Source organism: Microcoleus sp. S1D4, from assembly GCF_036700765.1.
Taxonomy (GTDB): Bacteria; Cyanobacteriota; Cyanobacteriia; order Cyanobacteriales; family Microcoleaceae; genus Microcoleus.
Window position 1 is genome coordinate 1 of sequence record NZ_JAUBPP010000018.1, and the last position, 56914, is coordinate 56914.

Annotated in this window: 57 protein-coding genes, 3 tRNA genes and 3 pseudogenes (1 of these 63 cut by a window edge); 34 read left to right on the forward strand and 29 right to left on the reverse strand. The window is 45.4% G+C overall.

The window, feature by feature from the left end; translation table 11 throughout:
* Positions 1-762, reverse strand: a pseudogene (locus QT998_RS18620) (RNA-guided endonuclease InsQ/TnpB family protein); the annotation flags it as partial.
* 189 nt (positions 763-951) lie between these two features.
* On the opposite strand from QT998_RS18620, the gene scpB reads away from it, so the two are divergent.
* Together scpB and QT998_RS18630 are read left to right on the forward strand one after the other, a co-directional pair.
* Positions 952-1467: an SMC-Scp complex subunit ScpB gene (gene scpB, locus QT998_RS18625; RefSeq protein WP_333117101.1), complete on the forward strand. Its 516-nt coding sequence runs from the start codon at positions 952-954 to the stop codon at positions 1465-1467.
* 42 nt (positions 1468-1509) lie between these two features.
* Complete coding sequence (locus tag QT998_RS18630) at positions 1510-1857, forward strand: DUF760 domain-containing protein (protein ID WP_194010056.1); 348 nt, start codon at positions 1510-1512, stop codon at positions 1855-1857.
* A gap of 253 nt (positions 1858-2110) precedes the next feature.
* On the opposite strand, the gene QT998_RS18635 is transcribed toward QT998_RS18630, so the two are convergent.
* The 3 genes from QT998_RS18635 to QT998_RS18645 all read right to left on the reverse strand — a co-directional run bounded on the left by QT998_RS18635 (position 2111) and on the right by QT998_RS18645 (position 4327).
* A complete protein-coding gene (locus QT998_RS18635; protein WP_333092007.1) occupies positions 2111-3328 on the reverse strand; it encodes an HhoA/HhoB/HtrA family serine endopeptidase in 1218 nt (405 codons plus the stop codon).
* A gap of 785 nt (positions 3329-4113) precedes the next feature.
* Positions 4114-4185, reverse strand: a tRNA-Thr gene (locus QT998_RS18640).
* 57 nt (positions 4186-4242) lie between these two features.
* A tRNA-Tyr gene (locus QT998_RS18645) sits at positions 4243-4327 on the reverse strand.
* A gap of 309 nt (positions 4328-4636) precedes the next feature.
* Here QT998_RS18645 and mgtA point away from each other — a divergent pair.
* Positions 4637-6592: a magnesium-translocating P-type ATPase gene (mgtA, locus tag QT998_RS18650; RefSeq protein WP_333117100.1), complete on the forward strand. Its 1956-nt coding sequence runs from the start codon at positions 4637-4639 to the stop codon at positions 6590-6592.
* On the opposite strand, the pseudogene QT998_RS18655 reads toward mgtA, so the two are convergent.
* Positions 6579-7872 (reverse strand): annotated as a pseudogene (locus QT998_RS18655) (RNA-guided endonuclease InsQ/TnpB family protein). The gene mgtA and the pseudogene QT998_RS18655 sit on opposite strands and share 14 nt — an antisense overlap.
* Before the next feature lie 92 nt (positions 7873-7964).
* Here QT998_RS18655 and QT998_RS18660 point away from each other — a divergent pair.
* The 8 genes from QT998_RS18660 (at position 7965) to QT998_RS18695 (ending at position 15910) form a co-directional block, all read left to right on the forward strand.
* Positions 7965-8576 carry a cation transporting ATPase C-terminal domain-containing protein gene (locus QT998_RS18660; RefSeq protein WP_333117099.1) on the forward strand — a complete coding sequence of 204 codons (612 nt, stop codon included), beginning with the start codon at positions 7965-7967 and terminating at the stop codon, positions 8574-8576.
* A 49-nt stretch (positions 8577-8625) separates the two neighbouring features.
* Positions 8626-9297, forward strand: coding sequence for a glutathione S-transferase (locus QT998_RS18665; RefSeq protein ID WP_333117097.1), 672 nt, complete (start codon positions 8626-8628; stop codon positions 9295-9297).
* A 159-nt stretch (positions 9298-9456) separates the two neighbouring features.
* Positions 9457-9657 carry a hypothetical protein gene (locus tag QT998_RS18670; RefSeq protein WP_333117095.1) on the forward strand — a complete coding sequence of 67 codons (201 nt, stop codon included), beginning with the start codon at positions 9457-9459 and terminating at the stop codon, positions 9655-9657.
* A 407-nt stretch (positions 9658-10064) separates the two neighbouring features.
* Positions 10065-12335 carry a DEAD/DEAH box helicase family protein gene (locus QT998_RS18675; protein WP_333117093.1) on the forward strand — a complete coding sequence of 757 codons (2271 nt, stop codon included), beginning with the start codon at positions 10065-10067 and terminating at the stop codon, positions 12333-12335.
* A gap of 566 nt (positions 12336-12901) precedes the next feature.
* Entirely contained in the window at positions 12902-13387 is a 486-nt protein-coding gene (locus QT998_RS18680) for a DUF6920 family protein (RefSeq protein WP_333092016.1), read from the forward strand.
* Between the two features lie 11 nt (positions 13388-13398).
* Positions 13399-14421 carry an NADP-dependent oxidoreductase gene (locus QT998_RS18685; RefSeq protein WP_333117091.1) on the forward strand — a complete coding sequence of 341 codons (1023 nt, stop codon included), beginning with the start codon at positions 13399-13401 and terminating at the stop codon, positions 14419-14421.
* A 212-nt stretch (positions 14422-14633) separates the two neighbouring features.
* A complete protein-coding gene (locus QT998_RS18690) occupies positions 14634-15617 on the forward strand; it encodes a J domain-containing protein (protein WP_333117089.1) in 984 nt (327 codons plus the stop codon).
* Positions 15614-15910: a chaperone modulator CbpM gene (locus QT998_RS18695; RefSeq protein WP_333092020.1), complete on the forward strand. Its 297-nt coding sequence runs from the start codon at positions 15614-15616 to the stop codon at positions 15908-15910. Before QT998_RS18690 ends, QT998_RS18695 begins: the two co-directional genes overlap by 4 nt.
* Before the next feature lie 62 nt (positions 15911-15972).
* On the opposite strand, the gene QT998_RS18700 is transcribed toward QT998_RS18695, so the two are convergent.
* The 3 genes from QT998_RS18700 to QT998_RS18710 form a co-directional block, all read right to left on the reverse strand.
* Positions 15973-17793, reverse strand: coding sequence for an ABC transporter ATP-binding protein (locus QT998_RS18700; RefSeq protein WP_333092021.1), 1821 nt, complete (start codon positions 17791-17793; stop codon positions 15973-15975).
* 297 nt (positions 17794-18090) lie between these two features.
* Positions 18091-18522 carry a hypothetical protein gene (locus QT998_RS18705; protein WP_333092023.1) on the reverse strand — a complete coding sequence of 144 codons (432 nt, stop codon included), beginning with the start codon at positions 18520-18522 and terminating at the stop codon, positions 18091-18093.
* Positions 18523-18818: 296 nt separating this feature from the next.
* Complete coding sequence (locus tag QT998_RS18710; RefSeq protein ID WP_194010048.1) at positions 18819-18959, reverse strand: hypothetical protein; 141 nt, start codon at positions 18957-18959, stop codon at positions 18819-18821.
* A gap of 219 nt (positions 18960-19178) precedes the next feature.
* Between QT998_RS18710 and QT998_RS18715 the strand changes: the two genes are divergently transcribed.
* The 4 genes from QT998_RS18715 to QT998_RS18730 all read left to right on the forward strand — a co-directional run bounded on the left by QT998_RS18715 (position 19179) and on the right by QT998_RS18730 (position 22658).
* Positions 19179-19250, forward strand: a tRNA-Gly gene (locus QT998_RS18715).
* Positions 19251-19495: 245 nt separating this feature from the next.
* A complete protein-coding gene (locus QT998_RS18720) occupies positions 19496-19900 on the forward strand; it encodes a hypothetical protein (RefSeq protein ID WP_333092024.1) in 405 nt (134 codons plus the stop codon).
* 4 nt (positions 19901-19904) lie between these two features.
* The gene (locus tag QT998_RS18725; RefSeq protein ID WP_333117084.1) at positions 19905-21170 is read left to right on the forward strand and encodes a glutamate-5-semialdehyde dehydrogenase; all 1266 of its coding nucleotides are present in this window, start codon (positions 19905-19907) and stop codon (positions 21168-21170) included.
* 348 nt (positions 21171-21518) lie between these two features.
* On the forward strand, positions 21519-22658 hold the full coding sequence (locus QT998_RS18730; protein ID WP_333117081.1) for a fatty acid desaturase family protein: 1140 nt from the start codon (positions 21519-21521) through the stop codon (positions 22656-22658).
* Positions 22659-23018: 360 nt separating this feature from the next.
* Here QT998_RS18730 and QT998_RS18735 read toward each other — a convergent pair whose 3' ends face one another.
* Positions 23019-24152, reverse strand: coding sequence for an SAM-dependent methyltransferase (locus QT998_RS18735; RefSeq protein ID WP_333092027.1), 1134 nt, complete (start codon positions 24150-24152; stop codon positions 23019-23021).
* 488 nt (positions 24153-24640) lie between these two features.
* On the opposite strand from QT998_RS18735, the gene QT998_RS18740 reads away from it, so the two are divergent.
* The 3 genes from QT998_RS18740 to QT998_RS18750 all read left to right on the forward strand — a co-directional run bounded on the left by QT998_RS18740 (position 24641) and on the right by QT998_RS18750 (position 26852).
* Positions 24641-25681, forward strand: coding sequence for an adenylate/guanylate cyclase domain-containing protein (locus tag QT998_RS18740; protein WP_333117079.1), 1041 nt, complete (start codon positions 24641-24643; stop codon positions 25679-25681).
* 123 nt (positions 25682-25804) lie between these two features.
* Complete coding sequence (locus QT998_RS18745; protein ID WP_333092029.1) at positions 25805-26278, forward strand: NUDIX domain-containing protein; 474 nt, start codon at positions 25805-25807, stop codon at positions 26276-26278.
* A gap of 118 nt (positions 26279-26396) precedes the next feature.
* Positions 26397-26852 (forward strand): HD domain-containing protein, encoded by a 456-nt coding sequence (locus QT998_RS18750; protein ID WP_333092030.1) that lies wholly within the window; start codon positions 26397-26399, stop codon positions 26850-26852.
* Positions 26853-26912: 60 nt separating this feature from the next.
* Here QT998_RS18750 and fabG read toward each other — a convergent pair whose 3' ends face one another.
* Positions 26913-27677: a 3-oxoacyl-[acyl-carrier-protein] reductase gene (gene fabG / locus QT998_RS18755; RefSeq protein ID WP_333117077.1), complete on the reverse strand. Its 765-nt coding sequence runs from the start codon at positions 27675-27677 to the stop codon at positions 26913-26915.
* Between the two features lie 73 nt (positions 27678-27750).
* On the opposite strand from fabG, the gene trxA reads away from it, so the two are divergent.
* Both trxA and QT998_RS18765 read left to right on the forward strand, forming a co-directional pair.
* Complete coding sequence (gene trxA, locus QT998_RS18760) at positions 27751-28068, forward strand: thioredoxin (RefSeq protein ID WP_194010038.1); 318 nt, start codon at positions 27751-27753, stop codon at positions 28066-28068.
* Between the two features lie 87 nt (positions 28069-28155).
* Entirely contained in the window at positions 28156-28740 is a 585-nt protein-coding gene (locus tag QT998_RS18765) for a hypothetical protein (RefSeq protein ID WP_333092033.1), read from the forward strand.
* 119 nt (positions 28741-28859) lie between these two features.
* On the opposite strand, the gene QT998_RS18770 is transcribed toward QT998_RS18765, so the two are convergent.
* Both QT998_RS18770 and QT998_RS18775 read right to left on the reverse strand, forming a co-directional pair.
* A complete protein-coding gene (locus QT998_RS18770) occupies positions 28860-29792 on the reverse strand; it encodes a pentapeptide repeat-containing protein (RefSeq protein ID WP_333117075.1) in 933 nt (310 codons plus the stop codon).
* A gap of 519 nt (positions 29793-30311) precedes the next feature.
* Complete coding sequence (locus QT998_RS18775; protein WP_333117074.1) at positions 30312-30869, reverse strand: pentapeptide repeat-containing protein; 558 nt, start codon at positions 30867-30869, stop codon at positions 30312-30314.
* Positions 30870-30961: 92 nt separating this feature from the next.
* On the opposite strand from QT998_RS18775, the gene QT998_RS18780 reads away from it, so the two are divergent.
* Entirely contained in the window at positions 30962-31528 is a 567-nt protein-coding gene (locus QT998_RS18780) for a pentapeptide repeat-containing protein (protein WP_194068248.1), read from the forward strand.
* A 422-nt stretch (positions 31529-31950) separates the two neighbouring features.
* On the forward strand, positions 31951-32601 hold the full coding sequence (locus QT998_RS18785) for a hypothetical protein (RefSeq protein WP_333117073.1): 651 nt from the start codon (positions 31951-31953) through the stop codon (positions 32599-32601).
* Between the two features lie 190 nt (positions 32602-32791).
* Here the strand turns inward: QT998_RS18785 and prmA are convergent, their stop codons facing one another.
* Both prmA and serA read right to left on the reverse strand, forming a co-directional pair.
* A complete protein-coding gene (gene prmA, locus QT998_RS18790; protein WP_333117072.1) occupies positions 32792-33682 on the reverse strand; it encodes a 50S ribosomal protein L11 methyltransferase in 891 nt (296 codons plus the stop codon).
* Positions 33683-34267: 585 nt separating this feature from the next.
* Positions 34268-35851, reverse strand: coding sequence for a phosphoglycerate dehydrogenase (gene serA / locus QT998_RS18795; protein ID WP_333092039.1), 1584 nt, complete (start codon positions 35849-35851; stop codon positions 34268-34270).
* Between the two features lie 288 nt (positions 35852-36139).
* Here serA and QT998_RS18800 point away from each other — a divergent pair, with 288 nt between their 5' ends.
* The 6 genes from QT998_RS18800 (at position 36140) to QT998_RS18825 (ending at position 43154) form a co-directional block, all read left to right on the forward strand.
* A complete protein-coding gene (locus tag QT998_RS18800; RefSeq protein ID WP_333092040.1) occupies positions 36140-36646 on the forward strand; it encodes a hypothetical protein in 507 nt (168 codons plus the stop codon).
* A 74-nt stretch (positions 36647-36720) separates the two neighbouring features.
* Positions 36721-37311 carry a Uma2 family endonuclease gene (locus QT998_RS18805; RefSeq protein ID WP_333092042.1) on the forward strand — a complete coding sequence of 197 codons (591 nt, stop codon included), beginning with the start codon at positions 36721-36723 and terminating at the stop codon, positions 37309-37311.
* 308 nt (positions 37312-37619) lie between these two features.
* Complete coding sequence (locus tag QT998_RS18810) at positions 37620-37823, forward strand: helix-turn-helix domain-containing protein (RefSeq protein ID WP_333218115.1); 204 nt, start codon at positions 37620-37622, stop codon at positions 37821-37823.
* A gap of 1 nt (position 37824) precedes the next feature.
* Entirely contained in the window at positions 37825-38775 is a 951-nt protein-coding gene (locus tag QT998_RS18815) for an RNA-guided endonuclease InsQ/TnpB family protein (RefSeq protein ID WP_333117070.1), read from the forward strand.
* Positions 38776-38942: 167 nt separating this feature from the next.
* Entirely contained in the window at positions 38943-42233 is a 3291-nt protein-coding gene (locus QT998_RS18820; protein WP_333117067.1) for a DEAD/DEAH box helicase, read from the forward strand.
* 96 nt (positions 42234-42329) lie between these two features.
* The gene (locus tag QT998_RS18825) at positions 42330-43154 is read left to right on the forward strand and encodes an SWIM zinc finger family protein (protein ID WP_333117064.1); all 825 of its coding nucleotides are present in this window, start codon (positions 42330-42332) and stop codon (positions 43152-43154) included.
* Positions 43155-43322: 168 nt separating this feature from the next.
* Here the strand turns inward: QT998_RS18825 and QT998_RS18830 are convergent, their stop codons facing one another.
* Positions 43323-44054, reverse strand: a complete 732-nt coding sequence (locus QT998_RS18830) for a PaeR7I family type II restriction endonuclease (RefSeq protein ID WP_333117061.1) — start codon at positions 44052-44054, stop codon at positions 43323-43325.
* Entirely contained in the window at positions 44051-45097 is a 1047-nt protein-coding gene (locus tag QT998_RS18835; protein ID WP_333092048.1) for a DNA-methyltransferase, read from the reverse strand. The genes QT998_RS18830 and QT998_RS18835 overlap by 4 nt, the downstream gene beginning before the upstream one ends.
* 171 nt (positions 45098-45268) lie before the next feature.
* On the opposite strand from QT998_RS18835, the gene QT998_RS18840 reads away from it, so the two are divergent.
* The 4 genes and pseudogenes from QT998_RS18840 (at position 45269) to QT998_RS18855 (ending at position 46708) form a co-directional block, all read left to right on the forward strand.
* Positions 45269-46048 carry a photosystem II S4 domain protein gene (locus tag QT998_RS18840; RefSeq protein ID WP_333092049.1) on the forward strand — a complete coding sequence of 260 codons (780 nt, stop codon included), beginning with the start codon at positions 45269-45271 and terminating at the stop codon, positions 46046-46048.
* Between the two features lie 45 nt (positions 46049-46093).
* Positions 46094-46240 (forward strand): hypothetical protein, encoded by a 147-nt coding sequence (locus tag QT998_RS18845; protein ID WP_333117057.1) that lies wholly within the window; start codon positions 46094-46096, stop codon positions 46238-46240.
* A gap of 143 nt (positions 46241-46383) precedes the next feature.
* Positions 46384-46491 (forward strand): hypothetical protein, encoded by a 108-nt coding sequence (locus QT998_RS18850; RefSeq protein ID WP_333117054.1) that lies wholly within the window; start codon positions 46384-46386, stop codon positions 46489-46491.
* Positions 46488-46708, forward strand: a pseudogene (locus tag QT998_RS18855) (type II toxin-antitoxin system HicB family antitoxin). The gene QT998_RS18850 and the pseudogene QT998_RS18855 overlap by 4 nt, the downstream one beginning before the upstream one ends.
* A gap of 60 nt (positions 46709-46768) precedes the next feature.
* On the opposite strand, the gene QT998_RS18860 reads toward QT998_RS18855, so the two are convergent.
* Entirely contained in the window at positions 46769-48019 is a 1251-nt protein-coding gene (locus QT998_RS18860) for a UvrD-helicase domain-containing protein (protein ID WP_333117051.1), read from the reverse strand.
* Positions 48020-48245: 226 nt separating this feature from the next.
* Between QT998_RS18860 and QT998_RS18865 the strand changes: the two genes are divergently transcribed.
* On the forward strand, positions 48246-49058 hold the full coding sequence (locus QT998_RS18865; protein WP_333117050.1) for a pentapeptide repeat-containing protein: 813 nt from the start codon (positions 48246-48248) through the stop codon (positions 49056-49058).
* A 179-nt stretch (positions 49059-49237) separates the two neighbouring features.
* Here QT998_RS18865 and QT998_RS18870 read toward each other — a convergent pair whose 3' ends face one another.
* The 3 genes from QT998_RS18870 to QT998_RS18880 all read right to left on the reverse strand — a co-directional run bounded on the left by QT998_RS18870 (position 49238) and on the right by QT998_RS18880 (position 50399).
* Entirely contained in the window at positions 49238-49528 is a 291-nt protein-coding gene (locus tag QT998_RS18870; RefSeq protein ID WP_333082080.1) for a helix-turn-helix domain-containing protein, read from the reverse strand.
* A gap of 108 nt (positions 49529-49636) precedes the next feature.
* Positions 49637-50002, reverse strand: a complete 366-nt coding sequence (locus QT998_RS18875) for a helix-turn-helix domain-containing protein (protein WP_333117047.1) — start codon at positions 50000-50002, stop codon at positions 49637-49639.
* Positions 50003-50033: 31 nt separating this feature from the next.
* A complete protein-coding gene (locus tag QT998_RS18880) occupies positions 50034-50399 on the reverse strand; it encodes a helix-turn-helix domain-containing protein (protein WP_333117045.1) in 366 nt (121 codons plus the stop codon).
* 27 nt (positions 50400-50426) lie between these two features.
* On the opposite strand from QT998_RS18880, the gene QT998_RS18885 reads away from it, so the two are divergent.
* Positions 50427-50975 (forward strand): hypothetical protein, encoded by a 549-nt coding sequence (locus QT998_RS18885; RefSeq protein ID WP_333117041.1) that lies wholly within the window; start codon positions 50427-50429, stop codon positions 50973-50975.
* A gap of 15 nt (positions 50976-50990) precedes the next feature.
* Here the strand turns inward: QT998_RS18885 and prfA are convergent, their stop codons facing one another.
* From prfA to rpsM, 9 genes are all read right to left on the reverse strand, one after another.
* Positions 50991-52085 carry a peptide chain release factor 1 gene (prfA, locus tag QT998_RS18890; protein WP_333092055.1) on the reverse strand — a complete coding sequence of 365 codons (1095 nt, stop codon included), beginning with the start codon at positions 52083-52085 and terminating at the stop codon, positions 50991-50993.
* 346 nt (positions 52086-52431) lie between these two features.
* Positions 52432-52740, reverse strand: a complete 309-nt coding sequence (gene rpmE / locus QT998_RS18895; protein WP_194010363.1) for a 50S ribosomal protein L31 — start codon at positions 52738-52740, stop codon at positions 52432-52434.
* A 197-nt stretch (positions 52741-52937) separates the two neighbouring features.
* Positions 52938-53351 (reverse strand): 30S ribosomal protein S9, encoded by a 414-nt coding sequence (gene rpsI / locus QT998_RS18900; RefSeq protein WP_194067224.1) that lies wholly within the window; start codon positions 53349-53351, stop codon positions 52938-52940.
* Positions 53351-53806: a 50S ribosomal protein L13 gene (gene rplM / locus QT998_RS18905; RefSeq protein ID WP_194010362.1), complete on the reverse strand. Its 456-nt coding sequence runs from the start codon at positions 53804-53806 to the stop codon at positions 53351-53353. The genes rpsI and rplM overlap by 1 nt, the downstream gene beginning before the upstream one ends.
* Before the next feature lie 117 nt (positions 53807-53923).
* Positions 53924-54766: a tRNA pseudouridine(38-40) synthase TruA gene (truA, locus tag QT998_RS18910; protein ID WP_333092057.1), complete on the reverse strand. Its 843-nt coding sequence runs from the start codon at positions 54764-54766 to the stop codon at positions 53924-53926.
* A gap of 29 nt (positions 54767-54795) precedes the next feature.
* Positions 54796-55146, reverse strand: coding sequence for a 50S ribosomal protein L17 (gene rplQ, locus QT998_RS18915; protein ID WP_194010371.1), 351 nt, complete (start codon positions 55144-55146; stop codon positions 54796-54798).
* A gap of 129 nt (positions 55147-55275) precedes the next feature.
* Positions 55276-56220, reverse strand: coding sequence for a DNA-directed RNA polymerase subunit alpha (locus QT998_RS18920; RefSeq protein WP_333092058.1), 945 nt, complete (start codon positions 56218-56220; stop codon positions 55276-55278).
* A gap of 177 nt (positions 56221-56397) precedes the next feature.
* Positions 56398-56796, reverse strand: a complete 399-nt coding sequence (rpsK, locus tag QT998_RS18925; RefSeq protein WP_006634980.1) for a 30S ribosomal protein S11 — start codon at positions 56794-56796, stop codon at positions 56398-56400.
* An 84-nt stretch (positions 56797-56880) separates the two neighbouring features.
* Positions 56881-56914: the 3' end of a 30S ribosomal protein S13 gene (gene rpsM / locus QT998_RS18930; protein WP_106333882.1), read on the reverse strand. 350 nt of this gene lie beyond the right edge of the window; 34 of the gene's 384 nt are visible here — the last part of the coding sequence; its start codon lies off the right edge, out of view; the stop codon is at positions 56881-56883.

Consider the following 56914-nt stretch of genomic DNA (forward strand, 5'->3'; position numbering starts at 1 on the left):
AGCGATTAATCTTCGCTTCGCTGAACGAGTGTCTTTACGCTGAAGAGTCATCCGTGCTTTATGGTAGCGGTTAGCTTGATGTCTAGCATTGTTCTCTGAGTAGAATTTAGACTTATTTTGCAAGTCTGTTTCCACCGCTAAGTAGCGCATACCTACATCAACACCAGAGACTCTAGTTATTTTCAATGGGTTAATTTCAGGCGTTTCTACTTCGATACTTACCATCAGATAGTAGATCTTGGAAGAGCGCTGATAGACAATTTTAGCTGCTCCAATCCTTGCGCCATTGGCAATTAAATCTAAATGTTTATTGTAACCATCATACAAAACTACTATTCGACCTTGGAGAGTGAGGATGCTCACTCGCCTTTCGGTTTTAAAAGAGTAGTCGCGCTGATAATTTAGGGTGCAAGTTCGAGATATATATTTGGGGGCTTTGTCTAACCCTTTATACCGTCTCTTAGTGTAGCATGAAGCAATAGCATCGTTAGATTGTTTTACCTTAGTCCACAGAGTTTTGTAGGTTCCAGAAACTTGTCTGGGTACGTTGCAAGCCATTTGGGCTCCAAGTCCAAATCTCACCCGCAATTCGTTGTAGACGGCTTTTTGCAGCTTAGCACCATTGCTGGTTTTACCTGCGTCAAAAGCGACTTGTGAAGTGTAATTCAAGGCATCTCGGTAGGCTAAAGTAGTCTGAGACACCAAAGCTTTTTGCTCGGCAGTGAGTTTGAGTTTTAGCTTGGCGGTGATTACTTGGGACATTACATTCACAAACTCTGGTGTTATCGTATCTCGTGAAAACCAATACTGCAATAGCGGAAATCAAAGATTTGCTCGGCAGTCAGGCCTGACGCGCATTCCTCCCGTCACTCAACGGAGTACAGTTAGAGTGCGGGACTCCTGCTGTCTAGTTGAACTTCAACATCCCAATTTTCGATTACCAATTTCCCAATGACTCGCTTAGCCACAACAATAGAAGCCATACTTTACCTTAAAGGTCAGCCGGTCTCAATAGCAGAAATTGCCGAGATTGCTAAGTGCGATCGACCTGCCGCCGAAGATGCCATTATTGAACTCATGTCTGACTCTTCCCGCCGCGACAGCGCCCTAGAAGTCGTCGAAACTCCCACGGGATACAGCCTACAACTGAGAGACGAGTTTGCCAGTTTGATGCAAACTTTGATACCTCCAGAATTAGGTGTGGGAGCTTTGCGGACGCTGGCGGCGATCGCCCTCAAAGGCGGCATCGCACAGCCGGATTTAGTGAATTTGCGGGGTTCTGGAGCTTACCAACAAGTGCAGGAACTGGTAGAAATGGGCTTTGTTCGCAAGCGGAAGCCTACCGACGGGCGATCGTATTGGTTACAAGTTACCGAGAAATTTCATAGGTACTTTCAAGTAGAGCAACTCCCCAAACAACTGCAAATTGACTTTCAGGCAAATTTGTGCCGAAGCAATGACGAGTAGTTTGAAGTAGAATGTAGCCAGCCAGAAATTAAGAATCGCCAAATGGTTTTTCACCCTGACTTTGACCCAGACAATGCCCAACAAACCGCAGTCAACCCACTTCTGAAGTACCTCCAACACCAATCTCCCGAGGTTCTAGCCCGCATCGCCAAGTCCGCCAGCCCTGAAATCAAAGAAATTATCTCTCATAACGTCCAAGGACTTGTCGGGGTATTGCCTTCAGACAATTTTAATGTCCAAATTACCACCGACCGCGAAAATTTAGCAGGTTTGCTAGCTTCCGCGATGATGACAGGCTATTTTCTCAGGCAAATGGAGCAGAGGATGCACCTAGAAGAAAATTTAGCCAGCACGAGTTCGATTAAACCAAACTCTCCTAAAGAAAAGTAAACAGATCAACGGTTTGCCGAAGCCATAAAGATGAATGTTGTTCCAAAAATAAACAATCCTGGATGGACAGGGAATTAAGAAACCGGGTTTTTAATCCTATATACCTCGCGATAGACGGAGGATTGTAGTAAAAAACCCGGTTTTTGTGTCGGGAACGATCGAGCATCAGATTCATTCTCCCTCGGCATCTCCTCGCGCGATCGTCCTTCTGTAAACTCTCAACCTGTATGCTGCATCATGTCAACTGTTGAAATTATCCACCGGCGGGGCTAGCGGATACGGGAAAAGCACCCGGACGTACTTTAATTTTCTGAACTTGACCCAAACGGTTAATTTCCACTTCGAGTTCTTTGCCGACAGCAGCGTTTTCCACCCGTTCTTGCACGTCTCCGGGAGTGTTGACCGCAATTCCGTCAATTTTTTGAATCACATCTCCGGCGCGCAGGTTGGCTTTTTGAGCGGGGGAATTTTCCACCACTCGCATTACGGCTACACCTCGATCGAGGGTGATTTTATTATCTAGTTGTTTGTTGACTTCTGCTTTGGTGGCGGGAGTCAAGCCGATCATTTGAATGCCGAGATAGGGATGTTCGGCTTTTCCTTTGGCGAATAACTGATCGGAAACTCGTTTGGCCGTTTCGATCGGAATTGCAAATCCCAAGCCCTGAGCGTCGGCGCGAATGGCGGTATTGATGCCAATTACTTCGCCTTGGTCGTTGAGCAGGGGGCCGCCTGAATTACCGGGGTTGATGGCTGCGTCGGTTTGGATGAATCGGACTCGTTTGTCGGGGATGCCGACTTGGGAACTGGTTCTACCCGTAGCGCTAATAATGCCCACAGTCACGGTATTGTCGAGACCTAAAGGATTGCCGATCGCGATCGCCCACTGTCCGGGTACAATATTGTCCGATCGACCCAAAACAACCTGCGGCAGTTCCTTAGCATTAATCTTAACCACAGCCACATCCGTCAGCGGATCGACACCCTGCACCTTACCCTCAAACTCGCGGCCGTCTTTGAGCGTCACCTTAACAGTATCCGTACCGGAGACAACGTGAGCATTCGTCACGATGCGGCCGTCAGCAGTCAGAATAAACCCCGAACCGGTGCCGCGTTTGATTCGTTCTTCCGGCTGCGGCAAATTGTCCCCAAAAAACCGGCGAAACAAAGGATTTTTGAAAGCTTCCGGTACTTGATTCGTCACCTTGCTCGATGCGTCAATCCGCACGACTGCAGGCCCGACTTTTTCTGCTGCTTCAGCAATAAAATTAGGATTGGTGCGATCGACTGCGCGATTTTCTGTAACCGGAGGAGAAGCATAGGGCGGGATTTGCTGGCGCACCACGGGCAAAACCGATCCAGTTTCGAGATAATTTGGGGCTTGCAGGTAGCGATTCCCCAACCATCCCATGCCTCCGCCGATCGACAGCAAAGTCACATAAAGGGTCATTTGCTTAAAAGATAAACTCATATTTAACAACTCCCGCTGAATACCTCATCCCCGCAGAAACCTTTGGCATCAAGCATTTTTGTCTTGGCCACAGGTTAAGGAAGCGGGGCGGGGCTTACCGCTTCCTCAAGAACATAGCTGTTAACAGACAAGTGCTGATGTGCCCAACAAGCAAAAATTGCTTGATTTTCAAACAGCCAAGAAAACCAATAATTCTTATCGTAACTTGGCTCGGCCTGGGATTTGCGGTATCGGGTGCGACTAGAGCTTTCAAATAAGCACTTTCACTAGGTGAAAAAATTGTCAATTCTCCGAAATGAATACTTTTTTCCGTGCATATTGACTTTTAAACGCTGATTTTTGGTCATTTGTGCGATCGTAAAGGTCGATCGCCCCTGTTAGGTGATCTTGTGGCCAATTCCGGGCCCGCCCCTGAAAATATCGTGATTTTTTACCCCCACCGACTCAACTGGAGTTTAGACTAACAAGGGAAAGAAAAGGGAGCCTGTGATTGCCACAGGTTCCCTAAAGGCAGAAAATTGAGAATTAGCAAAAAACCTCAAATCTTTGGAGTTTAGACTAAGCACAAATTGACTCAGCATGAACTGAGTCGAAGCGCGACAAGTATTGTGGGCCGCATAAGTTTACGGTACTCCATAGAACTTTTTGTCCCCGATGAGGTAAAATAAAATGCCCGATATTGTTGATATTATTGAAAGACGATATCAGTGGAAAATCAGCGCCCGCCGTCAATCAAAGATTGAGTGAGACTGCTAAAGGACGCAGCCATAATGATTGGAAAGATAAGCCCGTGGCGAGATTTGAACTCGCGACTTCCTCCTTACCAAGGAGGTACTCTACCCCTGAGTTACACGGGCATAAAAGATTAAAAGTTTTAATTTAACACTTTTAATTTTTAACTTTTATGTAAATTGTGGTGGGCCGGGCTGGATTTGAACCAGCGTAGGCGTAGCCAGCGGATTTACAGTCCGCCCCCATTAACCGCTCGGGCACCGACCCATTTGTACCCACAGTTATACACCTTAGCAGCTTCATCTTGATTTTGCAACATTACATTTAAAACTCTAATCATTCAGTTCGGAACCGATAAGTCAGTTAGCGGTAAACTCGAAAATCGAACAGGAAATTAAAAGTTAGGTATAAAAGAAGACTTAACGCTTTTTTGTCATTGCGAACGTCCGCGTGTTAGCGAAGCGATCCGTTCGCCGAAGGCGTTCGCGAAGGGTAGGAAAGCGATCGCAGTATATATTTTTCACCTGGTTTTACAGACTGAACAGTCTTAAGTGAACCGTATTGAGCTATAAAACAATGAATTCACAACTTTCGACGTTTTGGAACTTGCCTGCCGATCGGGTGCTGACTCAGGTGAAGTCTACGCCCGCAGGTTTAAGCAGTCAGGATGCTCAACAACACCTGAGCGAATACGGTGCGAACAGTCTGAAACAAAAACAGCAATCGAACTCACTGACGCTGTTGCTCAACCAGTTTAAGAGTCCGATTATCTTGATTCTGATTTTTGCTGCTGTGCTGTCGATCTTTCTGAAAGATGCGGCAGATGCGATCATCATTTTGGCGATCGTCCTAATTAGCGGCTTACTAGGATTTTGGCAAGAAAGGGGAGCGACAAATGCTGTTGAGAAATTACTGGCACTGGTGCAAGTAAAAGCCACGGTGTTGCGGGATGGTAAATCTCAAGAAATCCCCAATGAAGAGGTGGTTCCGGGTGACATTGTGTTGCTTAACGCTGGCGATAGTATTCCCGGTGACTGCCTGATTTTAGAGTCGAAAGATTTGTCTGTGAATGAAGCGGCGCTGACTGGGGAAACTTATCCGGCTGACAAACTTAGTGGAGTTTTGCCTGCTGAAACCGATCTGGGTAAGCGCACTAACATCCTTTATATGGGTACCAATGTCATCAGCGGTACTGGCAAAGCAGTGGTGGTGCATACCGGAAAGGAGACTGAGTTTGGTAAGGTATCGGAACGATTGAAACTTAGGCCGCCGGAAACCGAATTTGAAGCGGGACTCACCAAATTTGGCTACTTTCTGATGGAGGTGACGCTGATTCTGGTTGTCTTGATATTTGCCGCCAATGTTTACCTAAAACGCCCAGTTTTGGAATCATTTCTATTTTCTCTGGCGCTGGCGGTTGGCCTGACTCCTCAACTGCTGCCGGCCATTGTCAGCCTCAATCTGTCTCGCGGCGCTAAGCAAATGGCGAAAAAGCAGGTGATTGTGAAGCGGTTGGCTGCGATCGAGAATTTTGGCAGTATGAACGTGTTTTGTACGGATAAGACGGGCACGCTGACGGAAGGGGAGGTGAAAATTCACTCGGCGGTTGATGTGGATGGGCATGAGAGCGATCGGGTTTTGCTCTACGCTTATTTGAATGCTGCATCTGAATCTGGCTATGTAAATCCGATCGACCAAGCGATTCGTCAACACAAGACATTCGACATCTCTGCCTATGAAAAGCTCGATGAAGTTCCCTACGATTTCAACCGCAAACGCTTAAGCATTCTGTTTAAACAAGAGAATACGCATCTAATTGTCACCAAAGGAGCACTCAAGAATATTCTGGATGTCTGCTCAACGGTAGAGACTGGTGACGGAATTGCGATCGACATTGCGCCGCAGCAGGACAAGATTCAACAACGCGCTGAAGAATTGGGCAGCAAAGGATTTCGAGTATTGGGAGTTGCTTACCGCAATTTCGGAGCTTGCGTGTCGTCTTACGACAATCGCGATTCCTTCAGCAAAGACGATGAAACGAACATGACATTTATGGGCTATCTTGCCCTGTTCGATCCACCAAAAGCAGGTATTGCTGACACCCTCAAAGAATTGATAGCCCTGGGCATCACCCCGAAGATGATTACGGGCGATAGTCGGGCTGTGGCGATTAGTATCATTCAACAGGTAGGACTACCCAAACCAAAGGTTTTGAGTGGTGCCGAACTGCAAAAGCTCAGTGATGAAGCGCTACTGCATCGTGTTGGAGAAACCAATGTCTTTGCTGAAGTTGAGCCGAATCAAAAAGAGCGGATCATCATCGCGCTCAAAAAAGCGGGGAATGTGGTTGGCTATCTCGGAGATGGTATTAACGATCCCTCGGCGCTTCATGCTGCGGATGTGGGCATTTCCGTTGAGAGTGCGGTTGATGTGGCGAAGGAAGCAGCCGACATTGTGCTGATGGAAAAAGACCTAAATGTTTTGGTTGAGGGTGTGAATGAAGGACGGGTGACGTTTGCTAATAGCTGGTAAAACTATAGTCATTTATTGCAACGACATGGGAGGCGTCAGCCCTCCCCTTTCTGTTTTACTTTGAGCGGATTAACCCGCCTAGGCTGAACTACGCAGCTCCCTATCCCATCGCTGAACGCATTTGGGATTGCTTTTCTGAGAATGTTGTACGAAGCATTCACATCAGAATTAATTAACCGACCAGTCGATGTTTTGTACAATCCTCGTGAGATCCGTTTTCCAGTGAATACAGGTTCTTTTTCTGTTTTTCCATAAACAGGAATTGGGTCTAGTCCCACAAAATTTGCTCTGGATGTGTAGGATTCCTCGTGTACAATTACCGTGATTCCTACCAGCCGAGCTTTGTATTCTAACATCTCAACTAATCGAGAGTGAGGAATGCTGACAAAATTTTGGTTGGTTTGTTTACCTAGATTGATATCAGTTTTCCACTGTCCATTTTTGCCGATGACCAGCGTCCCAATTTGGTTCACTACCAAATGGTCAACAACCACACGACTAGCATGATGCAAGTAATTATCAACCTTCTGGTTGCGACAGCGAGTTAATCGCTGAATTCTGGATGAGGTTTGACGATTCCCTTTTAACTGGGATTGTAATCGGGATTTATGTTTGTTGTAGAACTGGTTAATCGATTTTAATGGTCGCCCGTTAATCAACAAAGGGATAAATCCCGGTTGATTTGAAGTTAGCGCTACTAAATTGTCCAGCCCTAAATCAATACTAGCTACAGAGTTGGCATTGCTGATGGTGGACTCCGGTTCATCGTAAATTACCTCAATTACATAGGAATCACATTTCGGAACCAGTCTAACTTGACAAATCTGGTTGGGATTGAGCCGGGTTTTAATTGAAAGTTCAGTGCCAGAAAGTTTAATTATTCCTTTCTTCAACTGTTTGCTGCTAATTGCTTGAATCGTGTAGACAAGAATGTTTCGCCCTTTAGTTTTATCTTTGTACTTCGGCCATTTTGGGCGACTCGTGAATTTTGAAGGGTCAGCTTTGTAAGCTTTAACGGCTTCAAAAAACGATTTCCAATTCTTGTCTAAGATTATCAAAATTTGCTGACTAACTTTAGCAGGCATTGCCTTATAAGCTTCGTGAGACTTCATCAAGCCATTCATTTCGTTGTAGCCGATATAGCCCCATCCATAAATAAAGCTCTGACGAATGACGTAATTGGCGGCATTGTAGAGATTTTTGGATTTAAAAGCTAGTTCGTCAATTTGAGCGAAACGGTCTTCCGTGGATTTGATGATGTGTCGCTCTGTTAGTTGCATTTGAGACTTCCGTTCTTTGAGTTGTGCGTATTCCTTGTTCAACACTCATAGCGATATGATACCATTATTGTTTATAATTGCTTATAAACTCAATGAAGTTTTACAATACGCTTAAATACGTGTTTATGGCAACGAGCGCTAATTTCGGCAATATGTTCAGCATGGCAGGTATTTCTCTGTTTTTACCGTTTTTGCCGCTACTGCCCAGTCAGATTTTGCTCACAAATCTATTGACTGATTTTCCTGAAATGACGATCGCCACCGATCGCGTAGACAAGGAATTGGCAAACAAACCCCGCCGCATGGATATCAAGTTTATCCGCAAATTTATGTTGGTATTTGGTTTACTCAGTTCTGTCTTTGATTATCTGACGTTTGGAGCATTGATATTCCTGCTGCACGCCAACGAGGCGCAATTTAGAACTGGTTGGTTTATGGAATCGGTGATTTCTGCATCCATAATTGTGTTGGTGATTCGGACGCGGCAATCGATTCTCGCGAGCAAACCGGGAAAATATTTGTTGATGGCCACGATCGCGATCGTCACGATCGCACTCTTCCTTCCCTATACTCCGCTTGCAAGTTTACTGGGATTCCAATCCTTGCCGCTCGAATTCCTGTTGGTGCTGGCGGCAATTGTCGGACTCTATATCTTCTGTGCCGAAAACGTTAAACGAGTTTTCTATCAACACATCCACTCTTGACCATTCACAATTCACCGCATCAATTTTTTGGTAAGCTGAGAATAAAAACATGATTACTGTCCACCACTTGAACAACTCTCGCTCCCAGCGAGTGCTCTGGCTGCTAGAGGAACTCGACCTAGAGTATGAAGTCAAGCGCTACGAGCGCGACCCGAAAACAATGCTCGCTCCCGCGTCGCTGCGTGCAGTGCATCCACTGGGCAAGTCTCCGGTGATTACCGATGGTGCGCTGACTCTGGCTGAATCCGGTGCGATCGTCGAATACTTAGTTGACCGTTACGGTGGCGGACGACTCGCTCCAGAGCTTGGCACGCCGGAACGGTTGCGATACATCTACTGGCTGCATTATGCTGAAGGCTCTGCGATGCCCCCGCTAGTGTTGAAGCTAGTCTTTAACCAAGTCGAAACAAGTCCGATGCCGTTTTTCGCTCGACCGATCGCGCGGGCAATTGTGGCTCGCGTCAATAAATCGTTCATTGATCCTCAAATCGCACTGCATCTGGGTTATGTAGAAGCAGAACTTGAGAAAAGCTTATGGTTTGTTGGTAGTGAGTTCACCGCAGCCGATATTCAGATGAGCTTTCCATTGGAGGCGGCGGCTGCACAGGTAGGGTTGGACAGCAGCCGACCGAAACTGATGGGCTTTCTCGATCGCATTCACGGGCGTCCCGCATACGGCCGTGCATTAGAACGTGGCGGGGCATACGATCTGCTGAATTAACTGGAAATCCTTTCATAAACTGAGGTGAAGCGTTCAGCCCGAAACGATTGTTAATAATGCTGGAAAGTCTCTGATGCCTTTGACATGATCACACTTTCTATTGTTGAGGCGATCGCAAGGTGCAATTGACGATCGCTGAACGCTTGAAGTTACCCATCAATGACATTAAAGTTGCGATCGACGCTCAGCGCGATCGCACACGTGGAAGAGGATCACAACGGCAATCTGAGATTTACGCGGAATGGCGAGACGCTGACAATGCACCCCCCGAAGCACAAAGATTTATCTGATTTGAACAAACGATGTGGCAGTCATCGCGATCGCCTACGCTTTGACAAAAGAAGTCCAACAGAAAGCTAAAATATTGGGAGAAAAGATTCAGAACAAGAATGGAGTTGATGGGGCAGTTCAAGCGCTCGCGAGCTGTCTTCAGCAAAAATGAACCTGAGAGATGGCAATATTTTCCCTATGGTGCAGAATTTACATTCACGCACAATTTTTTTTTTGCGATCGCCTCTGCACGCTTTAGCAGACGATTGTTGAAGAGATCGCAATGACCTTGTAATAAAAGATGCGGTAATGTTACGTTAAAATAAGAATTAAGCCTCAGTTGCGTGATAATAGATAGGTATACTGCTCGTTCTATCGGTGGAGGTGCAGCCGAAAGCTTATCTGTCATTATCCATAGTTCACCTACTTTGGAGTTATCGATAGAGCAGCAGTCGGACAAGCCACAAATTTAAAGTTATCTTCAGTTTTTCATTAATATGCAAACTATTGAAGTTGAATACTCAGGTCAAATCCAAGTTAATAAAGGCAAAAATCCTAGAGAACTTTACGCCCATCAAAATGAGGCAATTAAGGCACTTGATCAGAAAAATAAGTCTCCTTTTGAGGGTTTGTTAGTTTTGCCTACGGGTGGTGGAAAAACGTTGACAGCCGTTCATTGGTTACTACGCAATTTCATCGACAAGCGTAAAAAAGTTTTGTGGATTGCTCATCGACATGAGCTACTTGATCAAGCGTTTGAAACCTTAAAATTTAGTGCTTACCCATCATTACTAAGTGATACTGAAAGATTCAAGTATCGCGTGATTTCTGGTCATCCCAAGCACGATCGCCCTGTTAACATCGAAAAAACTGATGATATTATTATTGCCAGCAAAGATAGTTTAAACAGTGGGCTAAATTACCTCACAAATAATTGGGTTAATCATTCCGACGCGATACTTTTAGTAGTGGATGAAGCCCATCATGCAACAGCAAAGACTTATCGAAAATTAATTGACAGCATTAAGCAAAACTTTAAAGATAGAGGAAAAGCAGATGGTTTCAGAATGTTAGGGTTGACAGCAACTCCATTCAGAACAGATAAAAGTGAGCAAGGTTTGCTTAAAAAAGTTTTTCCCGATGACATTATCTTTTCAGAACACTTGAGGACGCTCATTACAAGAGGAATTCTTGCAGAACCAGTTTTCGAGAACTTAGAGACAGAGCTAGATTTCTATAAAGAATTAACAGACAGAGATATTAGATCAATTGAGGACTTCGACAAATTACCTAAGAAGGTTGCCGAAAGAATTGCGATGTCGAGTATCCGCAATAAACGGATTATCGATCACTATGTTGAGAACCGAGAAAAGTATAAGCCCCTTTTGGTTTTCGCAGTTGACATTCAACACGCGATCGCATTAAATGGACTATTTAAAAACCGAGGAATAAAATCTGACTTCGTGGCCTCAAAAATCATGGACGAAGGTACTGGAGCTACGATTTCTGTAAAAGAGAATTCAGAAAAAATCAAGCGCTTCAGGGCAGGACAACTCGAAGTTCTCATAAACGTAGAAATGTTGACCGAAGGAACTGATTTGCCTAATGTTCAAACAGTTTTTCTGACACGCCCAACTACTTCTACACTTTTAATGACCCAAATGATTGGTAGGGCTTTGCGCGGACAGAAAGCAGGAGGTACAGAAAAAGCCTATGTTGTAAGCTTCATCGATAATTGGGAAGATAAAATCAACTGGGTTAATCCTGAGAAATTGACTGATCTTGATGGCGCTGAGTTTGTTGATAGAGATATCGAGACAATGAAGAGAATTGCTCGACTTATCTCAATTGAAAAGATAGAAGAGTTTGCCCGTATGATGGATGATTCCATCGATAATGCTGCTTTAGAAAAATTGGATTTTCTGAGACGAGTTCCTGTTGGAATTTATCGCTTTTCTATTCTTGAATCTTCTGAGTCTGCTGAACCAGTGTCTAGAAACTATGATGTACTTTTATATAACGGCACTGAGGAAGCCTATGATAGTTTTGTTAATGACCTAGATGCTGTATTTAAGAGTGTAAATATCCAAAATAGAGAAGTCTTGACTGACGAGGAGCTGGAATATTTACTGCAACTAACGAAGAACCTCTACTTCCCAGACTATCCTTTCCTGCTTGGATACAGAGATGATGATGTTAAAAATATTTTACGCTTCTATGCTCAAAAGGAGATGGAGCCAGATTTCATTGCTTTTAGTGAGCGTAGAAAGTGTGATTTGTCAATTGTGGCAAGACATATCTACGAGAATGATTTAACACTTAGGCAGGTGACTGAATATCTTACATCGCTATGGAATGACGGTAAATCCTTTTGGCAGGTTTTATTTGGATATAATTACCTTTATTTCAAGAAACAGGTAGATATCGAAATCAATAAGCTACTTGGAGTTTACCCCGATGTAACAATTACCCCGCCAATTGTAATTCCTGATACAGTTCCATTAGAAAGCCTTTCATTTGTGGAAATCCGAGAGCGTGATCCAGCAGAGTATCGGGATATTAAGGATGCTGTCTTTGCCAAGTATACTGACGGGAAAGGATTCATCGTCTGTGCCTCTAGTGGGTTTAAGAGCCAGATGCGAATAGATTTTCAAATTGACCACATTATACCAATGTCAGAAGGTGGCTTAACTACATTGAAAAATCTTCAAGTATTGTCGCGTAAAGCACACACAGAAAAAACTCGGTTAGAGAATCTAAAAAGGTAGTGACTCGCAAAGCTTGAACGAATCCGCAGTATAACAATTCGCTTGGAGCAGACTGCTGAAAGATATTGGTACTGAGTGCAAGGTTACTTGCAGCCGCTCAAACGAACCGTTATGCCGAATCGATAAGTCCATTAAGATTATCTGTTTCAGTTCGAGATTAGGCAAGCGAATATAGTAGACTTCGTTGGTTAGTTCGGAGAGATTATTAGCGATCGCCCTCTAAAATATCAAATCATTTGAGAATATTTGTTGTTGGGTGAAATAGCGATCGCCTACAGCAAACTTTAACGGTCAAGTCATCGACATTTCCTGCTTGCCAAAGTGGTTTGCCGATCGCATTTTCACGCTCTATGGTGGCTTGCTGATAGTTGCGCTTCTGTTTCTTGTGATTAGATTGTTGAGTTGATGGGCAATCAGAATATCCCCCTGCGGATACATATATATATATGATGCGATCGCTATTCTGGATGATATAACCAAAAGCTTTTAACCAGTAACATACATCGTATTTTTAACCAAACCTTCAGCGCAAAGTGCTGTATCTTGCCCTTTCCACCTTTAAAAAGATGACTAAAATCCCAGAAATTTCTCTAGACGATTTGTGGGAATCAGCACCGAAGAGCGATCGCCCCTTCAATCCTGAATCATTAATCAATCTTCCCAATCTAGCCCGTCGCTATTTGGAGAATGCGATCGCCCCCGGCACACCCCTCGCATCCGCCGTTCGATTGTGGATGCACGGTGAAATCAAACTCGATCAAAAATGGCATCCCTTCAAGGGAGAAGAAGTTATCTACGGTGATCGGGGGATGATCTGGCGGGCGACGACTTGGGCGAAGGGGTTGCCGATTTGGGGAGGCGATCGCTGGGGCAATCCAGAAGGTGAAGCGTTTCACTACGTGGATTTTGGGGGAATTGTCGAGCAAAGCAGTACCTTTGACGGCTACACAATCCCGACTCATCTTCGGGTAGGCTGGTTTTTGGGGAGCGATCGCTTTGAGTCTGAAGGCGAATTCTTCCGCTGTGCGATCGATAAAGCAATCTATCAATAAAGGAGTCATTTATGTCTAAGTCAATGAACCAACAAATCCTGCTCAAAAGTTACCCGACGGGAGAACCCAAAGAGAGTAATTTTGCCGTTGTCGAAACAGCAATTCCAGAACCGGGAAAGGGAGAAATACTCAGCAGCACCATTTACCTATCCCTCGATCCGTATATGCGAGGGCGAATGAGCGATCGCGAGTCCTATGCAAGTCCGGCAAAGTTAGGCGAAGTCATGGTGGGGAGCAACGTCAGCCAAGTGGTGAAATCAAACCATCCCCAATTTTCAGCCGGAGACTTCGTGCTGGGATATGGCGGTTGGCAAAATTATGCGATCGCCAAAGCCGAAACCTTGAGAAAACTCGACCCCAATCAAGTACCAATCTCTTACGCATTAGGCATTACCGGAATGCCCGGAATGACAGCCTATTTTGCACTGCTAGATATTGGCAAGCCGAAAGCCGGCGAAACAGTCGTGGTTTCTGCTGCTTCTGGTGCTGTTGGTGCAGTTGTCGGTCAAATTGCCAAAATCAAGGGTTGTCGAGCAGTAGGCATTGCTGGCAGCGATGAAAAATGCGATTACGTTGTGAATGAATTAGGATTTGATGCCTGCATCAACCGCAAAACTCAAGACCTGAATTCAGCATTAAAAGCTGCTTGTCCAAATGGAATCGATGTCTACGTCGATCATACGGCGGGCCCGATTCTAGAAGCAGTTTTGCAACAGATTAATCTGGGAGCCAGAATTCCATTAGTAGGTTTAATCTCCCAGTACAATGCCGAAACTCCACCTCCCGGCCCTAATCTGATGCCGCTATTGGTTAAACGTGCGCTGATCCAAGGGTTTCTGGTTGGCGATTACCAGCAGCGTCACGAAGAGTTTATCAATGATATGTCTCAGTGGTTGCAGGCAGGCAAACTGAAGTACAGAGAAGACGTTGTAAAAGGGTTGGAAAACGCACCCCACGCTTTTATTGGTTTACTCCAAGGGAAGAACTTTGGCAAGTTAATAGTTCAGGTTAGTGACGATTCAACAAACAATTGATAGCATCAAAAAAGATTGAGTATTTTGACGCGCATGACCTATTAGACTTTTTGCCAAAGTCCTTTTAATTAATTTTGGGTATGGAAAAAATGCCCATCACACAAGAAAGAAAAAAAATGGGCTGGGCATTTTTCCCGTCTGGGCTATTTTTACAAGAGGTCTATTTTTTGAGGTTTTTGAGTGCAGAATAATCAGATTTTGAGGATTAAATCATGCCAACTGCAACCGACTTCAAAGATTACTACACCATTCTGGGAGTCAGCAAAACTGCAACTCCTGAAGAAATCAAACGAGCATATCGCAAACTTGCCCGCAAACATCATCCTGATGTGAATCCCGGCAATCCAGAAGCTGAGGATAAGTTCAAAGATTTGAATGAGGCAAACGAGGTTTTATCAAATCCTGAAACGCGCGAAAAGTATGACCGATTTGGGCAGCACTGGAAGCAAGCAGGAGCTGGCGGCGCTCCTCCTAGAGGAACTAGCACGAATGCCGGGGGATTTGATTTCGATCCGTCCACCAATTTCGACGAATACAGCAATTTTGATGATTTTATCAAGGATTTGCTGGGTCGCGGCGGCCAAAGCCGATCGCGACAAACTTCTTCGGGTACCTCGACTCAGGCTGATGATTTTGCGGGATTTCGGACTCAAGCACCTGCACCTGATACTGAAGCGGCGATCGCGCTTTCGCTTTCAGAAGCCTTTCACGGCGTGCAGAAACGCTTGCAGTTGGACGATGAAACCCTTAACGTTCGTATTCCCGCAGGTGCTAAATCAGGCAGTCGGATTCGGATTAAAGGAAAAGGTCGCGTCAGCCCTTTTTCTCAACAGCGAGGCGATTTGTATCTGACGATCGAACTATTTCCCCACTCATTTTTTAAGTTTTCGGGTGATAATTTAACCTGCGAGGTTCCTATTCGCCCAGATGAAGCTGTTTTAGGTACTCAAATCCAAGTGCCAACGCCAGATGGTTCTGTGACGATGACTGTTCCTAAAGGGGTAAATTCCGGGCAATTGCTGCGGCTGCGCGGCAAGGGTTGGATATTACCCAAAGGCGATCGCACGGATCTAATTGTGAAAATTCAGATCCTGTCTCCGAAGGAGTTGAGTGAAATCGAGCAGGAGTGTTATGAAAAAATTAAGGCGAGTAGCAGTTTTAACCCACGTTCTGCAATAGAAGAGGTGACACTATGAGCGAATTTAGCTTGTCCACTATGGTTGTTTCCGAAAATGGCGATCGGCTGTATACGTTTGAATATGCAGCTTTGGTGACGGAAACTTCAACGATGATAATTGAGCAATTTGTGCAAGTCGGGTTGATTGAGCCGATCGGCTCAATGCTGCACGCGCGGGAAATTGCGCGCATTGGTCAAATCCAACGGTTGCGCCAAGATTTAGGACTAAATCTCGTCGGGGCGGTAATGGTTGTAGATATGGCGCAGGAAATCGCCCAACTTCGGGCCAGGCTAAAAGCATTGCAGGCTTGACTTAAAAAATTATTAATAATTATGTTGCTGTAGTGCACCAAGCCTCGGCTAAGCCCAAATCCCTAATTCAATAATTCGCCGGTTTCTTGCAGGGAGTGCAGGCGGCGGTAAATGCCTTGTTGCTTCAAGAGTTCGTCGTGGCTGCCAATTTCAACGATTTTACCGCCGTCTAATACAACGATCGCATCGGCTTCGCGAATTGTACTCAGTCGGTGGGCGATAATTATGGTGGTGCGCGTACCCAAGATGTTTTGCATGGCTAGTTGGATCGATCGCTCCGACTCATAATCCAAACTAGAAGTAGCTTCGTCAAAGATTAACACGTCCGGCTCCACCAACAAAGCCCTGGCAATCCCCAACCGCTGCCGCTGACCGCCGGACAAACGCATTCCCCGCTCCCCGACAACGGTATAGTAACCTTGGGGCAACAAGCCGACAAACTCGTCTACTCTGGCGATGCGACAAGCTTCCTCAACTTGCTCAAAAGTTGCTTTCCGGTTGCCGTAAATCAAATTTTCCAATAAAGTACCGTTAAATACGTCTACTTCTTGATGCACGATGGCTAAACGCTTGCGGTAGCGAGTCACGTCTAAGCTGCAAATGTCCTCGCCGTCGATCAGAATGCGGCCGGAGTTGGGCTCGAAATACCGAAATAGCAGTTTAACTAATGTTGATTTCCCCGAACCCGATCGCCCGACTAATGCTACTGTTTGACAGGGATAAATCAACAAATTTACATCCTGCAAAACAGGCTTTTGGCGATCGTACCCGAATGTCAGCCCGCAAAACTCGATTTTGCCAGTAAATTTATAGGGCGACGCCGATACAGCATTTTCTGCATATAAATTGCCTGCATCTACACCGTCTGGCAATTGCATAAACTCGTGAAACCGGATCATTGAAGAATACCGGCGGGCCAATAATTCGGCGATAATGCTAATCGGACGCAGTTGGGAATAAGCCATGCTTGCTAAGGTGTAAACCGTAACAAAATATCCCAGAGATATCTGGCCGGCGACTGTTGCTGCCAAACTAAAACCTAGAACTGAAAACAAGCAAAGCTGGACGATCGTCTGCTGGTATGTCCCCAGGATGACGTATCCTTTGTGAATGCGGTTAACTACTACTTTCAATTCGCGATCGAGTCTGGTTGTTTGTCTTTTTAGTTCGTCTGTTTCCGTCGCAAATGCTTTGACTGTTTTGATGTTGGTAATAATTTCTGAGTTGCGGCTTTCGGTATTTTCGATGTATTCATCCAAAATTGCTTCGCGCTGAGTGACTTGTCGGAGGCTTTGGAGGGTGAAACTGAGGATAAAGAGGAAGGAAACCAAAATTAATAAGCCGATCCGCCATTCAATTAACCAGATAACTGCAAAGATGCCGATTAAGCGCACGACTTCGGGGATGAATTCACCGGCAATTTCTGGGTAAGTCCAAGTGTGGTTGGCGATGCCTTTGGCGATGCGGCTGGCAATCCGTCCGGCGTTGTTTTCGTCGTAGAATTCTAGGGGTAAGGTGAGGATTTTGCCGATCGCTCCTTTCATTCGATCGCGCCGCGCTGTTAATGGTAGCGCCCAGTGGAACCAATTTCCCACCCAAGGCTGTATGGGTGCTTTGGCGACTGTTACGATAAAAATCAAGCCCAGCAAGACGGATAAGGATAATATTTTGCTTGGTGACTGCTGGGTAAATGAGGCGATCGCAGCGATCGATTTTTGCGTTATTGTGTCTGTAGGTCGATCGGACAATACGTTTAAGAGTTGCCCGATCGCGTAGGGTACGGCTAAATCTGCGATCGCAAACAGGCTGGATGCACCGATGCTCAGAACCGAGGTTTTCCAGTAATTGTTGTAGTATTTGATGATGTCCTGAAAGCTTGCCATAAATTTCTTGTGAGATACAACCCCTTCCAAACACTTGAGTTTGATAATTGCGCGCGACTGCGGTCGGACTACGATTATACTACAAAAGTAGTTGGTGGGGGAAATCTATGGGATAACAGCAGATAGGCTCAGCTAACTCAGGAGTGCGATCGCTGATTTGACATAGATTATGATGGGGAAGGGGCGATCGATCTGCTGCACTCGATCGCCCGCGATGATATTTCAAGCGTTGATGCAGCAACAGGAAACCACAGATTAACGTTCCTTAACGCAGATAGTTTCCCAAGAGCGATCGAATTAATGCAATGCCGAACTCAGTTGTGGTGTCGCAGAAGTCCTTGTACTTGTAGTTTTGGGCAACAATTGATTTAGCGCATCGCACAAGTATTTTTTCACGGTGTCCCTGCTTGCACCCACGCCACTGGGAATGGTAAAAATCATCTCGACAGTTAACAGATTGTCATCCTCTGAGGCAAATACATCTATCGGCAAAGCGCGCTGAAAAGCTGTTGCGGGATTTTCTGCTTTCATCACACCCATACTCACATCAGTGCTGACAGTCTTGATCCCCTCGCGGGCTAAAATGGGTCGCAATTGCGAAAATGCTTTTTCTACTGATAATCCCTCAACCTGAACCCGCGCCGAAAAGGCAGCACCACTGAGAAAGTCGCCTTTTTTTTGAAAGCTTTCCTCGCAGGTTGCAGCAACAGCGGGGCTAGCTAAACACATGAGAGCAAACGTCAAGAAAATCGATCGCATATTAAGTTACAAGTATAAAAGCCTCATCAAGCTCAGGATAAGCACCACATAAGAGTTTGGCAAGTGCTGTCTGAGGGCAAAAAAATATAGAAGACAGAATTTGCTGAAAATTCTGCCTTCTGAGCAATGCTTTCTAATTCTTAGGTTCTCAGTGCTGGAGGCGCGCGAACTCAAAAACCCGGTTCCTGCCTCAAGTATCTCCCGAATCTATCGACGATTTTTCTGAGAAACCGGGTTTTTGCATAAGTCCTAGTTCTATGCGCCTGTTAGCTGAAGGCGTAGGCTGATTGCATCGCCCACCAGATCAGGAAGCCGATGCCGCTGCCAATGACGATCGCCGAAAGGCCGATCGCGATCGGGCTGTCAGCTCCTTTGAACTTCATGATTCCGCGATTTAAGTCTGACATGAGCAGTGTTCTCCCACGATTGCAGCTTGATTGTAGCCTTGCCTTGGGCGAATGACGGTTAAAAGCACTGCAATTACTGATTTTTTTAACAATCAAGCTGCTGCAAATTCAGGCGGGGCGCGGCCCGGCGCGCTGTCTGAAGTGTCTGAAAAAAAAACTTATAAAAAAGACTTGACAAATTCGGAGAATTGAGACATGATAGTTAAGACCGCAGGAAATGCGGGTGTGGCTCAGTGGTAGAGCGTCACCTTGCCAAGGTGAATGTCGCGCGTTCGAATCGCGTCACCCGCTTTAGAAGATGGAAAAAATCAACAAGATCCAAGAGTATCAAAAGAAACTATTTGGTATACTCACAGAAATGGTTGAAAATACCTAAGTTAGTGGTACAATTGAGTCCAGAACTTGCAAGTCAAAATTGCTGGTCGAGCTTCGGCTAGAAACAAGCAATTGAAAGCCTCGGGCAGAATTGACAAGCTTGATAAAGTGGATATGTTAACGATTATTTTTGCAAAAACGCTTTTTTTATCCGATCGCTCGTGCCATCCCAAAAAGCTCAAAAAATTGACTTAAACGATGAGTACCCGTGCCCTTGCCGGCGCAAGGGTCGTCTCGTACCCATAACGCTGACAGAAGCCTTTGGCTGCAACCGCTGTCAGCAAATATTTGTATTGGATGAAAGCGGACAGGTTATCGAACAACTATCAACAAACTATCCTTACAAGCAGGCTTGGCGCTGGACGGGGAAGCAATGGAACAGAGCGAATCCGGGTTTTCAAACCCACTACTTGCCACTGGCGCTAGGGATGATTTTGGTCCCGCTAGTGATTTGGTTGCCCCTGGCGCTGAACTCGCCCGGGCCGAATGTGATTCTGTGGGCAATGGTCGCCGTGCTGCTAGCAATGCTGCCGGCTCTGATGGTATGGCTGGCTTACAGGCGTTAGTTAAATGATAATAGAAGAATTTAGTCATTCATCAGATGGGGCAAATGTTGCCCGCCGCGCTTATCAAGCTTCTTTGGACTTGGCGGCGACAAAAAGCACCGATCGCGCTGCTGGTTTGCAGGCGATGGCGAGATCGCTAAAAGACAGACAAAATGACATTTTAGAAGCAAATACTCTGGATCTAGAAGCGAGTCGCGATATGGCGATTCCCGACTTGATTGTGGAGTGGCTGAAGCTGACACCGGAACGGATCAAGACAACTGTCCAAATTCTGGAACGGTTGGGGGAAATGCCAGATCCGATCGGCAGAGTGATCAATGCTTCCTATCAGGTCGATCGCTGTCAAGTATACTGTCAATCGCTGCCGCTGGGGGCGATCGCCCTAATTTACGAGGCGTTTCCCGAGTTGGGGGCGATCGCGGCGGGTTTGTGTCTCAAAACCGCTAACAGTTTGATTCTCAAAGGTGGCAGCGAAAGCTGGCGAACTAATGCTGTAATTGGAGAAGCTTTGAAGTCGGCGATCGATGAGGTCGGTTTGCCGTCAGGATGTTTGCAGGTATTGCCGCCGGATCGGGGCGCTGCAATCCGCGATTTGGTGACTCAAGACCAATATCTCAATTTAATTATTCCCTACGGCAGACCGAGTTTGGTGCAGCAGGTGGTAAGGCTGTGCACTGCACCGGTGTTGCGATCGGCAATGGGCAATTGCTACCTCTATTGGTCGCCGACTGGTAGTTTGGAAATGGCAAGGTGGATGATTTTGGACAGCCATCAAAGTGTGCCAGATCCGGTAAATGCGATCGAGAAAGTGCTGATCGATCGCAACCAAAAGCCTTCTTCCTTAGTCAGGCTGTGGAACAGTTTAAAAGAAAAAGGCTTTCAAATTAGCGGAGACGCAGATCTCGTCGCAGATTTCCCAGAGTTGAAGCTGGCTGAACCCTACGAATGGACTCAACCTTACTTAAACAAAACCATAGCGTTTAAAGTTGTTGATAGTTTAGAAATTGCGATCGGTTGGATCAACCGCTACAGCAGCGGCCACGCTGACTCCATCGCCACTGAATCTTACTTAGAAAGTCGCCAATTTGCTCTAGATGTCAACAGCGCCTCAACTTTTATTAATGCCTCCCCTCGGTTTTGGCGCTATCAAAATCGGGGAGATGCGATATTTTTGGGAATGTCCAACCAAAAAGGTTATCGCCGGGGATTAATCGGGCTAGATACGCTGACGACAATTAAAGAAATTGTTCAAGGTAACGGACAATTTTAAGGTAAGTTGCTTCTTGTGAGCTATATCAATTCCGGTTGCACTCAAACATCATTGTTGACTGTTGACTGTTGATTGTTGACTGTTGACTGTTAACTGTTGACTGTTAACTCGATTTTATTATTCTGATGCAACCGGAAACGATATTATTGGTTATTGGTTCAAAATCCGATAACTTATATATACTATTATTTTCAATAAGCTGTTTGGAAACGGAATCTCCGGCTTATTTCACAAGAACATTAAATTTTTGCATAACAGGAAAACCTGTTGCTAACAATCATGCAATATCTCAGATACAATTAACTGTAGAAAGTTATTGAGTGACATCGAAATACTCTTATCCAAAACATGAAATCAGAAAAAAAACTCAATACTCTAGACAAGACTGAAACACCGACCTTAAGCGAAGAAACGCTAATTCACCACTCGGTATATGTTAAAAAATTGCGCCCGCTGCTGCCATCAGATGCCTTTGAACCGAATTCAAGCAAGTTAGGGATACTGCTGATAAATATCGCGATTTTATTGTTGGGATGGGGAATTGCTGCTAATCTCGATCGCTGGCCTGTCTATTTTTTATGGCTTTACTTACCTTTAGCCGTCATCATGGGCAATAGTATCATAGTTTTGCTATTTAGCTCCCACGACTTGATGCACGGTAGCGTTCAGAAAAAGTCTCGCCTCACTTATCCGATCGCCTTTTTTGGCCTAAGTATGCTGTTCATGCCGCCTACTCAGTGGAAAAATCTGCACAACCTCGTACACCACAATACCACCAACTCCTTAGCAGACCCCGATCGCAATTACCTGTCCCAGCAGCCCGACACTTGGGGAAAATGGATTCAAAATCTATTTGTACCGTCGGTGGAAGTCAATCCGCTGTGGTTAATTGTCGGGATGGCCGGTTCCTGGTTTGTACACAATTTCCGCAATCTCACCTCGGTACTGTTATTCAACGATAAATCTGTCGATTACGTACCGGCTGCCTTTACAGTTAGTCCGAAAGATAGAAGAACGATCGCCTTTGAATGTCTGGGAATTGTCGCAATTCACCTGAGTATCTTGTTCTATCTAGAGTTTAACCCGATTAAAGTAGCTCTTGCCTACATTTTGCCGATCGCGATCGGTCATGCAGGTGCCATGTTCTACATCTTCACCAATCACATGGGCTGTCGGATGACCGAGATTAACGACCCGCTGATAAATAGTGCTTCGCTGCGGGTTCCTAAAATATTTGATTTGCTGCACTTAAATTTTTCTTACCACACAGAACATCACATTTTTCCCAGCATCAACTCAAACTATTACCCGATGGTGCAAGAGTTGTTGCAAATTCACTATCCCGGCCGCATGAATTTAATCGATGCTGGAGAAGCTTGGCGCTTGTTGATGCAAACCCCCAGACATTACAAAGATGAAGTCACCTTCACTGATTCCTCTGGAACAATGGTCGTGAATTGCTCGATTGTGGAAGAATACAAAGGCTGATATAGTCATATTTTAATAAGTAAGGTGCGCGAGCGCACCTTACTGCTAGTCAACAGTAAGGAGCGAAAACTTAATAACTTAAGCACCTCCTACAGCTTTCTCTCCTGTAAGTTTTGAGATAAAAGTCGGCTATTCCTCGCCTATCTACGTTATCAAGAAGATCGTGGTAACAAGCAATATCATTTCCGTTTGATGCAGAATTAGAGCGTTTTAAGTTTTGTCGGTACGGGTGCAGTTAAATATTTGATAAAAATCGAAAAATTATATAAACCCGCCCCGCCCCTACTACAATTCCGATGTTACCGGATTTAATATAATTAGCCGGACATGACATCAAAGCCTGTCCGGGAATGCTAGCGATTAGGCATGAACCATTAAATATTGACCGTTGCCGTTGTATTCGCCGTCGCAACTCGCAAAATTAGACACAAACCACATCAAGTAAAACCGCCAGATGCGGCGGAATTTGGCATAGTCGATGCCGTAGTCTAAATCTTTGACTGTTGCCTGAGAATCGTCAAAGTTTTTCAGCCAGTTAGCAAAGGTTGTGGAGTAATTGTATCCGTTGAGATACCAGCTTTTTATGGTTTTGAGGTCTTTGTTGTGGCTGGGAACTGCATCGTATTTCCAGTAACGGCCGTGGGGGAAAATGTATTTGTGCGTGAAAACGCTGGATATATTGTTGGGAATGCGGACTGTAATAATGTGAATGAAAACTTTGCCGTTATCCTTCAGGAAAGAGGCAAGCTGTTGGAAACCCTTCGTTAAATTGCCTATATGCTCAAAAACTCCGATGGAGAGAATTTTGTCAAATTTTGTCTCGAAGTTGGCGTCGTTCAAATCGCCTTCATATAGGGTAAATCGACCTGAACTAAGGTAGCTTTCGGGGTCTTGCATCTTCTGACGCATATACTCGCATTGGTTGTGGCTGAGGTTAATGCCAGTAAACTGGACATTGGGGAATTTGGAAAGAATGTAATTGGGAACGCAACCCCAACCGCAACCAAAGTCTAAAATGCGATCGCCATCCTGAATCTCTAGCTTTTCAATCACATCATCAATCATCTGCATTTGCGATTGTTCAAGGTTGGCGGCTCCTTTTTCCCACAGCCCCATGCTGTACTTAGGATAAATGAGTTTTCCGTCGCCTAACATCGGATTCAGCATTGCTTGAGGTAAGTCGTACTGAATTTTCATTAAATCCCGCGGCCCTTCGGCTGTATGGTCTGTTTCTGTTAGTACCCATTCGTAGGGTGCGAGCAGAGAGGGAAAATACTTAAAAAAGACGGGCATACAGGTATCAAAAAGCGATCGCAATACAGAATCTGGTACTTCTAAGCCGTTGATATAAGACTCTGCTACTGCCATTTGCACCGCGTTAACTGCACTGACTGCGAGGCGGGTTGCTCGGTAGGCAATCGGGCTTTTGAGATGGATATTACCTACGATCGGAATGTGCTTTTCGATGTTTTGTAGGGCTGTTGATGAACTCATGATTATATTGGTTTTAAAGATGCTGCTATTCTATCTCACAAAAATTTGCTGGCCGTTATAGGGTCAAAAACCTGAAACTATTACTAATTAAGGTTCTAAGAACTAAAGCCTGCTAAAATATAAAAATATGTGGCTAACAGGTCGGATTAGGCAACGAATTTATAAGGCTTTCAGCCCCTATTAAACTATTAAGAATAATTTAATTTTGTCAATAAAAGTAACGCTAGAAAACAGAACTCCCAACTCTGCGACTTCTTGAAGAAGTTGGGTATCTAATAGCGATCGAGTGAGGCGATCTTTTTCTGAATGTCCCGTATCGGGCCTCAGCTTAGCGGTTGAGTTCGGAAAATAAGAGAAAATCCTGATACAGTTAAGCAATCAGGGCATATAGAAAAGAGTTTGAAAAATTGGGTTGGCATCGCACCGGTTGATGGCGATCGCAGATTTGAGCGAGATTTCTCGCGCTATTCAGGTTGGAGATGCCACAGATGCCGCACATTCACTATCTGCCGGACGATCGCACGATCGAGATAGACGACGACGATATAATTCTCGAAGCTTCCCTCAGTGCCGGCATTCCCCACACCCACATCTGCGGCGGTAGCGCCCGGTGTTCGACTTGCCGCGTCTTGATTGTCGAAGGTTTGGAATTTTGCTCTCCGCGCACCTCGTCGGAAGAGGAACTTGCAAAAAAATTACGCTTAGAGCCCGAAATTAGGCTGGCTTGTCAGACACAGATTGCTGGCGGGAAGGTGATTTTGCGCCGATTGGCGATCGATTCTGAAGACTTGGAAGCATTTAACGACGAAATGGTCGGAAATTTGATTTCTGCACCTGTGGGACACGAGAAAAAAATTGCAATTTTGTTTGCTGATATTCGAGGGTTTACTGCGTTTGCAGAATCGCTGCTACCCTACGACGTAATTTATATTTTAAATCGCTATTTCCAGAAAATGGGTTTTGTAATCAATAAGAATGGTGGGATGATTAATAATTATATGGGAGACGGTTTCATGGCGCTATTTGGGTTAGAAAATCCCGAAAAGGCGGCGGAACAAGCAGTGAGGGCGGGAGTCGAGATGCTGGAGGAACTAGAGAAACTCAATCCCTATTTTGAGGCTTTATACCGTCACCGATTGCGGATTGGGATTGGGATTCACTGCGGTTTGGCGGTTGTGGGGAATTTGGGGGCGTCGAACAGTCAGACAGTTACGGCGATCGGAGATGCGGTGAATTTTGCCAGCAGGATCGAGGCTGCGAACAAGCAAGTAGGAACGAGTTTGTTGATTTCCGAGGAGACTTATCAGGAAGTCAAGGAATTGGCGATCGTCAATCAATGCGTATTAGTTGAAATTCCGGGAAAAAGCGGCGAATATCCGCTCTATGAAGTAGTCGGAATGCCGCCGCTGCCCGTGGAAATCGAAGATTTATTTGAGGTAAGAAAAGTTTCAATTTGGCAAATTTTTGTAAATAAGTTACGGGTTTTGTCTGCTGCGGTTTACAATTGGATTAGGAAAATGTTGAGTTAAATTATAAAACTATAGCCTTTCTCAGAAAGAGGAAGTACTATCCGGCCTAGGGCATAGGGCTATCCTCACTTTTGTGATAACCGCTATATAAAGCAAGTTTCTTTTTGTTATAAACTCGATAATATGAATATCCCCAAGTCAATAGTTCGCATTTTTATAATGCTCCCGAACGGTCAGATTGGAGTACAACTGCGAGATAATATTCCCGGTATTGCCAGTCAAGGAATGGTTTCTACTTTTGGTGGTGGCGTGGACATTGGAGAAATTCCACAGCAGGCAGCAGTGCGAGAAATGGAGGAAGAAACTTGCCTCGCAATACATGATTACACAATGGAATTTATCGCAACTTTTACTCACCAAAAGACCCAAAACGATATAAAGATTTTACAAAATAACCATCTTTTTTTGGCGATAGTTAGCGATTACGATAAAATAGAAATCAAAGAAGGTGTCGGTTTGGTAGTTTTGAGAAAAGATGTAGATTTTGAAAAAGTCAACGCAGGGGAGGGTACTCAAATGGCTTGGAAATTTTTACAGGAATATTTAAAATCGCAAACCACACACGACCTTTTAGCCACCAGGAAAATGAAATTTTAATAGAGAATTCATGTACTATGTTGTCGCGCATTTAAATCGCATATTCATGGCGGGCAGGATGCCCATCCCACAAGAGTTTTATTATTTTTTGACATACAGTCAAAATGGAGAATAGCTTATGTTGTCTAATACGAATTCCGACTACGAATTATTACTGCAACGGGCGATCGCGATCGCAGCCAAAGCACATGAGGGGCAGGTTGATAAGGCAGGTAATCCCTATCTCGATCATCCGCTATTTGTGATGGAAAATGTAACTTCTCTAGAGCAGAAAATCGTAGCGGTTCTCCACGATGCAGTCGAAGATTCTGAACTTACACTTGAGCAACTTAGAAGCGAAGATTTTCCTGAAGTTATCGTCTCGGCGATCGCGGCGATTACCAAAATAGAAGGAGAGGCTTATGCAGCTTATTTAGAACGTGTGATTGCCAACCCGATCGCACTGCGAGTCAAAATCGCTGATGTTACTCATAACCTTGATATTCGTCGCATCGCCAATCCGACAGAGGCAGATTTTCAACGCATGGCAAAATACAAAAAAGTCCTCAGTCAGTTGCGTGCGGCCTTAAAGTAATTATTAACCGCAGATATCCGCTTTCATCCGCGTGCATCTGCGGTTAAAAAAACTCCAAATCTAAGCCATCACCATTCCCCCATCCACATTAAAAACCTGCCCCGTAATATAAGCCGCCGCCGCATCCGCCGCCAAAAACTTGACCATCCCCGCAACTTCGTCAACTTCGCCGTATCTTCCCAGCGGAATGTATTTCAAAATCTCATCAGACTTGACATCCTTCGTCATATCTGTAGTGATAAAACCCGGTGCAACAGCATTCACAGTTATGCCACGACTAGACAATTCCTTCGCCACAGTTTTAGTAAAACCAATTACCCCAGCCTTCGCCGCACTGTAATTAGCTTGTCCGGGATTGCCCATTTGTCCGGTCACCGAAGCAATATTAATAATTCGGCCGCTGCGCTGTTTCAGCATGATTTTACTCGCAGCTTTCGCGCACAAAAACACGCCGGTTAAATTCAAATCAATCACAGCTTGCCAATCTTCCAGCTTCATCCGCAACAGCAAAGTATCGCGGGTGATGCCTGCATTGTTCACCAAAATGTCAATCCGCCCCCATTTTTCCATGACTTTACTGATGAGTGAATCCACTTGGTCAGTTTTGGAGACATCTGCTGCAAGGGCGATGGCTTCTCCGCCAGCAACGTCAATTTCTGCGACAACCTCATCAGCAGCAGCGCTGGAACTGGCATAGTTGACGGCGACTTTAGCGCCCTCTGCGGCTAGGGCTAAAGCAACGGCGCGGCCGATTCCCCGCGATGCACCGGTGACGAGTGCAACTTGACCCCGCAATCTCTGATATGTCTCTGGCAATAATTCCATAATTGTATCCTCGCAATCTACCAGAGAATTTTGCACTAAAATCGAGCCAGAACCAAAAAAATTATTTTGTCTTATGGCAGTTCAAAAACAGTTCAGCAGTTTTGAGGAGTTACTATCGGGCTCCGATTTGCCCGTGTTGGTAGATTTTTACGCTACTTGGTGCGGGCCTTGTCAGATGATGGCACCGATTTTGGAGCAAGTCAGCGGTCAAACGAAGGATAAGCTGATGGTGGTCAAGATTGACACGGATAAGTACGAACAGTTGGCGTCGCAGCATCACATTTATGCTTTGCCGACTTTGGTACTGTTCAAAAATGGTGCTGAGGTCGATCGCATTGAGGGAGTGATGCAAGCGGCGCAGTTGATCGATCGACTGCAACCTCACTTGTAACATCAGCCAATTATCTCACACGTAGGGTGCGTCAACTAATATCTGATTAATTATGAATAAGATAATCCTAGTTGACGCACCTTACTCATGAAAACTCCCAGCCACGCGATTATCAATCTCGCCATTCTCGGTAGAGCCCAGCATTCTGAGTTGAATTTGCTCATCGTTACGGGTGGAATCTTACCCGACATTCCGATATTTTTATTTTACTTTTGGGCGAAATACATTGCTCGTTTGCCGGAAGCTACAATTTGGTCAACTGCATATTATGAACCTTTTGTCCAGAATATTGTGGCGCTGTTTCATTCAATTCCTCTGGCGGTTATTGGCTGGGTAATTGCTTATTACTTCGGCTGGCAAAGCGTGCAAATTCTGTTTCTCAGCATCATCCTGCACTCTCTGGGAGATTTGCCAGTCCACAATGACGACGCTCACCGACACTTTTTTCCGTTCAGCAATTACCGTTTTATCAGTCCGTTTTCGTATTGGGATAGAAAGCACTATGGGTCTATTATTTCTGTGGTGGAAATGCTGTTAGTGCTGCTGTCTACTTTCCGCGTTTTTGGTTTTGTCCACTCTTATATTGGGAAAGGATTGTTGATTTTGGTGAATGGTTTTTACTTAATTGGAGCGGTGTCTTTTTACGTTCGCTCTTTAGTTTCTAGTTCTTAACTATGCTGCTGCAATTGCTCTCTCACCTGATTATCGAGATTGTTTTTGCCCAATTGAGGGCGATCGTACTTATGGCATTATCATTGAAGCTGACCCACCCTGCTACTACTTCTTCAAATTTAAAATTTACCTTCCCTAAACTCTCCCCGCCAGTGTTCAGTAGCGTTGATAGGACCAGGGATAAATTCTCCATTACTCCAAGTAGTATTGTAAAAGAATATATCTCCTTGTATAGCACCGCATACTCGTGCCCCCAGTAAGTTGCTTCCTATGAATTTAGAATAACTAATGTCAACTCCTGCTAAATTAGCATCTCTCAAATAGCAATAAAAAAAATAGACACCAAACCAATCTTCATCCCGACTAAATCGAGCATTTCTGAAATCAGAAAATATAGCCATTCCCAAGCCAACATTTTCCAAACAAGCACAACTAAAGTTGACATAGCTTAAGCGAGAACGACTCAGGTCAATATCACGCAAGTCAGCACCGCTCAAATCTACACGATGCAATATTTTCTCCTGAAAATTTCGCTCGCCCTCGCCATAGCGCCGGAGCAATTCTTCAGCAGACAACGCTCTGTTTAAATCGTTTTGAATCCTGCCGTCAGGCATAGTCACTTGATGAAAAATAGTCTGCTCTGTTGTTTTAAGATCATTCAAATTGGCATCAGTCAAATTAGTGTCAATCAGCACAGCACCCGTCAAGTCGGCATTCGTCAAGTCGGCACCCGTCAAATCGGCAGTCCTCAAGTCAACATTAAGCAACTTAGCATTCCTGAGATTGGCATTACTCAAGTTTGCCCCAATCAGTAGGGCTGAATCCAGCCATGCTTTTTCTAAATTCGTATGGCTCAAGTTAGAATTAATTAAATAAGTACCGCCCAAACTAGCGCCTTCCAAATTAGCACCGCTCAAATTAACATCAATCAGCCAAAAGTCGTACAGGTAGGCGTTGCTCAGATCGATACCTCTGAAATCGCGATCGCCAGTCCTATACCGTCTAACTAACTCTTGAGCCATATATTTGCTATATAGCAATTTTGGGTTCATAACTGTTTTTCCAGATCGCGAATGGTTTGATTTTAGCTTAAATAATGTCACTTTTGCGGATAACTACTATTAGACAGTACCGAATTTATTAAGCGGTACGGTTTCGCCTGCGGGTCGGGATATTCCCAATCTTCCGTTTACTGAGAATAACAAAACAGCCTCCGGACTTAAGTTACCGCGAGAAGGTTGGAGGTCAGAAAATCCCGATTCATCTGCTCCGCTATTGGGAAAACCGGATTTGTCGGTTTTGCTGGGAACTAATAAAGATCACCCAGATTACAATAGCAGTCGTGCTGGGTTTACGAAGGAAACCGATCCTATTTTGGTATTGCTGGCAGGGGCGCTGTACACGGACGTGTTTTGAGCTGGTATGGGGGAACATCAGACCTCATTTCATCCTATAACAGGCTACTTTTGATTGATAAGCTAATGTACATTTAACTTGCTTAGTTTAAATTGGACAGGCTTAGATTGCCTCAGCAAACTAGATGTCCGTTAGTTTACCAAGTATTTCTCAGCTTAAATATATCCATATTTTTTCTCAGTAAACTCCCAAGTAGATTCAACGAACTGACCGTTAGGCAATATGATTTGGTGTCCGGCTACATCAGCAGGGTCGAACCCTGTCGCTCCTGTTAAATCAACTAAAGCCATTAGAGTTTCGTTCCAAATAGCTCCCTCAAAATTAACGTTTTTCAAGTTACAATTTTCAAACCTGGCATCACTCAGATTGACATTTTTCAGAGTAGCTCCTTCTAAGTCAACAGAGACCAAATAAGCTTCTTCCAAACTAGCATCCTCCAAATTTACCCCTCTCCAATTAGCATCAGTAGAAACAACACCATACATAGTCGCAAGCATTAAGTTAGCCCCTTCTAATTGGACTTCATACAGGTGGCAATCTCCCAAGAACACTCGGCTCAAATTCGCTCTACTAAAGTTAGCTCTACGCAAGTTAGCACCAGCTAGATCGATTCCAGACAAATCAGCTCCGCTCAAATTAATACCCTCTAACTCGCTACTCCGAAAATCTCGCTGTCCCTTGGCGTATCTTTTGAGTATTTCTTCAGCGTTCATAGCTTTATGATGCAAATTGTTTATGCTTTCATCGTAGCACTGTCACTTTGAGTTTATCATTTGAAAGTGTAAATAGATTAAAGAGGCAAGTTATGAACGCAGAAGAACTGCTCAAAAGATACGCAGCGGGTGAAAGAGATTTTCGTCGGGTTAACCTAGAAGGTGCCGAACTAAGAGGCGTAAACTTGAGTGAGGCTGATTTCAGTGAAGCTGATTTGACATATACCACGCTGAAAGAAAGCAATCTCAGACGTACTATTTTTACGTCAGCTAGATTAGATTATGCTGATTTAACTCATAGTATGCTGGACGAAGCAGATTTGTCTAATGCTAGTTTAGAAACTAATCTAGAAAGAGCTTCATTGGAGAGAGCTAACCTAAGTAATGCCAACTTGACAGATGGTAATTTGGAATATACTAATCTCCGAAATGCCAACCTGCAAAATGCTTGTTTATTTGAAGTTAGCTTGAAAGGAGCCAATCTGGAAGGAGCAGACCTTAGAGGTGCAATGATGGGTGAAATTTGTCTGTATGAGACAAATTTGAGAGGAGCACTTGTTGAAGGTTGCGATTTAGGCGACAGCTACAAGCGAAATACTATCATGCCAGATGGACAAGTTGTGACTGATGAATATGCTGAGATAGAAACTGACGATTAACCAAATCGAGGAGTTGGGGCGGTTTTACAAGATTGTCAATTTATATGAAATATTATGGCGAAGTGAGCTCCTACAAGAATCATGGGTAATCGACCGAAATTGATATAACTTGTAAGGTGCGTCAGTTGGTAGCGATTTGAGAGCGAAAATGATTGAATCTGACGCACCCTACTAATATCATGTCCTTGTAGGGTGCGTCAGTTGGTAGCGATTTGAGATTGAAAATGATTGAATCTGACGCACCCTACGACTTCGATCCCGATCCCGATGACATCAATGAATAATATTACATCCGTTTGATTGTCGCAGTACATTAGGGGCTATCATAGGGGGATTTCCCCTACTTATCTACGTGCATTTAACCGGATTTGATATGAGCGATAGCACAAGGCAAAAACAACAAAAATTATAGGAGAGAGTGTATGAATTATAGCACTCGGGAATCTTTAGTTAGAAAATTCTACGAGGAAGAAATCGGTAAGTTTTACGATCGCTCTGACTCTTTCTCGGATTTCTTCCCAGACTGTCGCATCGGATGTCTTCAGTTGTTTGGTGGGTTTGGTGATGGTTTGGAGTCGGTGGAGATTGAAAGACCTCCACAAGACATACCTAAAACTGTGGCTGACACTTACGATCGACATTTTTGCTACTCTCAGCACAGCCTCAGCGAGATATATCTTGTAAAAGTTCCCGTTGAATCTCAAATTTCATTTGCTCTTCTGATACAAGGCTATGTTGATGATGGTTGGGATAATAGCGGCTCTTTTATAGAAGTTTTTGATGAACAAGGTCAGTTTCTGGGAGCTGGTTGTTGCGATCGCAAATGTCAACATACAGGAGCGATAAAGTGGTTAGAGCGACAATTAAATGGTCGTGACTTATCTATGCCTTCTCCACCTTGGATTGGCGATGAACCTGAATCTCAGCCTGTTTCTGAGCCAATGTGGTCGGAAGAAATACTTTCGCAACACGCTGTAAAAATCGATCGCGAAGGTTCGATTATCCGCTATGTAATGTTAGCTAATTTCAATCAGGTGCGTCATATCGTTTCCGGTTTCATCGGTATGATATAGAGGACACGGCAGTGCCGTTTCCCTACCGCGATTAATTGTAGGGAAACGGCACTGCCCTATCCTGATTTCGGGTGATATTAATTCCGAAATAATTGTAAGGTGCGTCAGTTGTTAGCGATTCAATACGCATCCAAAATCATCGAATCTGACGCACCCTACTACTAATATATATATCGAAAAACTCAGAACACTAACTGCGCCGAATGTTAAAACAACACCAATCTTGGCGCTTCCATAGAGTAGCGACAATCCAGCCGTGCTGTTCGAGAGTATCAGCAATTGGCTTAGCTTGTTCGAGCAAAATGCCGCTGAGCACGGCCCATGTACTCGGTTTGCTAATGGCGGTGAACTGCGGGATTAAATCTATGATTACTTCTGCTAAAATGTTGCACATCAAACCGTCGATCGGCTCATCTACCATTTCTTTCAAACGATCGACCGTTCCGAGTTCTGCGATTAACTGCTGCGGGTTAACGCGGTTAAGCTGTCGGTTGCTAATGGTCGATCGCACCGCCAAAGGATCTGTATCCAAAGCATAAACCTTTGTAGCGCCCAACAACACCGCGCCGATCGACAAAATACCCGATCCGCAGCCAATATCGGCAACTATGCACTCTTTGTCATCAAAACCGAGACGCATTTCCAAAGATTCCAGACACAGTTGAGTGGTAGCGTGAGCACCCGTACCGAAAGCGACACCGGGATCTAAACGCAAGATTACCCGATCGGTATCAGTCGGCGCGGGCAGCCATGCGGGATTAATTAAAAAGCGATCGCCCACTTCTTGAGGCTGCCAGTGCTGCTTCCAAGTGCTGCCCCAATCCTCCTCTTCAATTAAATTCCACTGCATCGCAGGTAGGGGCAAACCTGCACACAGAGCATCTTGTCGCAGCCACAGAGACAGGGCAGCCAAATCCAGCAATCGGGCTTGTTCTTCGGGCAAATAAGCCGACATCAGGCAGGAATTGCTTTTGATCTGAGTGGCTGTTCCCCGACACTTAAATTGTTCCAAACGCCAAAAAATGATATCTTCCAGCGCCGGATCGCAAATAATTCTAATTTCCCACCAGCTATGTGCCATAACAATTTTAGATTTTAGATTTTAGATTTTAGATTGGCCCGTCAGGAATTGGCAACTGGGAACTGGGTAGTGAAGAATCAGGATTGACTAATAGAAACAATTCAGCTTTCTGGCTTTTTTACCAATGACTAATTACTCATTACCAATTATCAGTCCTTGTATCCAAAATCTAAAATCCTTAATCCTTCAAAGATTTACCGTGCAACGATTTTATATTTTAGATTAGCAGCTTCTAAAATCCTTAATCCTTCAAAGATTTACCGTGCAATGATTTTATATCAAGGATTCTTCGACTTTGCGAGCGAACAAGTTTTAGCTTTTAGATTGGCAGTCACTAAAATCCTTAATCCTTCAAAGATTTACCGTTTAACGATTTGAAATTAAGGATTTGAGATTTTAAACTTCGCAAGCGAACAAGTTTGAGAGTTTAGATTTAAAATCCTTAACCCTTTAAAGATTTACCCTGTAACGATTTTAGATTTTAGACTTGAGATTTAAAATCCTTAACCCTTTAAAGATTTACCCTGTAACGATTTTAGATTAAGGATTTTAGATTGACATCTAAAATCCTTAATCTAAAATTCTTTAAAGATTCACCGTGTAAGCATCCCGAATTCCCGGAACTTTGAGAATCTCCGCCAATATGCCCTCTGGTAGAGGGTCATCCAGGCTCAAAACCATCACCGCATCGCCTCGCACGATTTTACGGCCTACTTGCATACTGGCAATATTGACATTAAAACTGCCCAATTGGGAACCAATTTTGCCAATAATCCCCGGCATATCGCGGTGCAGGGTAAACAGCATATGGTTAGTCGGGCAAACGTTGACTGGGAAATCGTCAACGCTGGTAATCCGAATTTCGCTTTCGCCGAGCACTGCACCCGTGACTGTGTGTTCGCCCAGAGTTCCCTTGGCGGAGAGGCGCAGAGAGCCGGTATAGTCGCGAATTGAGGCGTCTCTGGTTTCGACGACGCGAATTCCGCGTTCTTTAGCTTCAATGCTGGCGTTGACGTAGTTGACACGCTCTCGCAGGGCTTGGGAGAGCAGGCCTTTGAGGGAGGCAACGACTACGGGCTGGCTTTGGTTGTTGGCGAGTTCGCCTTGGAGTTGAACGTTGAGGTAATCGACTCGGCCTCCGGCTAGCTGGCTGACGAGGTTGCCTAGGGTTTCGGCTAGTTGCAGGTAGGGTTTGAGTTTTTCGATCGAGTCTGGGTAAATTCCTGGGATGTTAACAGCCGATCGCGCCGGCAGCCCCAACAGTACATCGCGAATTTGTTCGGCAACATCGATCGCCACATTCACCTGAGCTTCCGCCGTCGAAGCGCCCAAGTGAGGTGTCAGCACGATGTTTTGGCCGACACTCCGCAGCGGGGAATCGGCTTCGAGGGGTTCGTGTTCGTAAACGTCGATCGCTGCGCCGGCTATCTGGCCTGATTTTATAGCTTCTGCGAGGGCTGCTTCGTCGATGATGCCGCCTCTGGCGCAGTTTATGATGCGGGCCGTGGGCTTCATTTTCGACAGCACTTCAGCGTTAATTAAGTGCAGGGTTTCCGGCGTTTTGGGGATGTGCAGGGTGATGTAGTCAGATTCGCGCATCAGCAATTCTAGTTCTACCAAACGGCAGCCCAACTGTTCGGCTCGTTCGGTGGAAATGAAGGGATCGTAAGCGAGCAGTTTCATGCCCATTGCTTTAGCTGCGGCGGCTAGGTGGGAACCAATTTTCCCCAAACCGACGATACCGAGGGTTTTTTTGTAGACTTCTACGCCGATAAAGCGGTTGCGTTCCCATTTACCGCTTTTGACGGAGGCGTTGGCTTCCGGGATGTGGCGGGACATCGAGAGCATCATGGCGATCGCGTGTTCGGCAGCGGCGATCGTGTTGCCTTCGGGGGAGTTGACGACTACAATTCCTTTGCGGGTAGCGGCGGGTACATCGACATTATCTACGCCGACTCCGGCTCTACCGATGATTTTGAGTAGATTTCCGGCTTCAATGATTTCTTTGGTAACTTGGGTGCCAGAACGGATCATTAAAGCGTCGTAATCTGGAATAATTTTAACCAGTTCGGCGGCTGAAAGTCCTGTGTTTACGTCAACTTGCGCGACTTGGGAGAGGATGTCAATTCCGGCTTGGTCGATCGGATCGGATACTAGAACTTTAGGCATAGCAAGCAATCGAGTGCAATAGTAAAAATAGGCCGAGCGTTGGCGAGCTCAAAGTTGAGACTTATGACTTAGAGCCGTATCTGACAGATCAGCTCAAGCTTGCCTTTGTGCAGTTTGAATTGTATCTGTATTCGGTCATGGTCGGTCATTTTTGCGGGAAATATTTTAGCTTTGGGGGCGATCGTCCTGGCCCGACCTCTATAAAACGCCCAATTCCTTAGCTAGCAAGTCTTTTCAGGCTATAATAAATTCCGGGTATCCGAACCTAACTATCAGGAATTGTTCTCAATGAATTATCTTATCGCCGTACTGCCCGATCGAATGCAAGCCGAAGCGGCCTACTGCGCCCTCGAAAAAGAAGGCTTACCGATGAAGCAAGTGAGTATTTTGGGCCGCGGCTACAAAACTGCCGATGAATTTGGTTTGATAGATCCCAACCAGCAAGCAAATAAACAAGCGAAACTCATGGCTATTTGGCTGATACCGTTTGGCTTTATTGCCGGGGTTACTTTCAGCTTGATGACTGAGTTGAAAACCTTTGCCTGGGCGGGCGAAATTGGCGATCATGCGATCGGTGGTGTACTCGGTGCGATCGCCGCTGCAATGGGCAGTGTGTTTGTTGGAGGCGCGGGCGGTATGGCTTTTGGTAGCGGCGATGCTTTGCCCTACCGCAACCGTTTGAATGCGGGTAAATTTTTGATTGCGGTTAAGGGTACTGATGATTTGACTGGGAAAGCTGCGAAGATTTTGCAGCAGTTTAAACCGGAAAATATCCAAGGTTATACAGAGACTTAGTTATTTGTTTGTTAACAGTTGACTGTTGACTGTTAACTGTTGACATTCAACTCGTGTAATATTTGGAGGCAGTTATGGAATTACAAACTATCCCCCTACATTCTCCCCTAGAATTAACGCTGGAATTAACAGACGAGCAGTTTTTTCAGTTGTGTATTGACAACCGGGATTTAAGATTTGAACGGACTGCTAGTGGAGGATTGATTATTATGCCACCTACGGGTAGCGAAACTGGTAATTTCAACATTGACTTATCGTATCAACTTCAATCTTGGAGCAGACAAAATAAGCATTTGGGAATTGCTTTTGATTCTTCAACTGGATTTAAGCTGCCCGACGGTACAGATATTTCTCCCGATGCTGCTTGGATTCGGCGCGACAGGTGGGATGCTTTAACTGCTGAAGAAAAAAAGAAATTTGCGCCGATTTGTCCCGATTTTGTGGTGGAATTGCGTTCGACTACTGACTCGCTAGAAAAATTGCGGGCTAAAATGAAAGTATATGTGAAAAATGGAGCGAGGTTGGGATGGTTGCTCGATCGCAAAAATAGAAAAGTAGAAATCTCCCGTCAAGGTTCAGATGTGGAAATTTTAGACTCGCCTGCAACTCTGTCCGGTGAAGATGTACTACCCGGTTTTGTGTTGGATTTAACTGATATTTTCTAAATTTGTAAGAAGACTCGGCGTTTGAAACCGCATCTATCAAGTCAAAATACGCAGAGGCGGGTTAAAGAGTAAAGAGTACAACTGGGGTAAAATTACCGAAAAACTGGGTCTAAAGCCCCGTCCTTCTAGGACGGCTTTTCCTCTTTAAGTTTATCAATCCAGCCCTCTATAAGTTGGGTCATTGTTTTTTCTTTCTGTTTGGCAATTCTCCGCAACTTCTCTAGCCGACTCACGGCAATGCGAATACTTAATCTTTCTCTGGTCATTTGGCTACCCAATTGCTACCCGATTATGTTATCATGGTAAGCATGAAAGCAAGATATCAGTACCGTTTCTATCCAACAAGCCAACAGCAGCAGAGCTTAGCTCAGTTGTTCGGTTGCGTTCGTGTTGTGTATAACGATGCTCTTGCAATCTGCAAACAATCTCAAAAGAAGCCTAAATCGGCTGAACTCCAAAAGATTGTTATCACTCAGGCAAAAAAGACTGAGCAAAGAGCTTGGCAAGCGTGAAGTGTCGGCAATTTCTTTGCAGCAGTCGGTAGCTGATTTAGAGGCAGCCTTCAAGAATTTTTTCGATTCCTGTAAAGGTAAGAGAAAGGGGCAAAAGGTTGGCTACCCTAAATTCAAAAAACGCACCTCTAGTCAGTCAGCTAGACTAACTCGCGGTGGGTTTTCAGTCAAGGGGCAGGGTGTTTATTTAGCAAAGATTGGTATTGTCAAGCCGATTTGGTCTAGAGAGCTACCGTCAGAGCCTAGCTCAGTTACGATAATTAAAGACTGCGCTAACCGCTATTTTTTGAGCTTTGTAGTAGAAGTAGAACCAGTTCAACTCGACGCCAAAAACCAAAGTGTCGGGATTGACTTGGGTATTAAAACTTTTGCTGTGATGAGCAACGGTGAAAAAGCTGTAAGCCCCTGCTATAAAGTGCTAGACCGCAAGGTTCGCCAACTTCAGCGTAAGTTAGCGCGTCAACAGAAAGACTCTAAACGAAGAAGAAAAACCCGTATTAAAATTGCCAAACAGCACAACAAGATTGCTGATACTCGCAAAGATTTCTTGCACAAACTATCAACCAAAGTAGTTAGCGAAAACCAAACTATTGTTGTGGAAGAATTGAATGTATCAGGAATGGTTAAAAACCGTAAACTGTCTAGAGCAATTAGCCAGCAAGGTTGGAGAGAGTTTAGGGTCTTAGTTGAGGCAAAGTCGGAAAAGTATGGACGTGAGTTCGTAATTATTAGTCGATGGGAACCTACAAGCCAAACTTGCTCTGATTGCGGATATAAATGGGGAAAAATTGATTTGTCTGTGCGTTCTATACTTTGCTTAAATTGCGGTACAGAACACGACCGAGATGAAAACGCTTCGGTAAATATAGAAAAAGTCGGCCTGGGGCATCGGCACGACTCTAAATGTACGTCGAGACAGAGTAAGACTACCGGGCGTAGCGTCCGTCAATGAAGCGTAAAGAATCCCCACGCCTTCAGGCTGGGGAGTATGTCAAGTTATTCTCTTTAGTCGGCATCCAGCAGACATGGTTTGTATAAACCTGCTTTCAACCGCCGTCTTATCTTTTCCCACTCATTCATGATATGATAGGCTGCCAAAGGTTGCGTTTGGTATGACCTATGAAAATCCTCCACGGGACTTGGATTCCTCAAACAGAAGAGAGTTTTGTTCAAGGTGGAACTTTTTGTCTTTGGGTTGAAACCACTCAAAAGAAAAAACAGCCTGCTAAGGTTCATCCCCGACAATTGGAGACGGCACAGTTAAGAGAGTTTCTAACGAAAGAAGCCGGGATTCAACTGTCAGCAGTCAGCAATACAAGTGCGATGGGGCGAGAATACGCGATCGCCCCTCGGTACTTTCTACTACCCGCCGCCGACAACCAGCCGTTACCATCTTTAGAGTTAGCGCGATATTTAGAGACAGAGTTACCCGAAACATTGGAGTTGGAGTATTGGCAAGTTGATTGTGTGTGCATCGCCACCCACACTTTGACTAAAGTATTGAACGATCTGCATTTTTTTGCCCTCTACGATGTAGCAGAAGTTCAGTTTGGTTCAGACTTGCTATTTTGGTATCACTACACCCAAAATTTTAAGCAAATTGTTCTGAAAGATCATTATATTCCGGCGTTGCGCTATCGAGAAACTGCTCCGATCGCGATCGCACCCATCGAAACATCCGAACCCGCTGAGAAAGCCACGCGCGGGCGCAAGAAAGCGGGCGAGACAAAAACCAAAACAACTGCAAAAACTCCAAAAACACCTGCCAAAATTGAACCCAGCTTTGAGATTTATCCGGGATGGGAAATTGTTTCAACACAGTACGAAACAGATTTACAACGCTATGTTGAATGGATGCCTTTAGTTTGTGTGTCCGGTTTTCGGAAGATCCAGCTACAAGATACACCAAAGTTGTACGATCGCGAACGGTTGCTGCGGCATTTCTCCGAGTGTGCGATCGCGGAAATTGTCACTCAAACCCCCATCCCAGCATCGTTTGAAAAGAAGATTGCGGATTCTTTACTCCACATCTGCCTCAACCAAACACGAAAAATCGCGCGAGTAAGCCTTGATCAATACCGGCAATGGCAAACCTGGCGCGATCGCATTACGCGCAATCAATCTGCTGACTCATTCTCCCTCTGCTTTCAACTACAATCCCCCGAAAACCCCGAACAGCCTTGGGTTTTAGAGTTTCAGGTGGCTGCGAAAAAAGACCCATCTTTGCGGATGCCGTTGCAGGATTATTGGCGATCGCGATCGACTCAACAAAAACAGTTACAAACACAATTCGGAGACAACTTCGAGCAACATTTGCTGACAAATCTCGGCTACGCTGCCCGCATTTATCCCCAACTTTGGCAAGGGCTAGAAACCGACAAACCAGTTAATATTACCCTCAGCTTAGATGATGCCTTTACCTTCCTCAGCGAGTCCGCTTGGGTACTAGAAGATGCCGGATACAAAGTGATTGTCCCCGCTTGGTGGACGCCGAAGGGACGACAACGGGCAAAGATTCGCCTGCAAGTCAAAGGGAAGGGTAGCAAGAGCGCTGCAATCAAGGGTAAGGGATTGTTTTCGGCGGATTCCTTGGTGGAATATCAGTATGAATTGGCGATCGGGGGTGAACGGGTTAGCGAACAAGAATGGCAGGCGTTAGTAAATAGCAAAACACCGCTGGTACAGTTCCGAGGACAATGGATGGAACTGGACAAAGACAAGATGCAGGAGATGTTGGAGTTTTGGAAAAAACATCGCCAAGAAAACCCCGATTTAAGCCTGATTGACTTTATGAAGTTGACGGCAGAAGGAGAAGCGAGCGAACAGTTGGAGGTTGAGCGCGATCGCACTTTATCGGATATGTTGGAGAAGCTGAACGATAAAAGTAGGCTAGAGTTAATTGCTGATCCGGCAAAGTTTCAGGGCAAGTTACGGGATTATCAAAAGCGCGGTGTTTCTTGGTTGAGTTATTTGGAAAGTTTGGGATTAAATGGCTGTCTTGCCGATGATATGGGTTTGGGTAAATCGGCGCAGGTAATTGCTCGATTATTGCAAGAGCGGGAAGTTTTATCTACTACAAAAGAGACAGAAAAAAAGACAGAAAAAGCGATCGCACCTTCGGTTCTACCCACGCTGCTAATTGCGCCCACATCCGTAGTTGGTAACTGGCAAAAGGAAATGGAAAAATTTGCTCCAGAATTGCGATCGCTGATTCACCACGGCCCTCAACGTTTGCAAGATGCCAAAGCATTTAAAGCCGCCGTCCAAGGTTGCGATATGTTGATTACTTCCTTTACCTTGGTGCGAAAAGATGAGAAGCTGTTGAGCAGCGTAGCGTGGCATCGCGTGGTAATTGATGAAGCGCAGAATATTAAAAATCCGAAAGCGGCGCAAACCAAGGCGATTTTAAAGTTACCCGCTACCCATCGACTAGCATTGACTGGAACACCGGTGGAAAATCGATTGCTGGATTTATGGTCAATTTTTAATTTCCTCAATCCCGGATATTTGGGTAAAGAGGCACAGTTTCGGAAGTTGTTTGAATTACCGATTCAAAAACATGGGAGTCGCATACAATCAGCCGCGCTCAAAAAATTAGTAGAACCTTTTATCCTGCGCCGTCTGAAAACCGATAAGTCGATTATTCAGGATCTCCCCGACAAAGTTGAGCAAAAGCTCTACTGCAATCTCACCCGCGAGCAAGCTTCGCTTTATGAAGCGATCGTGAAAGAGGTAGAACAAGAAATTGACGCGGCGGAAGGGATGAAGCGCAAGGGGATGATTTTGGCGACACTGCTGAAGCTGAAGCAAATTTGTAACCATCCGCGCCAGTTTTTGCAGGATGAAAGTGAGTTTACACCAGAGCGATCGCACAAACTGGAACGGCTGATCGAGATGATTGAGGAAGTTAAAGCAGAAGGCGAAAGTTTATTGGTATTTACGCAGTTTACAGAACTGGGAAGCGCGTTGGAAAAATATATTAAACAAACGCTACATTACAACACTTACTACATCCACGGGGGAACCAGTCGCGAAAAACGGGAACGGATGATTTCAGAGTTTCAAGATCCAGAGTCTGAACCTTCGGTATTTATTCTGTCACTGAAGGCGGGCGGCGTGGGAATTACGCTGACAAAAGCCAATCACGTCTTCCATTTCGATCGCTGGTGGAATCCGGCGGTGGAAGATCAGGCGACGGATCGGGCGTTTCGGATCGGGCAGGAAAAAAATGTATTTGTGCATAAGTTTGTGGCGATTGGCACTTTGGAAGAAAAGATTGACCAAATGATTGAGGACAAAAAGAAATTGGCAGGGTCAATTATTGGTGCTGATGAATCGTGGTTGACTGAGTTGGATAATGAGGCATTTAAAAAGTTAATTAGACTCAATAAAAATGCGGTTCTAGATTAGGAGAAACAACATAAAAGAGGGAGAGGGGGAGAGGGGGAGAGAGGGAGAGGATTTTTGATTGTCATCGAAATATACAATTTAAATGCAGAACAGCTTATGTCACAATTTACTCGGACTTGGTGGGGCAATAAATTTATCGATGCGTTAGAAAGATTTACAGATTCTGGGCGACTCGGGCGGGGACGTGCCTATGCACGAAACGGCAAGGTAAAAAGCTTTGGCATGAATGATGGGTTAGTGATGGCACAGGTGAGAGGCTCGGTTAATCCTTATTTTGGGGTTTATAAGGAGCCTCTGTACACAACTCAAATTGAGTTTGAGCCAATTAGTCAGGAAAAGTGGCAAATGGCGATCGCCCAAATGGCATCGAAAGCCAGCTTCATTTCTCGGCTGCTAATAAACGAAATGCCTGACAACATTGAAAATGCTTTTGCACCCCTCGGATTGCACCTTTTACCCAGCAGCCGCGAGGACTTTAAGACTACTTGCTCTTGCCCAGACTATAGCAATCCCTGCAAACATATTGCCGGAGTTTATTATTTGGTGGCGGCAGAATTGGACAAAGATCCATTTTTACTGTTTGAATTACGGGGGCTTTCTAAGGAAGTGCTGCACCGCGAATTGGCAAAAACGCCTTTGGGAATGGCGCTTTCTGCCGAGTTAACGGCTGATGCAGCGGCCCCTGTGGCGGTGGATTCCTATTACACGCGGGCGATCGCCAGTGAGGCGCAAACGGTCAGCCTGAAAGAGTTTTGGCACGGTGCGAAGCGGTTGCCGCAGACGATTGAGGTGGCAGCGCAAAGTGGCGTAAGTGCGATCGTGGTGAAGAAACAGGGAGATTTTCCACAGTTTTGGCACAAGGATGGTTCGTTTATTGAGGCGATGGAAGAGCTGTATTTGCGGGTGAAGAAGAATAAGTAGTTGGGTGGACAATGTGGCATTGCTGATTGACGGTATGAATTAAGTTCTACGAAAAGACTCCAAGGCACAAAAAGTCTGTCTTCGGCAAAGATTAAAAAATGTACATTCATACTAAAGTTCAGCAACGCCTATCCCTCTACTCTGCAACGCCAAAATCTGTTATCTACTCTACAGGGCGTGCCGGATAAGCTGCTGCAAAAAATTGACTACCGACAAGTCTGAACATGGCTCCGTATAGTTGGGATTTTGTGCTGCCTGTTCGCGGTTTGTCACTAAAAAACAAGCAGCGGTGAAATGCCTTTCTCGCACCATCTTCTGACAAAACAGTTCATAGCGTTTAGCATAGCTTGCCCCTCTAAACTCCGGCAAAACGGCGAAATGCGGTTCTGCAACCTGTACCGGGGTGCGCGAGGCAGGACAGTCTTCTAAAACAAACAGATATCCTAACCACGGTGGCGGAGGTGCTGCGCCAAACACCCCTTCCCGGTAAGCTGTCCAGATGTCGAGAGCAGCCCCCATCGCTTCTTCTGTGCGGTTGTTGAAGTTGTTGCCAAAGCTGCCAACCTGGCTCTTCAACTCGATGACTACTTTGAGTTGCCGTTTTTCAGGGTTTACCACCAAAAAGTCGTACATCTTCGTCGGGCGAAAGAACCCCGGTATAACGGTTAGGCTTTTTTTAACGTGGATATGGTTTTGAGGCACACCTGCAGCCAGCAAGAAATTAGTCAGCGTCAGGATGAAACCGTCCATCTGCTTGCCTCCTGTCACCGCACTGCGGTTCCCTTGGTCAACTTTGCCTGCTAGCACCTGGGCTTGTGCCTGGGCGATGCGGGTATCCCAGAAACCCTGCACAGCTTCCCGGAACACATCATCGGGGATGATGGGTGTCTGTCCCGTCATTCAGCAACCTCCCCCATCGTTCTGTCGTAGACTACGCGCAAGCCATACGTCTCCTGCATCCGTTTCAGCGCTAGGTGATGGTAAGTTGGCTCAACATCTACCCCGATACTGTTGCGCCCCCAATTGGCGGCGGCGACGCAGGTTGTTCCTGTCCCCATAAACGGGTCAAGTACCGTGTCCCCTGCAAAGGAAAACATCCGCACCAGTCGTTCTGCCAGTTCCAAAGGATATGGGGCGGGGTGTTGCTTGGTGGAAGCGCCTTTGATATCCTGCCAAATTTGTTGAAACCACTGCCGGTGGAGAGTTTCCGGTATCACGGACAATACTCGTGCTGTCAGGGTGGGACTGCGGTAGCCGCCAGGTTTGCGCTGCATCAGGATAAATTCGATGTCGTTTTTGATGACACCTCCGGGCTCATAAGGTTTGCCGAGAAAACTGGTGCCATTCCCCGCTGCTTCTAGGGAAGCATTGGCGATTTTGTACCAGATAATCGGTGCGAGGTTATCAAATCCCAAATGGCGACAGTGTTCCTGAATACTCGCGTGCAGGGGAAATACCATGTGCCTGCCAAACCGCCTGCGGGCAACACAGACATCGCCCACCACAATCACCAGTCGTCCGCCGGGGACTAAAACCCGCCATACCTGCTGCCATACTCGATCGAGCTCCTGCAAAAACTTTTCGTAGTCTGCTATTTCGCCAAGCTGGTTGAGATTTTTGAGATATTCTTTTAAATTCCAATAGGGGGGCGATGTGACTACCAAATGTACGCTTTCATCGGGAATATGTGTCAAGTTTCGGCTATCGCCCTCTAGCAGGGAATGGAAAGATGGCAACCCCTGCACCCGATTCTGAATTTCCTGGATCAACGCCTTATTTTTGCTGATGGCAGGAATGGCGCGTTGCTCGTCTGCTGTTAGTAATGCCGTTGCTTCATCGGGTACAAGGCTTTTATCCTGTAGCGCTTGTTTCAACGGTTCGGCTGCTTCCTGACACAGTAACCGCGTTGAAATATTAACCTTGCTTAAACTGGAAGACTTCATACATTTGGTACAATAATCATGTTCATCATATCAGTTTTGCGAGTCCCAAAAATCATAAGTTCGTTATTGGATTATCTTAGACTATAATTAAAGTAGTGTGACTGTTAAAAAAGTAGACTTTTTAGTTACAGCAATTTTTGGCAATTTCAAATTAGAATCTAGCATTAACTGATGTTACAAAGAGAAGAACTGTTAAAAGGCATTGAAAACCGCGAATGTGTGGCGCGGGCGATCGACCAAGCGGAACAAGCAATTAAAACTTGGGAAGTTACTCTGACTGATTTTCTGTCGCCTCCAGAATTGGCGGACACTCTGACGGTATTTAAGCGCTTAACTGATGTGGAATTAGTGGCTTGGGGCGGCTACCCGCAAGCTGAAAGACAAAGAATTGCGATCGCGCGATCGGATATCCCGATCGACTCTGGTAGCGTTAACGTTGCTGCGGTAGAAATTGCTGGCAATTTCTTGTTCGATACAGCTTCTCACCGCGACTTTTTGGGGGCGATGTTGGGTACGGGAATTGTCCGCGAGAAAACGGGCGATATCATTGTGTTGGGAGAACGCGGCGCGCAAGCGATTGTCATGCCCGAAATGGTAGAGTATTTGGAGATGAGTTTGCAGCAAGTGCGATCGGTTCCGGTGAAAACTCGGCGCATTGAATTGAGCGAGCTCAAAATTAGAGAACCGAAAAAGAAAGAAATGACAACCGTTGAAGCATCAATGAGATTGGATGCTGTTGCTTCGGCCGGATTTGCCATGTCTCGCAGCAAAATGGTTGAATTTATTGACAGAGGCGACGTGCGAGTTAATTGGAAAGATATCACCCAATCTAGTTATCACGTTAAATCTGGAGATTTAATCGCCGTTAGCGGTAAGGGAAGATTGGAAATTGGGGAAGTTATGGTAACAAAAAAAGAACGCTATCGAGTGCAGTTAACTCGATATTTGTAATTGACGAATCGAGAAACCGGGTTTTTTACGAAATTGAGGGCGAGAATGAAGTGCGGGTGGTTTTGTGTTGGTTGGGAATTGACGAAAGGGCGATCGCACTTCAACAGCCTTTTTGCAAGCAATGAGACAAGGTGGGGAAGAAGTGAGGATAGAAGTGCGATCGTATTTGAAGAAGTCGAAAAAAAGTTATAAAATAGAGTAGAGCTGTAGACACAATTGATGCCAAGAAAAATTAGAGAGTTAAAGCTCAAATTGCGCGTAAAAATTTTGTTGATCTACCCAAGCGTGGCAAAGATAGCCATGAGCGTTGGCGACATCCAAGGCTCAGAAAAACATTGACAATTCCCGGCCAAGATGGAGATGATGTGGCACTCTATCTAGAAAAGCAGTTAGCACAATTATTAACTGAACTCAATGAGTTAAGGGAGGGCGAGGATTTATGAGTCGATACAGTATGATGGTTCAATGGTCGGATGAAGATCGGCTTTTCTTAGTCACGATTCCAGAGTTTGGCGATCGCGTGGTTATGAATCGCTTCCTCACGGCAAAACTCGTGAGGAAGCGATTCATAACAGCGAAGAAGTGATAGAAATGTATTTGGAAGCTTGGGAAGCAGAAAGTGAATCTATCCCTGAACCTAGTACGCTTCAAATTGCTTGATTGGTATTGTAAAAGTCTGTTTGTGTGGTATGCGATTGCCTTCACATCTACATCGTCACACTAAGCAGCCTGAGTATTCACGATTGAGTCACTCTCCAAAACATCCGGTGCTGTCAAAATGTTTTGAAGTTGCTGCACAACTTGAGTTTCATTTGGGTATAACATAACTACGTGATCTTTTGCTCTTGTTATTGCTGTATAAAGTCCTGCTTTTTCTTGAAAATCTTTATCTGGATCTGGCAAATCTTCCACTCGGTCAACGCCAGCAATAATAACGGCATCAAACTCAACTCCTTTCAGGGCGTTCCAAGAATCTACAATTACGAAAGGTCGGTTTACAACGTTATGAGCTCGGTCTTGAGAACGCATTGGAGCGTGATGGGGAACATCCAATCTATGCAGGCATTCACTAATTTCTGATTTAAAGGATCTTGGCTCTTGTGGATGCAATAAAACTCCAATTGAAGACTCTGGATGACTGCTCAATGCCAGTTTAACCTGTTTAGCTATATTGTCTGGAGACATATCGCTTTTTACAAGCATTGGCTTAATAGATGAACTCCGAGAAGACTTTTTGACTGGTTCGACAATATGACCGATTTTACCAGCAGCTTCTGAGCGTTTAGCTATCTTCATATTAGCACTAGCTAAATAAGGATATATAAACTGCCAAGCTAATTCTATAATTTCTGGCGCGTTTCTATAGTTTAAATCAAATATTTGCGAACGACCCCTGACATCAAATCCAAGCTTAGACCAACTCCAATCTTGCTTTCTTCGATGTTGCTGACCTTCGTACACTGACTGAGTATTGTCATAGACAAAAAACATAGAGTTTGTATCGGGACTTACAGCACCTAACATCGCCATAAACCATTCATCATAAAAATCTTGAGCTTCATCAATTAAAATGGCTTGATAACGATTTTTGGCGTTCTTTTGAACTAAATCAATAATTTGCCGTCGCATTTCAGGATTTTTATCCCACTCATAAGTATACCCTATGCGATAAGCCCAACTATGAAAAGTTCGACTCTCTACTTTTAAACTCAAGCCTTTTTCTTTTATTATTGAATCAATCCATCCATTCATAAAGCGATTGTAACACAATACCAAAATATCCTTATAACCCTCATCAATTAGTTTTGCAAGACGATTTCGCAATACTAATGACTTGCCAGAACCGGCAACGCCTCGCACTAAAGAATGACCTTTAAGCGAGAAGTTTTTGGCTTTATTCTGTTGTTCGTCTAAATCTTGGCAATTTAATCGCTGATTCAAAGATTGCTCGAAGTTAATCCACTGTTCCACGATGGTTCTCCTTATATTGTTTTTGTTGAGTGCTTTTTATTCAAATTAGCTTACCCACTCTGGATGACATTTACAGTGACAAAAAGTAATAAATAGTGACCAAAAGTAGCAACATCTTAAAAAACGTGCTAAAATCTACCCAGAGTAAGGTGAAAACACAGGCAAAATGCCACAATCCCTACCAGCACAACCTCAAATCTGATACTACTTTAAGAGGATTTAACCCATGACTGCCGAGGAAGCTCTCGCCATTGTCGAAACAGCCCTAGATGAAGACGAACAGTTAAACGACGTGCAAGAGCTAATCTTCAGACAATGTTGGGAAGGCAGACACTCTTATGATGAAATTGCTAATAGTTCCAAATATGATGATGAATATATTAAATCTGCTGGCGCTAAACTCTGGAAACTACTATCAGAAGCTTTTGACGAAAAGGTAAAAAAAAACAATCTTAAATCAGTTCTAAAACGATATTTGCGGCGACACCAAATAACTTTGCATCGCACTCAGGTAATAGGAGTTAACCTCAGTGGTGCTAACTTAAGCGGAGCCAGATTATTGCTCACAAACTTAAGCGAAGCAGATTTTTATCAGACTGATTTAAACAAATCAATTGTAACTGAGGATAATACAGCATCAGATGAAATTGTCAAGGCTGAAAACGATCATAACCAAGGAATTGAATCTCACCCAAAAGAACGGATTTATCACTGGAACGATTTGCGCTTTCGCTGCGAAGAAGAAGTAAAAATAGCCGAAGCGCTCGATCGCACTTCCGTCCTTTTCTTCCCCAACTCCAAAGCCCGCCTCACCACACCCGCAGGGCGACAAAACCAAGAACCAGATTTTCTCATTTTCCACCAAGGCAAATGGGGTATTCTGGAAATATGGCATCCCGACACAGAAAAAGATGAAACGCGCGATCGACTGTTTGCATCTCACGGTATCAGTATCATCCACTATTGCGAGGCCCACAGGTGCAGTCAAGAACCCGATCGCGTTGTCCGAGAGTTTTTAGACATATTGAGTCAGGGATAGAGGGAGTGATTTTCGGATAAGGGCGATCGTATAGGGGCCCAGAAACCGGGTTTTTTAGGAAAATACTTCGTTGTCACCGACAGATTAGGTAAAAACCCGGTTTCTTTGTCGGAGTGCGTCAGTCCATAAGCGCGATCGAGTCTAATTCTGCAAAACGGGCGATCGCGATCGAGCCAAACTCATTCTCCAGCAGCCTCAGCCGACGCAGCGAATCTCTCCGCTACAGCTTTGCCAATTAGCGCCACCTGGCTCAGAGGCAAGAACCTAATTTTATTGACAATATCTTGAATATCTAACGGATCTGAAACTGGCTTCCCATCCAAAAATCTCAGAAGTTCTTCCAGCGAATAACCAGCTCTGGCAGCGAGCTTAGCCAAGTTTTCAGTATCAGGAACCGTATCGCCCCTTTCCCAAAGCTGAACAGCAGTCGCAGAAACGCCTAAAAGCTTACCAAACGCTCGTTGACTCATTGTTCCACTAGCAGTTTTGATGATTTCACTAAGTTTTTGTCTATTTTGGATGTTCACAAGTTAAAAGCTACTTGATCGTACCTACAAGTAAACTGGTCTATATCTACATCAACCATACTTCCCAGAAGACTCAGCCGCCGCCGCGAGTCTATCCATCACGGCTCTACCAATCACTGCCAACTCACTAATCGGCATACATTGAATTTTCTTCAGCAGCTCGTTGGTATTGACAGGTTCCGGCATTGGCTTACCTTCGAGATGAGCCATCAACTCTTCCATTGTAAAGCCCGCTTTTGCCGCAATCTGAGTCAAATTTTTCGTATCCGGGAGTACCTGGCCCTTTTCCCAATACTGAACAGCAGACCCAGAGACTCCCAATAGCCTACCAAAAGCGCTAAAACTCAGGTCGCCACGGGCTAGCTTAACAACTTCGCTCAGTTTTTTCCTAGCTTCTGCGTCCACGGTATCAACCACCAGATAACCACAATTCCTAGTTTACAGAACATCAACCATACTTCCCAGAAGCTACAGCCGCAGCAGCCAGTCGCTCCATACCAGCTCGAACAATCACTGCTAAGTCACTCAGTGGCATACATTGAATTTTCTTAAGCAGCTCGTTGGTATCCAGAGGTTCCTGCACCGGCTTGCCTTCGAGGTGAGCCATGAGCTCTTCCATCGTAAAGCCTGCTCTTGTCGCAATCTGAGTCAAATTTTTCGTATCTGGAAGTACCTGCCCCTTTTCCCAATACAAGACAGAAGCAGCAGAAACTCCCAACAGCTTGCCAAAAGCAGTCAGACTCATCGAGCCCCGCGCTAATTTAACAACCTCACTCAGTTTTTTCTTAGCTTCTGCGTCCACGGTATCAGCCACGAGATAACCACAATTCCTAGTTTACTTGTGTACCAACAAATTTACCTGTCTTGCTTGACAGGAGAAGATTTAACAGATATTATTTTAATTAGATTGAAAATCTTAATTTTAATGAAAACCGATTTAGGAGAAATAGCAATGACCAAGAGACGCACTCAAAAAACTCACAAGGCTAGCCGCACCCGTCAAAGCCTTACAGCCTCCGGTTGGCTCAAACCCCAGTGCTGGCAAATCTCCAAAATAGAAGCAGCCGAAGCCCTGAGAATGCCCGTCAACCGCATAGTCAAAGTTTACCCCAAACAACATCAAGTAATAGTCGTTTACCTGAACCAGAAAGGACAAAAATGCAGTTCCTTTTTCAGCTATAGACTGTTTGCCAGATGGGAACAAGAGACGATCGCCACAATTGCCAGTTGTAGAAACCAGCAAGCCCTCGCGCCTCTAGAAGTCATTGTACAATACGACCTCGAACATTTCAAGTATCCCGTTCAAAGCGCCGATGCAATTTGGGACGCCCTGCTCCACCACATCCGCCGAGCCATCACAGAACAAAGGCACACCCAAAAATGTGCCTAATTCCCCATCGCTCCATCAATTAATAGAAGCAGCCAACTCAGCCAAACGTTCCTGCTGATCCTGAGAAATACAAGTCTGAATAATCGCCTCAATATCCCCTTCCAAAACACTATTGAGCGAAAAATTTTCCCCCAAACGGTGGTCGGTAGCCCGATTATCCTTATAGTTGTAAGTGCGAATCTTCTCCGATCGCGAACCAGTACCAACCTGAGCCAAACGCCGCGACTTCACCTCATCCTGCTGTTCCCGCAACTTCATCTCATAAAGCTTAGCCCGCAAAATCTGCATCGCCCGCTCCTTATTCTGCAACTGACTGCGCTCCTCAGTACAGAAAATCCGAATACCCGTCGGCTTGTGAAACAAATCTGCAGCAGTTTCCACCTTGTTCACGTTTTGACCACCAGCGCCGCCCGATCGAGCCGTACTCATCTCAATATCCTTCGGATCGATGTGAATCTCCACATCATCCACCTCCGGCATTACAGCCACAGTCGCCGTTGAAGTGTGAACCCGGCCGCCAGCCTCAGTCACAGGCACCCGCTGCACCCGGTGTACCCCAGCCTCAAACTTCAGTTGGCTGTACACGCTATCGCCGGTAACTTCCAGAATCACCTCTTTAAAGCCGCCCATTTCCGCCAGCGACTCGCTCACCAATTTCACCTGCCAGCCTTGAGTTTGAGCGTAGCGAGTGTAAAGCCGCAGCAAATCCCCCGCCCAAATACTAGCCTCATCTCCGCCAGTACCAGCGCGAATTTCCAGCATAATATTTTTGTCATCGTTCGGATCGCGCGGTAGCAGCAACACCTTCAAACGACTTTCCAAATTTTCCAGCTTCGACTCAAGTTCCTCAACTTCCAGTCCAGCCATTTCTTGCATTTCGCGATCGCCCGCAGCTTCCTTGAGCACCTGTCGCGCGCCCACCAAATCTTCCTGAGTCGTTTTCCACAGAGCAAAAGTATCGACCACTTCCTCTAAGGACGATCGAGCTTTTGCCACCCGTTGAAACTCATAATTGTCCCTAGCCACATCCGGGTCAGCCATGCGGCGAGTCAACTCATTAAAAGTTTGCTCTACCGACTTCAATTTATCCAGCAAATAAGATTCAGCCATTGTCAGTTGTCCTCCGTCAATCGATTTTAGATTTTAGATTTTAGATTTTAGATTTTAGATTTGAAGAGCAGTTGGAGTAGAATCGCGATCGAACTTAATTGGATTTAACTCAACCGCCTGCTACGGCAAGTCTTCTATCTAAAACCTCCAATCCGAGAGCGGTTCGATTTGAGATGTTTAAATTTAGATTTTTGATTTTAGAACTCAAGAGCAGTTTGGAGAGAATCTCGATCGAACTAAACTGCCCGCTACGGCAAGTCTTTTATCTAAAATCTCAAATCCTATAGCAGTCAGTTATTTGTAGAAAACACTACTCTTAACCGACTGCGGACAAATGACAATCCAGCTACTTCTTCTTTTTCCCTTTAGCAGCAGCCTTAGCAGCATCTGCTTTCGGGTCTTCCATTTTCAGAGGGCCAGAGGAAGCATCTGCCTGCGGCATTTCTACATCTGTCATGCCATATTTCCGCATAAAGCGTTCCACACGACCTTCAGTATCAATAATCTTCTGAGTGCCAGTATAAAAAGGATGATTCCCCGACCAAACATCAACTTGAAGCTTTGGTCTAGTCGAACCAACCGTCATCACGTGTTCCCCGTTGCAAAAAACCTGAGATTCGGGATACCACTCAGGGTGAATGCCATCTTTCGCCATTTTTTTTACTCTCTAATTTTTGACTTTACAACCATTTTAGCTGTCATCGGACTTACCTACCAACAACAGCAGGAATTTTCCGCAATCGTTGGCTGCGAAAGCGCGAATCAGGAATCAGAAATAGACCTTGAAAAAAAGAAGGATGGAATCTGGATAATTTTTCCTTCTTCCCTCTTCCTTCTTCCTTCTTTGCTCGATTACCGCTTCGAGTATTGAGGAGCCTTCCGAGCTTTCCGCAAACCGTACTTTTTCCGCTCTTTGGCCCGCGGGTCGCGAGTCAAATAGCCCTCAGTCTTCAGAGGCTTGCGGTTATCCGGGTCTAACTGACAAAGCGCTCTAGCGACACCCAAGCGAATCGAGTCAGCTTGACCGGTCAAACCGCCACCTTCGACTTTTACCAAAATGTCATATTCATTTTCCAGACCCAAAGTTTCCAGAGGAGCCTTAGCGAGTGCCAAATAGGTAGGGTTGAATTGCAGGTACAAATCCCCTTCTTTACCGTTGACAGTCAGTATGCCTGTGCCGGGAACCAAACGTACCCGCGCTACGGAACACTTGCGGCGGCCAGTACCCCAGTAAACGGCGCGCCCGGATGTATCTGTTGCTTGCATTACTCATTTCCTCCCGGAATCGTGTGAACAATTAATTCTTCTGGTTTTTGAGCTTCGTGCGGGTGGTTGGGGCCAGCGTACACCTTTAGCTTAGTAAACAGTTGTCGGCCCAGAGAAGTGTGAGGCAGCATTCCCCGGATAGCTTCTTCGACGATTCTTTCGGGCAAACGTGCTTGCAATTTGGCAAAAGTTTCTGTTTTCATGCCGCCCGGTCTGCCAGAGTGACGGCGGTAGATTTTCTGGGTGCGTTTTTTACCAGTAACAGCGATTTTGTCAGCATTGATGACAATTACGAAGTCGCCGGTATCCATTGAAGGAGTGTAAGTGGGTTTGTGTTTGCCCCGGAGGTATATGGCAACTTCTGTTGCCAGACGGCCCAGGCGCTGGTCGGCAGCATCGACCACGTACCACTTGTGCTCTAGGGAGTCTTGAGTAGGGACGTAAGTTTTGTTCATTGTTAGTTGTCAGTTGTTATTTGTTATTTGTTAGTTGTTCATTGTTAGTTGTCAGTTGTTATTTGTTATTTGTTAGTTGTTTCCAATAACTAATAACCAATAACTAATAACCAATAACTAATAACCAATAACTAATTTTGGCTGAGTATCGTACCAAACATCTGGGGGAAAGGGAAATTCTGAATACCCAACCCGCAGCAGGCATAAACCTCGAGCGGGAGCGGCGTATTTTACCATTTCTCGGCGTTCGTTGACCCAGATATCTGTGAAATTGTCGATCGCCCTTTCCCCGCGACCCACCTGCACTAGCAACCCCACCAGCAGCCGCATCATCCCGTACAGAAACCCGCTCGCTTGAACCTCGATATAGATAAGAGGCCCAGAACGATGACACTCTGCTGCTTGTACGTCCACCCAAGAATGGGGGCGGGCAGACCCCGCGCGGTGAAAAGCCGCCAAGTGATGCCGCCCGATTAGCGGTGTCAAAGCTGCCTGAATCAAAGATTCGTCCACAGGCGCGTGGTAGCAGTGCCAAGCATAAGGACGCACAAACAAATTAGGAATCGGGTCTGTATAAAGGGTGTAGCGATAGCGCCGCCAACTGGCTGAGAACCGAGCGTGCCAGGTAGGTTCCACCTTTGCCGAAGCTCGAATTAAAATATCTTTTGCCAGTCGAGAGTTGAGAACGCTTGCCCAGCGGTGAGCCGGAATTGGGCCGCAGACGTCAAAATGGGCTACTTGAGCAGCGGCATGAACTCCTGCGTCAGTTCTCCCGGCAGCGTGCAGCGTTACCGGACGTTGCAGGACAGTCGATATTGCTGTTTCAATTTCTTCTTGTACTGTACGCTGGTTCGGCTGTCGCTGCCAGCCGTGAAAGTTAGTGCCGATGTATTGGATAACTAAAGCAACGCGCTGTATCGATCGGGCATCTTCGATTGGGGATTTTGGATTGTCAGTCATAAATCAAAAATCTCCAACCCAAAATTTCATTAAACCAGTTCAACGATCGCCATTTCGGAATTGTCTCCTTGACGGGGGACAGTTCGCACTACGCGGGTGTAACCACCGTTGCGCGAGCCGTACCGTTCTGCAGCGGCCTCAAACAAGGCGTGTACTAACTGTTTGTCGTAGATATAGCCCATAGCTTGGCGGCGAGCGGCCAAGGAGCCTTCTTTTGCCAGGGTAATCATTCTGTCCGCTTCTGGGCGCAGCGCTTTGGCGCGGGCGAGAGTGGTAGTGATTTTACCGTGACGGATTAATTCGGTGGTCAGCGAGCGCAACATGGCGCGGCGCTGGTCAGCCGGTTTGTTTAGTTGGGGGACGCGACAGCGGTGGCGCATGGTAATTGGTAATTGGTAATTGGTAATTGGGCGCGGGGATAGATAGTCTGCGAACTCCGGGGGTGAATTCTGGGTTTTTAAGAACTCACCCACTTAAAATTCCGCACTTTTTTACCCGTTACCCGTTGATTAACTTTTAGCTGATTTTTCCTGCGGCAGGGTAATCCCCAAGCGTTTTTGTAAAGCTTCAATCACTTCTTCTGCGGACTTCTGCCCGAAGTTCTTGATCTCTAGCAAGTCTTCTTGGGTATAATCCAATAAGTCGGCGACTGAGTTGATCTGAGCCCGCTTGAGACAGTTGTAAGCCCGGACTGACAACTGCAATTCTTCGATCGGGATTTGGCTCGTGGGATCGGCCTCACCTGGATACTCTGGTTTGAGAGAATCGTGGGTGATGTCTTTGAGAGGGGCAAACAAATCTACCAGGATGTGGGCAGATTGACTCAGAGCTTCTTGAGGAGTCACGCTGCCATCAGTCCAGATTTCCATAATCAGCCGGTCTTTCTCGGCCGTGCCACCCAACCGAGCATCTTCAACGCTGTAGTTGACTCTGCGAATCGGCATAAAGATGGCGTCAATTTGGAGAAAATCCAAAGCCGACCCATCATCGCGACTGCGGTCTACTGCTCGATATCCGATGCCTTTTTCAATTCTGAATTCCATTTCCAGAACTGAACCGGGGGAGAGAGTCGCAATGTACTGCGATTTATCGATCAATTCCACCTCAGAAGGTAAATCGAATCGATCGGCAGTAACTGTGACTGGCCCCTCAATCCGCAACCTGCCGATTTGCGGCTGCTGGGAATGAGTTTTAAGAACCACCTCTTTCATGTTCAGGAGAATTTCCAGAACATCCTCCCGTACCCCTTCGATCGTGGCAAACTCGTGATTGACACCCGCGATGCGGACTGAAGTTACTGCCGTTCCTTCCAAATTTGACAGCAGCACTCGCCGAAGCGCATTCCCAACCGTTGTTCCCTGACCGCGATCTAGGGGTTCTAGGACAAATTTGCCGTACTGACTGCGGTCTTTGTCAGTGTTAGACTCTATACATTCAATTTGAAACTGCGCCACGGAGTGACCTCCCTTTTCCACTTTGGATTTTTGATTTTGGATTTTAGATTGCAGAGCATACCCCTGAACGGATTTCGGATTTTGGACGGACGGGGCAACAGTTGAAACCATTATTAGTTTTTGATTTTAAGCAGTTAACCATTATCCAAAATCTAAAATCTAAAATCTCAAATCGTTTTAGACTCTACGCCGCTTGGGAGGGCGACAGCCGTTGTGAGGAATCGGGGTAACATCTCTAATCAGGGTAATTTCCAGTCCCGCCCCTTGCAGAGCCCGAATTGCAGTTTCTCGACCTGCTCCGGGCCCGCTCACCATTACTTCTATTTGGCGCATTCCTTGGTCGTTGGCCCTGCGGGCTGCACTTTCTGCTGCTGTTTGAGCTGCAAAGGGAGTCCCTTTTTTCGCTCCTTTAAAGCCGCTGGAACCTGCTGATGCCCAGGATATTACTTCCCCGTTGAGGTCGGTAATAGTCACAATCGTATTGTTGAAGGTAGACTGGATGTAGCCTACCCCATTGGGTACATTCCGTTTCTGTTTTTTTGCACCAGATTTCTTGCCTGTTTGTTGTCGCGCCATATTAGTCTCTTTAACGTTTCTCTCAACTAATGTCCCGAAGCGCTAGGAGCCAGCAGCCCCCAGCGTAGTTTTTCCAAAAAGAAGTTACTTCTTGGAAGGTGCCTTTTTCTTGCCCGCC

What these genes read in the sequence shown, in the direction of transcription:
- QT998_RS18680 (WP_333092016.1), top strand. Translation starts at nt 12,902, where the DNA reads ATGACTAAAATCCCAGAAATTTCTCTAGACGATTTGTGGGAATCAGCA.
- QT998_RS18870 (WP_333082080.1), bottom strand. Translation starts at nt 49,528, where the DNA reads ATGAGTCAACGAGCGTTTGGTAAGCTTTTAGGCGTTTCTGCGACTGCT.
- QT998_RS18845 (WP_333117057.1), top strand. Translation starts at nt 46,094, where the DNA reads ATGAAGTGCGGGTGGTTTTGTGTTGGTTGGGAATTGACGAAAGGGCGA.
- QT998_RS18700 (WP_333092021.1), bottom strand. Translation starts at nt 17,793, where the DNA reads ATGGCAAGCTTTCAGGACATCATCAAATACTACAACAATTACTGGAAA.
- QT998_RS18730 (WP_333117081.1), top strand. Translation starts at nt 21,519, where the DNA reads ATGAAATCAGAAAAAAAACTCAATACTCTAGACAAGACTGAAACACCG.
- QT998_RS18740 (WP_333117079.1), top strand. Translation starts at nt 24,641, where the DNA reads ATGCCGCACATTCACTATCTGCCGGACGATCGCACGATCGAGATAGAC.
- QT998_RS18675 (WP_333117093.1), top strand. Translation starts at nt 10,065, where the DNA reads ATGCAAACTATTGAAGTTGAATACTCAGGTCAAATCCAAGTTAATAAA.
- QT998_RS18865 (WP_333117050.1), top strand. Translation starts at nt 48,246, where the DNA reads ATGACTGCCGAGGAAGCTCTCGCCATTGTCGAAACAGCCCTAGATGAA.
- scpB (WP_333117101.1), top strand. Translation starts at nt 952, where the DNA reads ATGACTCGCTTAGCCACAACAATAGAAGCCATACTTTACCTTAAAGGT.
- QT998_RS18770 (WP_333117075.1), bottom strand. Translation starts at nt 29,792, where the DNA reads ATGAACCCAAAATTGCTATATAGCAAATATATGGCTCAAGAGTTAGTT.
- rplQ (WP_194010371.1), bottom strand. Translation starts at nt 55,146, where the DNA reads ATGCGCCACCGCTGTCGCGTCCCCCAACTAAACAAACCGGCTGACCAG.
- truA (WP_333092057.1), bottom strand. Translation starts at nt 54,766, where the DNA reads ATGACTGACAATCCAAAATCCCCAATCGAAGATGCCCGATCGATACAG.
- rpsK (WP_006634980.1), bottom strand. Translation starts at nt 56,796, where the DNA reads ATGGCGCGACAACAAACAGGCAAGAAATCTGGTGCAAAAAAACAGAAA.
- serA (WP_333092039.1), bottom strand. Translation starts at nt 35,851, where the DNA reads ATGCCTAAAGTTCTAGTATCCGATCCGATCGACCAAGCCGGAATTGAC.
- QT998_RS18810 (WP_333218115.1), top strand. Translation starts at nt 37,620, where the DNA reads ATGAAAGCAAGATATCAGTACCGTTTCTATCCAACAAGCCAACAGCAG.
- QT998_RS18690 (WP_333117089.1), top strand. Translation starts at nt 14,634, where the DNA reads ATGCCAACTGCAACCGACTTCAAAGATTACTACACCATTCTGGGAGTC.
- QT998_RS18735 (WP_333092027.1), bottom strand. Translation starts at nt 24,152, where the DNA reads ATGAGTTCATCAACAGCCCTACAAAACATCGAAAAGCACATTCCGATC.
- prfA (WP_333092055.1), bottom strand. Translation starts at nt 52,085, where the DNA reads ATGGCTGAATCTTATTTGCTGGATAAATTGAAGTCGGTAGAGCAAACT.
- QT998_RS18820 (WP_333117067.1), top strand. Translation starts at nt 38,943, where the DNA reads ATGAAAATCCTCCACGGGACTTGGATTCCTCAAACAGAAGAGAGTTTT.
- rpsI (WP_194067224.1), bottom strand. Translation starts at nt 53,351, where the DNA reads ATGCAAGCAACAGATACATCCGGGCGCGCCGTTTACTGGGGTACTGGC.
- QT998_RS18670 (WP_333117095.1), top strand. Translation starts at nt 9,457, where the DNA reads ATGACATTAAAGTTGCGATCGACGCTCAGCGCGATCGCACACGTGGAA.
- QT998_RS18800 (WP_333092040.1), top strand. Translation starts at nt 36,140, where the DNA reads ATGAATTATCTTATCGCCGTACTGCCCGATCGAATGCAAGCCGAAGCG.
- QT998_RS18830 (WP_333117061.1), bottom strand. Translation starts at nt 44,054, where the DNA reads ATGACGGGACAGACACCCATCATCCCCGATGATGTGTTCCGGGAAGCT.
- QT998_RS18635 (WP_333092007.1), bottom strand. Translation starts at nt 3,328, where the DNA reads ATGAGTTTATCTTTTAAGCAAATGACCCTTTATGTGACTTTGCTGTCG.
- rplM (WP_194010362.1), bottom strand. Translation starts at nt 53,806, where the DNA reads ATGAACAAAACTTACGTCCCTACTCAAGACTCCCTAGAGCACAAGTGG.
- QT998_RS18705 (WP_333092023.1), bottom strand. Translation starts at nt 18,522, where the DNA reads ATGTGTTTAGCTAGCCCCGCTGTTGCTGCAACCTGCGAGGAAAGCTTT.
- prmA (WP_333117072.1), bottom strand. Translation starts at nt 33,682, where the DNA reads ATGGCACATAGCTGGTGGGAAATTAGAATTATTTGCGATCCGGCGCTG.
- QT998_RS18785 (WP_333117073.1), top strand. Translation starts at nt 31,951, where the DNA reads ATGAATTATAGCACTCGGGAATCTTTAGTTAGAAAATTCTACGAGGAA.
- QT998_RS18780 (WP_194068248.1), top strand. Translation starts at nt 30,962, where the DNA reads ATGAACGCAGAAGAACTGCTCAAAAGATACGCAGCGGGTGAAAGAGAT.
- QT998_RS18725 (WP_333117084.1), top strand. Translation starts at nt 19,905, where the DNA reads ATGATAATAGAAGAATTTAGTCATTCATCAGATGGGGCAAATGTTGCC.
- rpmE (WP_194010363.1), bottom strand. Translation starts at nt 52,740, where the DNA reads ATGGCGAAAGATGGCATTCACCCTGAGTGGTATCCCGAATCTCAGGTT.
- QT998_RS18825 (WP_333117064.1), top strand. Translation starts at nt 42,330, where the DNA reads ATGTCACAATTTACTCGGACTTGGTGGGGCAATAAATTTATCGATGCG.
- trxA (WP_194010038.1), top strand. Translation starts at nt 27,751, where the DNA reads ATGGCAGTTCAAAAACAGTTCAGCAGTTTTGAGGAGTTACTATCGGGC.
- fabG (WP_333117077.1), bottom strand. Translation starts at nt 27,677, where the DNA reads ATGGAATTATTGCCAGAGACATATCAGAGATTGCGGGGTCAAGTTGCA.
- QT998_RS18750 (WP_333092030.1), top strand. Translation starts at nt 26,397, where the DNA reads ATGTTGTCTAATACGAATTCCGACTACGAATTATTACTGCAACGGGCG.
- QT998_RS18685 (WP_333117091.1), top strand. Translation starts at nt 13,399, where the DNA reads ATGTCTAAGTCAATGAACCAACAAATCCTGCTCAAAAGTTACCCGACG.
- QT998_RS18660 (WP_333117099.1), top strand. Translation starts at nt 7,965, where the DNA reads ATGAAGTTTTACAATACGCTTAAATACGTGTTTATGGCAACGAGCGCT.
- QT998_RS18745 (WP_333092029.1), top strand. Translation starts at nt 25,805, where the DNA reads ATGAATATCCCCAAGTCAATAGTTCGCATTTTTATAATGCTCCCGAAC.
- QT998_RS18765 (WP_333092033.1), top strand. Translation starts at nt 28,156, where the DNA reads ATGAAAACTCCCAGCCACGCGATTATCAATCTCGCCATTCTCGGTAGA.
- mgtA (WP_333117100.1), top strand. Translation starts at nt 4,637, where the DNA reads ATGAATTCACAACTTTCGACGTTTTGGAACTTGCCTGCCGATCGGGTG.
- QT998_RS18630 (WP_194010056.1), top strand. Translation starts at nt 1,510, where the DNA reads ATGGTTTTTCACCCTGACTTTGACCCAGACAATGCCCAACAAACCGCA.
- QT998_RS18665 (WP_333117097.1), top strand. Translation starts at nt 8,626, where the DNA reads ATGATTACTGTCCACCACTTGAACAACTCTCGCTCCCAGCGAGTGCTC.
- QT998_RS18835 (WP_333092048.1), bottom strand. Translation starts at nt 45,097, where the DNA reads ATGAAGTCTTCCAGTTTAAGCAAGGTTAATATTTCAACGCGGTTACTG.
- QT998_RS18840 (WP_333092049.1), top strand. Translation starts at nt 45,269, where the DNA reads ATGTTACAAAGAGAAGAACTGTTAAAAGGCATTGAAAACCGCGAATGT.
- QT998_RS18805 (WP_333092042.1), top strand. Translation starts at nt 36,721, where the DNA reads ATGGAATTACAAACTATCCCCCTACATTCTCCCCTAGAATTAACGCTG.
- QT998_RS18710 (WP_194010048.1), bottom strand. Translation starts at nt 18,959, where the DNA reads ATGTCAGACTTAAATCGCGGAATCATGAAGTTCAAAGGAGCTGACAGC.
- QT998_RS18695 (WP_333092020.1), top strand. Translation starts at nt 15,614, where the DNA reads ATGAGCGAATTTAGCTTGTCCACTATGGTTGTTTCCGAAAATGGCGAT.
- QT998_RS18775 (WP_333117074.1), bottom strand. Translation starts at nt 30,869, where the DNA reads ATGAACGCTGAAGAAATACTCAAAAGATACGCCAAGGGACAGCGAGAT.